This window comes from Methylophaga nitratireducenticrescens, from assembly GCF_000260985.4.
GTDB lineage: Bacteria > Pseudomonadota > Gammaproteobacteria > Nitrosococcales > Methylophagaceae > Methylophaga > Methylophaga nitratireducenticrescens.
Genome location: NC_017857.3, coordinates 2825381 through 2883051, shown reverse-complemented (window position 1 = coordinate 2883051; position 57671 = coordinate 2825381). Strand labels below are relative to the sequence as shown.

Genomic DNA, 57671 nt, shown 5'->3' with positions numbered 1-57671 from the left:
GGTGCTGGCGGCGATTCATCGTTCTGGTATTGAGCTGAATGATGTGCAAACCAAACAAAGCACGCTGGAACAAATCTTTGTCAGTCTGGTGGAGGATTCAAAATGAATTGGTATGCGATTAAAGCCATTTATTTATCCGAACTTCACCGCAGCTGGCGGACACCATTGCAAAGTATTGCTTCGCCGGTGTTATCTACCTCGCTTTATTTCATCGTATTTGGTTCAGCAATTGGTTCAGCAATGACCGAAATCGGCGGCGTGAGTTATGGCGCTTTTATTATTCCGGGCTTGATCATGTTGATGGTGTTAACCGAATCAACCTCAAATGCGTCATTTGGCATTTATATGCCCAAGTGGTCCGGCGCTATTTACGAAGTGTTGTCCGCACCCGTGTCGGCATTTGAAATTGTAGTCGGCTATGTCGGTGCGGCGGCGACCAAATCGATTATTCTGGCAATGTTAATTTTGCTCACCGCCAAATTATTTGTGGATTATTCGATTCTGCATCCGTTGTGGATGATGCTATTTCTTGTATTGACCTGCGTTACCTTCAGTATGTTGGGCTTTATCCTGGGCGTTGTGGCCGATGGTTTTGAAAAATTACAGGTTATTCCGTTGATGGTGGTCACACCGCTGGCCTTTTTGGGCGGTACATTTTATTCAATCAGTATGTTGCCGGAGTTCTGGCAGAAAGTGACCTTATTTAATCCTGTGGTCTATCTGGTCAGCGGATTTCGCTGGAGTTTTTATGGCACGGCAGATGTAAGCATGACGTTGAGCCTGGTGATGATTTCCGCTTTTCTGATTATGTTTATGGTGTTTATCTGGTGGATTTTTAAAACCGGTTATAAGGTAAAAGTCTAATCAAAGTAATGGTGGGGGGATCTGTTTTTGGCTTAGATACTGTCGTCACGGGATTTGTTATAATTGCCCTCAAATCAATCTGGGCGAGGTATTTTCGATGGTGGAGAGCACGCGACGACATGACATTTCGGATGCAACCTGGGCACTGCTGGAGCCGCACCTCCCGGGACAGCGCGGCCAATGGGGCGGCATTGCGCACAACAACCGGCAGTTCATTGACGCGGTGTTCTGGATACTGCGCACGGGAGCGCCCTGGCGAGACCTGCCCGCCAGTTACGGAGATTGGAAGAACACCCATCGGCGCTTCTGTCGCTGGCGAGATCGGGGGGTATGGGAGGCGCTGCTGGAATGCCTAATTGATGAGCCCGACTATGAGTGGCTGATGATTGATGCCAGTCACTGCAAGGTTCATCCTCATGCGGCGGGCGCACGAGGCGGCAATCAGGGGATGAGCCGCACAAAAGGGGGCTCAACACCAAGGTACACCTGGCCGTGGATGCGCATGGTATGCCGGTCCGAATTATTGCTACAGAGGCTACCCGAGCGGATTGCTCTCAAGCTGACGCATTGATTGATGGCCTTGAGGCACAGCACTTGGTTGCCGACAAGGGTTACGACAGCGATGCCATTGTTGAGAAAGCAAAAAACCGGGGGATGCAAGCGGTCATCCCGCCGCGAAAGAACAGGAAGACGCAACGTGAATACGACAGACATCTCTACCGGCAGCGCCACCTGGTTGAAAATGCCTTTCTGCATTTCAAGCGTTGGCGCGACATTGCGACGCGCTACGCCAGGAATCTGGCGTCCTTTTTGGCTGCCGTGCAGATCAGATGCTTGGTGCTCTGCCTCAATGTTTCGTGACGACACTATCTAGTGAAATGTAAGGGATAACAAGTTACTGCCATAACGAATCGAGTTGTTTGAAATTCCATTTTGTTGGATCTTCAGGGCCGTCAATTTTCTCTTTGCAGCTTGGTAGGGCTAGATCGATGGTTTGCATCGGAATCGGGGCCTTTGAACGTAGCGAAAAAAAAGCTTTTACTTTTGGTTTAATCAATGAGTCTATGCCGGGTTCAATCACTACGGCCAACCTCTGGGAGGCGAGACGCACTAAGGAGCCAACGGGATAAATGCCCACCATCTTTACAAAAATATTGAAAATTTGTTTATCAAAATGACCTTCCCATTTTGCCATTTCCCGAATTGTGCCAGCCGGATCCCAGGCTTGTTTATAAGCGCGTTCAGAGGTAACGGCATCATAGACATCACAAATGGCGGCCATACGGGAAAACAGTGATATTTCTTTACCATTCATCCGATTTGGGTATCCCAAACCGTTGATTTTTTCGTGATGATGCAGGGCAATATCAATGACCTCTGGCGCTGCACCAGACTTTTCCAATAACTTTGCCCCTGCAGCTGGATGCTTTTTCATGATGTCGTATTCTGCGTCGGATAGCTTTCCGGGTTTGTTCAGCACTTCCAATGGCATAAGGGATTTGCCAAGATCGTGCATTAATCCACCTACTCCAGCCAGCTTAACCTGTTCTTCATCCATCTCTAACTGGCGCGCCAGCGATATCATCAATGCACACACAGCCAATGAATGCATATAAGTATAGTCATCATGGGTTTTCAGGCGAGCTACACTGAGTATGGCTGCGGAGTTTCGCTGCACCATTAAATCAATTTCATTCACCAGCGGTAAGGTTGCTTGCGGATCAATTGCTTTACCGAGCCGGGCATCTTTATACATGGCCAAAACCTGTGGTTTAGCATCATTAAGGAGTCTACGTGCGCGATTGATATTGTCTTCCATTGAAAATTCAATGCCGGACTTATCTTCAGTGGATTGGGATGTTACAACAGGAGTGCCTGAGGGTTCTTCAGTTTTTGGTGGTGTTAAGGCTTCTTTACTTTGTAAAGCTTCGCCTTTTTCCTCATTGATCCAGACATCTTCGATGCCTGATTCAACAATACTTTTAATATCATCGGCATCAGTTAATAAAAAGCTACTACGTAAAAACGGATGCTTTAACCATGAACCACCCAGTTTTTGTATATACATGCCCAGTCGGAGATCAGTTGAGGCAATGCGTTTATTCAAAGCTTAATACCTTTCTTGTGTTTATTTTTGAGTGCATTGTATATAGCTTATATGTGAAAAAAATGTGTTTTATCACCAATTTTTTTGTTTTAGCGATAATTTCAGGAAAATCCTTGGCGCCATGATTCGGTATCGTTGATCAAGGATGACCATCAGCGGGGGTAGTGGTATCTCTCTGAACGTTTTGTGATCACATTCTGAATGACTATTTGAGATGGTCGTTGTAAGACTGAATTCAGCAGTTTACAACGTTAGAATAGACGTAGAGAAATGATGGTGCTACTTTGGGAATGGTCAATACATGGCAGGATTTATCTATGTCCTCAGGACTCTAGCAAATATTTATTGCTAAGCAGTCTGAATGATGAAAAGTTGTATTAATACAAACATAACAATAGATATTAATCACCGATGGATAGAGAAATGCAAAAAGATAGTCAACACAGCGAAACGGAATTGGAAAATCTCTTAAAGCAATCAATCGTGGAAGGATTTGTAGAGGTTCCTATCCTGCCGGAAATTGCGAATAAAGCTTTTATGCTGGCCAATGATAAAGAGTCAGATGCTAGTCAAATGGCCCAGTTAATTCAAAGTGATCCCTCACTGGCCGGTCATGTGATGCGTATCGCCAACTCGGCAGCTTATACACCGATGGCCAATCTAACCTCACTACAACAGGCCATTGCCCGACTGGGTATGACCACTATCAGTGAAATCGCCATTAGTGCCGTACTCAATGCCAAATTATTCAATACTCCTGGCTATGAAAACTATGCTGAAGCAATTTGGCGTCAGGCATTGGCGACATCACTTTGGGCTAAGGAGATTGCCAGTCATTGTAATGTGAATGTTGAAGTCGCTTTTCTGGCCGGATTGATTCATTCAATTGGCCGCCCAGCGGTATTGCAAACCCTGATTGATGTTGCCGCACAACGAACGTTGCTTTTAGATGATGAAATTGTCCATCAGTTGGAAGAAAAATATTGGCTGTCAGTTTCGCAGATGATCGTTATTCGATGGCGTATGCCGGCTTTGGTTATTGAAACCATCCAGCATCTTGAAACACCTTCGACTGATAAGGAAGCAGGTCAGTTGGCAGCAGTGGTCAATATGGCTAGATATGCTGCAGAGGCCATGCTGAATGATGAGTTGGCAGATAATTTTCCTCTGGCATCCATCGCTATTGTGGAATTCGAATCAGCAGATACCCAGAAACTTTTAACCAAGAAGGAACAGATCAGCGAACGCCTTAAACAACTGGCAGCTTAGTTACTGTTACTTAGATATTCGTTTTTCAACTTCACATAATTCTGGCAGGCATAGTTAAAATAATTCAGTTCGGCCTCAGTTAGTGGCCGAACTTGCTTAACCGGTGAGCCGAGATACAGATAACCTGATTCGAGTTTTTTACCGGGAGGCACCAAAGAACCCGCTCCAATCACCACCTGATCTTCAATGACTGCTCCATCCAGAATGGTGGAAGACATACCCACCAGAACCTGATCACCAATTGTGCAGCCATGCAGCATCACCATATGACCGATGGTGACATCATTGCCGATAATAAGCGGATGACCTTCGGGATTAAACTCACTGGCGTGGGTAATATGCAGACAGGAATTATCCTGAATACTGGTTCGAGCACCTATCCTGATACGATGCATATCGCCACGAATCGATACCAGTGGCCAGACTGAGCTGTCATCGCCAATTTCAATATCACCAATCAGTGAGGCTGTATCATCAATCCAGACCCGTTGACCAAGTTTGGGACTGTTGTCTCGAAACGCTTTGATGACCATCAGACTAACTCAGCAGTGTTATACCGCATAACCCCAGTAAGGCAACATTCGCTAACAGGCCAATCATGAAAAACCAGGTTCTGGGACTGGGGTTTTGTTCTGTGGCAATTGCGTAATAAAGGACCATGTGAATAATTCGGGCGATGGCAAATATCCAGACGAAAATACCCGTCCAAAAGCTATTGGCCCCGATAAGAACCGCCATAAAAGTCGTGCCAAGCATCAGTGGCAGATTTTCCAGTGAGTTCATAAATGTACGATGTGCTCTGAACACAAAGGATTCATGGCTGAGGTTTTCCGGAATTTTGCCTGGAATAGCACCAGTCTGTGAAGCTTTGGTTTTACTGGCAACAAACCATTGAATCAGCAACGTGAGCAAAATGATAAACAAGCCGAGAAAAGTCAGATAATAAATAATCCCCATTGTCATTCTTAGCCTCGTAATCTGGTGTTAATTTTATTTGCTCTTGTTAAAGTGCAGACGGTTTAACAATCGCCCACTCGTTCGCCCTGATATTCGGTATTCATTTTCATCGGTCCAAGAGGTGTGTTCATATCACTGCTCATTTTGCCTTCCAGACGATTTCCATGAAACGTGGCATAGCCTTCAAACAGAGTTGTCATGCCTTCAATACTGCAGGATGCAGCATAATCTACCCGGTCAGTTTTGATATCTGCCTTTGTCACGTTGCAACTTTCGTGAAGGTTCATTGCTCCCATGCCTTCATCCAGTTTCGCTTGTGTCAGACATTCCTGATTGCTGTTAGTTTGGGCTGGCATATTCATTGGCCCCTCAATGTTAGTGGTGCTGGTATAGCTCCACAGACCTGGTTGCAAATTAGGTGTCTCTGCAAAAATCGGTGCTGAGAGAAACGTTAAACTAACAAATATACTGTAAAGAAAAATGGAGTTTTTCAAAGTCTGGATTCCTTGTGAGTTTACATGGCTGGGCATGATAATTTTATGCTGCTACATACGTGAATCTTGCCTGTGACCAGGTTATAGCGCAATAGCCGAGGTGATTTTACGACCAATATTTATGTTTGGATCATAACGGCATAGCTGTTACAGTTAACTTAAGTGCATCAATTTGTTGATTAACACTGTTCTGTTATCCCAATATACGCGGATAACTCACTGCCGCACTACTCTCCAACACCTTTCCGATGAAATATTCTGGTATTAATCCGTTCATTCAGTTTGATTAATTTAACCAGACAGAAATCTGCAAAAACAAACTTGTTTGGCAGCTTATTCTCCGTGTTACTCGCCCAGGCTTTTATCTCATACCACGTTTGGAAAGGAGGTAAGCATTATGGCTTCTATAGATCATTTATCCGATTATCAGCATTCACGACATCAAATGGTTCGCAACCAGTTAATGAACAGAAATCTGAAATCAGACACAGTGCTTGAAGCGATGAGAACAGTTCCACGAGAGAAATTTCTTTCAGAGGATATGTGGGAATTTGCTTACGAGGGCTCGGCCTTACCACTGATTGAAGGTCAGACTATATCCCAACCGTATATTGTCGGTCTAATGGTCGAAGCACTCAATCTGAAAGGTGGAGAAAAGGTGCTGGAAATAGGTGCCGGGAGCGGTTATGCAGCGGCAATTATCGCCCAAATAGCTGATCAGGTATTTGGTATTGAGCGAATCACGGCACTCGCCGAGCGTTCTAAAATGGTTCTGGATAATCTGGGCTATCATAATATTGAAATTATGAGTGGGGATGGCACACTCGGCTATGCCCAGCAAGCGCCTTATGATGCCATTCTGGTATCGGCAGGGGGACCTGAAATTCCTTCTACCTTAAAACAACAGCTAAAAATTGGTGGTCGTCTGGTGATTCCGATCGGCAATCGTCATTATCAACGGTTACTTCAGGTAACCCGGATAGATGAAGACCAGTTTGATGAGGAGATCATCACCCGAGTGCACTTTGTGCCCTTGTTGGGCGAGGAGGGCTGGCACGAACAATCAGATAGCCACAGCATTTCAATAGAAAACTCCTTCTCATCCAGTAAATCACAGCAATCTGCGGAGCATAATAAATCGGCAGACACCGCAACTTTGATAGCCGAAGCAGCACAGCCAATTGATTCAATTGAAACGGTTGACCTCACCCCGTTACTTGACCGAATTGGTGATGCACGTGTCGTGCTGTTAGGTGAGGCAACCCATGGCACTTCTGAATTTTACCGTTTTCGAGCCAGACTCACACAGGAGTTGATTGAAAATAAAGGTTTTAACATGGTTGCGGTTGAAGCTGACTGGCCCGATGCCGCACGCATTGATCAATATGTTCGAGAACTGACTACGCCACCTTCTGAATGGCGTGCTTTTACCCGTTTTCCGACCTGGATGTGGCGCAATACGGAGATGCAGGAGTTTGTCGAATGGTTGCGGCGACATAATGGCATGCAGGCCAGACCCAACTTAAAAGTGGGATTTTACGGGCTCGATCTCTACAGCATGTTTTCGTCGATTGATGAAGTAATTAACTATCTGGAAGACGTCGACCCAGAGGCAGCAGAGATAGCCCGCGAACGCTATGGCTGTTTAACACCATGGCAATCTGATCCTGCCACATATGGTCGTGCAGCTACATCAGGCGAATATGAAAGATGTGAAGATTCAGTGGTGGATATGCTGATGGAGCTGATGGAAAAACAGACAGAGTATGTCGCAAACGATGGAGAGAGTTATCTTGATGCAATGCAGAATGCACGTCTGGTAGCCAATGCTGAAGCCTACTATCGGAGTATGTATAAAGGCTATATCACTTCGTGGAATATGCGCGACAGCCATATGTTTGACACTCTCTGCTCACTATTGGATTTTAAGTCACAAAATACCGATCGACCGGCAAAAATAGTGGTATGGGAACATAACTCCCATATTGGAGATGCACGCGCTACCTCAATGCCCGCACGAGGCGAGCATAATGTAGGGCAGTTATGCCGTAGTAAATTTGGCGACGAAGCTTACCTGATCGGTTTTGGAACGCACGGGGGCACTGTGGCTGCTGCTGATAACTGGGGTGAACCAATGCAGGTTAAAACCATTCGTCCTTCAATGCAAGGCAGTTGGGAGCGTGTTTGTCATGACACGAAGATTCCTGCCTTTATGCTGGGCATGCGTCAACCGGGATCCAAAATATTACGTCAACGCTTAGAAGAAGAGCATCCTGAACGCGCTATTGGCGTGATTTACCGACCTCAAAGCGAGTTAGCCAGCCATTATTTTCAAGCACGCCTCGGTAAACAGTTTGATGAATATATCTGGTTTGATCAGACTAAGGCCGTCACACCATTGGATTTTGAAGCGATGCAGGGTATGCCGGATACTTATCCTTTCGGGCTTTGAAATGTATGAAAATCGACAATGACCCAACAATTATATTTAGGGGGTAATAAATTGTGCTGCTGGCCCGATTTCAGCATCTGCAGCCTGAACGGATAGTGTTGTTGATTAATCCATAATGGTGATATCTGCTCCTTCCAGTCGTGCTCGTTTGAATAACGCTTGTGCTTCTGCTGTATCCAGTCTTACTCCATACGCGGCATAGGGGAAATCACTCAGTGGTGCTGGATGTTCGTTAAAGAATGGCCATTGTTTATTTTTTCGGTAAAAGGTTTCAATAAAACTGGTGACAGCAATGACACCTTGTTCTCCATTGTGACCTTTAACCAGCCATGGCCCCCCCGAATCGCCAAGAGTAGGCATGGGCAATTGGAATTGATACCGATCATTTTCTACACGGCTTACGGCCAACAAGGCAGAAGTTGAGCGGATCATGGCTCGTTTTGCCAAAAACTGAGCTCGAAACTGCAGATGTAACAATGGATCTAACTGCTCATAGATTTCCGGTACAAACAAATAGAAGTCATCTTCAGCTGACAATAATTTTTTGTCTGCACAGCTTGGTTGTTCTAGATTCGGATCGGAATCCCCACGTCCATAACCACATAATAAAACGGACGTTTCATTTATTGAATTGAGCACCGGTAAGGCGTGAATTCCCTCCGGTGCATCACCATCAAACACCAGTACAGCTAAATCACTGGCAAGGTTCTGTTTCACTTCATTAAAGCGGTTATAGAGTGCTGCACGTAATGCTGGTACCGGTTTACCTAAAAAGAGTTTAACAACGGGGATGCGGGTTTGAGGGGTGATTTTTGCATCACGCAGACAATGAGCAACGGTGATAATGGTTAGTGGCTGGGTTCCCACCACAACCGAACTGCACTCATCCTGCTGTGTGACAAGGCTGTTGGTGCCGCCATACCATTTCAGCTGATCAACTATTAACTGGCCGGTAGATACCTGTTGAACCGGTGTCGGTTCGCCAAAAATAACGGCTTGTGCCGGATGTATTATCATCCAGCTCACAAATAAAATAATCACTTGCCCCATGAGCCATCCTCCTCTTTAAGATAGAGAATCACTGATTAAAGCGATGTTATTAAGGCCATCTTTTAATGAGTTAAGTTCAGGGTCAAAACTTGAAAAACAATTCTTCCAGCCAGGGTGAAAATGATTCTCTTATGACGTTCTATTTTTGATATCAACGTTTTACACTGACTGCTTGCCAGAAATGCCGAGACCAATAGGTATTTTTAAGGCTGGAAATCATGACGCCCCGGGTGGTCGATGCATGTAAAAATTTATGGCCTTCCAGATAAATACCGACATGACGTCCATTACGGAAAAACACCAGATCACCGGAACGTAATTCAGCCCTGGTTATCTTTCGCCCGGTACGAAATTGCTGGTCGGTACTTCTGGGTAAATCAATACCAAACAGATCTCGAAAAGTGACTTGTACAAAGGCAGAACAATCGATACCGGAGCGACTTATGCCTCCCATACGATAAGGTGTGCCGTGCCATTCGTTATGCTGTTGATAAAGCAGCAACATAGCCTGAATTTCATCATAATATTGAGTATCAGCTGCAGGTTGAGAAATGTGCGCTCTGTCTGGTGATTTGGTCGAAAGTTTGGGGGCCGTTCCACAACCGGAAAGCATGGCAAACATTGGCAAAAATACTATGCAAAATCGCCAATGTGATGAACTGAAAAATTTGTAATGTATTCTGGTCATTAAAGGTATGGCTTCACATTCTCAACTATTCAAACAGATTAAAAACCATATAGTTCGAAATTTACAGGATATTTTCATGGTTTTTGAAGTATTACTAGAAAAAGCAGAGATGAACTATGATTTTAGGAGCAGGAAAATTACCGCTGTCATAATTTTGCCATGAACTTTTAGTAGGTTTTGGCTACCAACACTCTATCTGCTGTCCATACAAATCTGCTTGATATTTAGTGGCTTGAACAAAGGTAATTGAATGACGGATAAATTTGCTGAATTAACACTGCTAGTCCTCATTGCTGGTGCAGCTCTGGCATTGCTTTCCAACGCTGGGAAGTGGCGCATACGAAATGTGCATCAGTGGGATAATGAAATAGTTGCGCTGACAGTTATTACCTTGATTAGTATGGTTGGCCTTCCACTGATTGATGCCACGTTGCCATGGCTGGAATTTGCAGATTTGCGATACTATAATGAACTCGCTTGGTCAGGTCTTTTTATTGGAAGCTTGGGCATATGGTTGTTGTACAGAGCTACGGGTGATTATATTGCTCCCAATAAACAGAGACATTTTGCTCGTCGGGGCATTTATCGATTTATACGTTATCCATTTTATTCTGCGCTTTTAGTCTTGGTTTTAGCGCAGTTAATGTTAACGCAGAATTGGTTGGCCGGCATGGCCGGTTTAATAACCTTCGTACTTGTTTATTACTTGAGAGTACCGCGGGAAGAAGAGGATGGGCTTGAAAAATATGGGCATCATTATCTTGAATATATGTTACAGACAGGGGATATCTGGCCGCGGGTTCCTTTAAAATAGTAAAATTAGAAGCTTTTGTTCAACAGGGGCTGGAGTAGGATGGTAAAATCGTGCGCTTTCCGCCTTGTCGACCACAAAAAATAGCCTGCATCCGTGGTGGGTATGAAAGATAAACCCGCCCTAAGAATTTGAACACTGTTATGGAAAACATTAATGCTTAATATTCGTCCGCTTTCTCGTGAACATTTAGCCTCACTAATGGAAAACGCGACTGTGATTGAAAAGGATAAAAAAGGCATTAAAGTGGCAGTTCTGCCTGAAGGACAATACTTAAAATTTTTTTACCGCAAGCGTTTTCTAACTAGAGAGTTACTTGCGCCAGCAGCCGTTAAATTTGCTCGCAATGCTTATCATCTGGCACGACTTGATATTCCGACCCTGCAAGTGAGTTCTTTACATCGCATTATAGGCGGATCCCACACGGTAGCTATTTATTCACCCTTACCCGGCCGTACCTTACGGGACATTGTTAAATCCAGTGAAGCTGATGCCAATTTGATGTATCGCCTAGGCGTGTTTTTGGCGAGAGTGCAGCGACGAGGCGTATATTTTCGTTCAATTCATCCAGGTAACATTATTGTAAATGGGATGGATTTTGGCCTTATCGATATTCTGGATATGCGTATTCATTCGTGGTCTTTAAGCCGCTGGGCGAGGCGTCGAAACTGGCGACATTTTTTTCGCTATCCACAAGATTGGGAAAATCATTCTGATTTGATCGAAGCGCTTATCAAAGGCTATCGTCATTCTGCCGATCTGCCGTTGCGCGAATTAAATTGGATTGATCGTGTTATTGGAAAAGTAATCTCCACCTGATTTTTAACCGTTGTCTTTGCATCTCAACTTATCGGTCAGATGGGACATTTTTGCGTAAAATGCCCACACATGACGACTCAAAATAAAGCTTCCAACGAATATGATGTGATCATCATCGGTGCCGGTGCGGCTGGATTGATGTGCGCTATTGCTGCTGGTCAGCGTGGCCGACGTGTGCTGGTAACTGATCATGCCAATAAAGTAGGCAAGAAGATCCTGATGTCTGGTGGCGGACGCTGTAACTTCACCAATATGTATTCCGCCCCGGAAAATTTCATTTGCAACAATCCTCACTTCGTTAAATCGGCATTGAGCCGTTATACCCCCTGGCATTTTATTGAATTGGTCGAGAAACATCAGATTGCCTATCACGAGAAAAAACTGGGTCAGTTGTTTTGTGATGAGTCATCGAAACAAATCGTACAGATGTTGCTGGCGGAGTGTGCATCAGCTGGTGTGAAAATTATCACAGATACATCGGTCCAGGTGGTTGAAACCGGTGGTCAAAAATTGCTGGAAACCCCTCAGGGTAAATTACAGTGTGAATCGGTGGTGATCGCAACTGGAAGTTTGTCGATTCCCAAAATGGGAGCAACCGGCTTTGGTTTTGAATTAGCCAGAAAGCTTGATATTTCGGTGTTGCCCACACGGGCAGGGTTGGTCCCTGTGGTGTTGGATGATCATAAACTCAAACCGCTTGCCGAGCTTAGTGGTATTTCATTGGATACCATCACAGAAGCTAACCAAAATTCATTTCACGAGAATATTCTGTTTACTCACCGAGGTTTGAGCGGCCCTGCGATATTACAGGCATCAAGCTATTGGCAACCTGGCGAACCGCTGAAAATTGATATGTTTCCTGGAATTGAACTGGCTGGATATTTAGCTGAAATGCGGGTTGAAAAATCCAAAACAGCACTGAAAACCATTCTTGCCGAAAAACTGACCCGTCGGGTAGCCCAGCTTTGGTGTGAACAGTGGGTTGAAGATAAACCGCTCGGTCAGCTTTCCGATACAGATATTGAACATATTGTGTCACAGTGCCAGCCCTGGACGGTGAAGCCATCCGGCACGGAAGGTTATCGAACGGCCGAAGTGACTTTGGGGGGGATTGATACTGATGCATTATCTTCCAAAACGATGGAGTGCAAGAATCATCCGGGATTGTATTTTATTGGAGAGGTGGTCGATGTTACCGGTCATTTGGGCGGGCACAATTTCCAATGGGCCTGGGCTTCGGGCCACGCTGCTGGACAATTTGTCTGATTAAATATTGTCAGAAGTTTGAGAGTCTGTCTAAAAACCGTTAACGTTCTATAACCAAAAGTTGTTTTCAACAGCGATTGAAAGCGTTTATCACATCGTATTTATTCAATTGCAGGAGATCTCCATTGCTGGAATTACTAACGGATGCTCAGGTTGTTACCGTGTTAGTGACCACTCTGGTGGTTGGACTGGTTGTGGTTTTTCATTATGAGGTCATTCAACAATTAAACCGGTGGTGCCCGACTCATCCATCCAAGACGGCAAAGCATCGTCACCGGCCGATAATTTTGGCCACGATGTTTGCTTTATTGTTTGCGCATATCATTGAAATCTGGTTATTTGGCGTGGCCTTTTGGGGCTTATTGAGTCAAACAGGGTATGGGGCCATCAGTGGCTATGATCATATTAGCCTGTTAGATAGCGTTTACTTCTCTGCGGCGACCTATACCACGGTTGGTTGGGGCGATTTAGCCGCTACCGGCCATATTTGATTCCTTGCAGGTACAGAAGCATTAGCGGGATTTATGATGATTACCTGGTCTGCTTCTTTCAGCTATCTGATTATGGCGCGTGCCTGGGGAAATGAACCTGATTAAATCTATGAAAAATGGGCTCATTCCATGATTTCAAACTATTCCATTAGGGTCTGTTGCAAAGCTCAGAGAAGGATTAAATATCAGCGTCACTTTGTCATCCATTTCCCGTTTCATTGGATAAGCAGCAAGCCATTTCGGCCATAATTCAGTTTCAGTCAAATAACGTCAGGCACGCAAAATAAGATTCGCCAACGTTCGTTCAACCTTAAAGTTATCAGGGGTAATTAATTCACTATAATGATCGATATGACGATCTCTTCTCAAGTTTCTGGATGGTCACTCTATCCTGGTGTTTAAAGCCCTGTTCTGGCTGGAAATATTGCAAAATAAATAAAGCTTGCGACAACAAGAAAATTGTGAAATATTTCACAAAAATGTTTACAGGATGCGAGTGATGCTTATCGCTTTTTTGCCCAATACTACAGCCTGATTGGTATGCTTCCTAACGCTGCATTTTGTTTCCATAGTTGGCGTTCTGTGCACGAACGTAATCGAATAGTTTCCCATTTCCCCAATACTGTTTGTTTGGACATATTTTTTCCGACCTTTGAAAAGGCATTCGGTAGATGGATCTAAGAAAGCTCAGTCTGATTCTGATGTTGATGGGTATTGCCTTCCTATTGCTATCATTGGTGTGGTTTTTTGTGGCTTATGCATCCACCCTGGATACGATAACTCAGTATGGTGATAAGGATCTCGTTATGCAGATGATGGCGTGCGTTTATTCTTCGCCACCGATTTGTCAGGGGGCGGCGTTTTTAAGCGATGGGCCTTCTTATAGTCCTGTCGTCTTCTGGCTTGGCATCATCATGATACTGGTTGGAGTGATTGTATTTTTTGCTTTAAACAGCCAGATAAATCAGACACATCCTCTTGAGAGTATGGCTGGCGAGCACCTGCGTGATGGCAAGATATTGGGATTGATTGCCAAAGAAAAATACACCCACTACAGCTATATGCTTTTTCTGATTGGCGCTGGTGGAGGCTTGTTACTGCCGCCTTTGGCAGTAACCGCTTTAATGGGCTTTGTATTGGCCGTGCTGGGGTATTTTGTCTATTCACAATTGTTAACCAGCCTGGATAAAAATCATTTGGCTATGCTCAGCATGATTTATCTTGCCTCAACACTAGTCATTATCCTGACGATGGGTAGTGCACTGTTTCTACTGGCAGCCCTGGTGCAGCTCGCATTGTATTACATCGGCTTTAACAGCTATCGACTGGGCCGTAGCATCAGTGCCAATAATTTAAAAGAGGAAGCCATTCTGGCATTTAAACCGATCCGTGAGCGATTTTCTTCGGGCAAGAAAGACTAATTTGTCGTTTTCAACCGGTAATAATTCGAGGTAGCGTTATGAAAATCGAAAAAAATTTATTAGGCTCTATCAATTTTGTGCGTTGGTCTCAGACGATTCCTTTGCTATTAGCAATAACACTCTCTGCCTGTGGTGCTGACTTTCAGGAAGGCGCCTATGTCGATTCACAATATGGCACCGGCTATGAGTTTAATGCGGATGGTCAGGGACAGTTGATTGGTGGGGTACCCGGCTCATACAGTTTTACGTATGAGGTCGATAGCGATGAGGTAGTGACTTCCGGTGATATCAACCTCACTTTTAAACGCATTGATGATAAAACGCTGGAGCGACCTGATGGAACCCGGCTGATCCTGAAGGAAGAATAGGTCTCATGGAGGTCAGCATGGAAGCTGTTATTCAAATCACAGGTTTGCTGATTTGAGCTGGGTATTTTCTTCAAATTGTTGGATCCGCCAGACAAAGAAAATGCCGGTGACCATAACCGCTGCTGCCATCCACAATGCTGAAAGATAATTCCCGGTCAGCGTGGATAAATAACCCGCCAAAGCAGGGGCGATAAGTTGAGCAATACCATAACTTATCGTTAGTTTTGCCATGGCTTTGGCGGGGTTATGAGGAAATTTATGGCCGACATAGACCAGCATCAGGCTGACAATTCCGGCAAAGGTGGCACCAAATAACAACGCGCCAATTACGTTAAACAGCAAGGATTCACTGAATAAGGGAATCAGGATAGAAAGCAATATAATCGAATAAGCGGCGATGATGGCCCTTGTCTCACCAATGCGCTCAGCCACTTTGTCCCAGATAATGCAGGATGGGATGGCCGCAACACCCAGCATCACCCAGATAAGATTGCTGTGTCCCGACAAGCTGGGCATTCCTTCAAGAATCGCTACGATAAATGTCGCGCTAATCACATAACCCACCCCTGCACAGGCGTAAGCAGCAATCATTAACCGCATCCATTTATTGTTGGGCGCTGCAAAATCAGCAGTGGGAGCCTGTTGTGTTGCAGGTGCTGGCATCAGATACCAGGCGGGCAGGAAAAACAAAATACCGAAAACTCCCATAATCAGCCATTGCTCAGCCCAATTGAAATAGGGTGTTATCAAAACAATGACGAGTCCGGGAATCGCAATACCGAACCCCAAACCGGAAAAATGGATACCTAATGCCGATTTGTAACCATTTTGTTTCAGCCAGCCCATCACAAATCCTGCTGCCAGAATTATTCCGGCAGTACTGCTCAGCCCACCAATAAACCGCAAAATGCTCCATAAAACCATATCAGTGGTAACGACCATTAATACGGTGCTTAACACCGCCAGAATCAGGTTGATTCGGTAAAACAGAAATTTGGTTTTGAGGCTGGTTAAAAATGAGATCAACACCACACCTGACAAATAACCAATGTAATTAAATGTAGCCAGCCAACCTCCGCTTAATGTATCCAGTGAGGTTTCATTTAACATGATGGGCAAAAAAGGCGTGTAGGCAAAACGGGCAATACCGACGGTTAAAATCAAAGCACAGATCCCAGCCAGAATGACCTGATGTCGAGGAGAGAGTGGAAGCCATTGTTTGCTCATAAACAGCATGTTACCTGAAGAAAGTGAACGCTTTACCTTTTACCATAAGTCTTCAAAGGATGTGTTGTTGTGAGAAGTTCAAATAACGATGGATAAATAAATGCAGAGCATTTTTAATTTAAAGATTGTCATCTGCTCTATTAATCCCCACTTAATCCGTCTGAGTTACATTCTCAACGTACACCCCTTCCGGAGTTATTAATGAAGAAAATAATCGTCCCTGTAGTGTTATTGGTTCTCGGATTTGGCAGCTATTTTGCGCTAGCCGAACAACAGGAACCTGAAGTCATCAGCTACATCAAACAACAGGGAGTGACCATCATTGACAGCTTTGAAACCCCTGCGGGTTTAACAGGTTATGCCGCAAGTATAGAAGGGCAGCCGCTGAGTATTTATCTGACAGAAGATAAAAAATATGCGGTGATTGGAAACCTGATTAATGCCGAGGGTGAGGATCTGGGCGAGCAGGCCATGTATGAGCTGATTAGTGCTCCGCAGAATGAAAAGGTCTGGCAAAAACTGGAACAGGCTAGATGGATTCAGGATGGTCAGGAGACTGCCCAGAAAATCATTTATACCTTTACTGATCCCTATTGCCCCTATTGCCAGCGTTTACGTGAAATGGCCGATCCCTATATTGTTAAAGGCGAGGTGCAGTTGCGTCACATCATAGTGGGTATCCTGCAGGAAGACAGTATCAAAAAAGCGGCTGCTATTTTAGGGGCTGATTCGCCAGAACAGGCTTTGCAACAGCATATTCAACATGCTGATGAAACATCAGCCGATTTGAATGAAGCGGCGTTAACTAACGGAGAGTTGCTGGTAGAGAAAAATAATCAGCTGATGGAACAGCTGGGGTTTATGGCAACGCCGACCAGCGTTTATAAGGATGAAAAAGGTCATGTGCGGCTGATTGAAGGCATGCCGATGCGTGATGATATCGACAAGCTGTTTGAACAGTGATGTCGATTAATCTCGGACCCTTTGCTTTACCTCTCGAGCCGTTATTGTTGTTTGGCTGTGCTCTTTTGGGAATATTGGTGGCCTCTGTTCTGGCCAGAAAAAAAGCAGGCTCGGTCACCGATCCGTTATTAATGATGCTGTTATTCGGTCTGGTCATCGGACGCATCGTGTTTGTCATTAAATTTGCCGATCAATACGACTCTTTCTGGCAGATGCTCGATTTTCGCGATCGGGGGGTGGACTGGGTGTCCGGCACGATAGCAATGGCACTGTTTCTGTTATGGCAAATCAAACGCCTGCCACAGCAACGTATCGCCTTGTTCGGTGGAGCCTTCTCGATTTTGCTGTTTTTCTCGGTAACGTCCTTATTAATGAATGTCGGACGTGAACAGCTTTCAATACCCGACATTGCTTTGGAACAATTGGACGGCGAGCAGATTTCGCTGGTTCAAGTTGCTGAAAATAACATTACCGTGGTGAATTTATGGGCAAGTTGGTGCCCACCTTGTCAACGTGAAATGCCTGCCTTTGAAAAGTCAGCACAACAGTATCCTGATATCCGCTTTGTCATGCTTAATCAACAAGAGTCCGCTGCAAAAGTTAATGACTTTCTGGCTGATAATAAGCTGACATTTGAACACGTGCTGCTTGATAAAACCGGCAAAGTCGCCGATACATTTGATGCCTATGGGTTGCCAGTGACGCTGTATTTTGATCAACAGGGCACTCTGGTTGACAGCCATATGGGGGAAGTATCCGCGGCATCGTTAAGCGCTACATTAGAACGCCTCTCAAAGTAATCATGTCGTCATGATGAATCTGTTAACTGACGATTGGAAGGAGATTTTATGGATCTGCAACTGAACAATAAAACAGCTTTTATAAGTGGCAGTACAGCGGGCATTGGTTTTTCCATTGCCAAAGCACTGGCCGATGAAGGAGCGAATGTTATCGTCAACGGTCGTTCTGAAGCCTCAGTTAAACAGGCTATTGACTCCCTGAAATCTACAGCTAAAGGTAACGTAGATGGATTTGCAGGGGATCTTTCGGTAGCGGCTGAAGCCGAGAAACTGACAAAGCAGTTCCCCGAAGTCGATATTCTGATTAATAATCTGGGTATCTTCGAGCCTGTGCCGTTTGAAGAAATAGCGGATGAAGACTGGCGACGTTTTTTTGATGTAAATGTGCTCAGTGGCGTGCGTTTAACGAGAGCGTATCTGCCCGCTATGAAACAACAAAACTGGGGTCGGGTGATTTTCATCTCCAGTGAAAGCGGGGTGCAGATCCCCCATGAAATGATTCATTACGGTATGACCAAAGCTGCGCAGATTGCTATTGCTCGTGGTCTGGCTGAACAGGTTGCCGGTACTAATATCACCGTTAATTCTGTATTGCCGGGGCCGACCAGTTCACGCGGTGTCGAAACCTTTGTCAACGAGCTGGCCGTTAAAGAAGGCCAAAGCATCGAAGCATTTGAAAAAGACTTTTTTGAACACGTCAGACCGACTTCTCTGATTAAACGTTTTGCCACCACCGATGAAGTTGCCTCGATGGTCTGTTATCTCTCCAGTCCATTAGCATCAGCAACCACGGGTGCAGCTGTTCGTGTAGATGGTGGGGTTATTAAAAGCGCTTTCTAAATAGTTATCCGATTTCTAACTTCTCAAAATCTAGCTTCAGAAATTTTTCGAATTTTATTCTTTAAGTAAGAGACACCATATGACAGCATTGTTTACTGAGTTTTCACTGAAAGATGTGACGTTACGCAATCGTATTGCGGTTCCACCAATGTGCCAATACAGCGCAGATGATGGCCATACCAATGATTGGCATCTGGCGCATTACACGCAATTAGCACGCGGTGGTGCGGGGCTGGTGATTGTGGAAGCGACGGCAGTCAGCCCTGAAGGAAGAATTACCCCAGGATGCACTGGCATTTGGAATGACGCCCAGGCTGAAGGCATGGCAAAAATTGCTTCGGCCATTAAAAAAGCCGGTGCCTGTGCCGGTATTCAGATTGCACATGCTGGTCGTAAAGCCAGCGCTAATCGTCCTTGGGAAGGCGATGATCATCTTGCTGACAGTGACCCACAAAGTTGGCAAACCATCGCGCCATCTGCTGTGGCATTTGGTGCCAATTTGCCGAAAGTACCTCAGGCTATGACGCTTGAAGATATTGAACGGGTTAAGGCTGACTTTGTGGCTGCTGCCAAGCGCGCCAAAAAAGCTGGATTTGAATGGCTGGAACTGCATTTTGCTCATGGCTATCTGGCACAAAGCTTTTTTTCAGTACATTCCAATCAACGTGACGATCAATATGGTGGCGATTTGGCCGGTCGTAGCCGATTCTTATTGGAAACGTTACAGGCCGTGCGCGAAGTCTGGCCGGAAAATCTGCCATTAACCGCCCGCTTTGGAGTGATTGAATATGATGGTCGTGATGAAGAAACATTAAGTGAGTCAATTCATTTGACCCAACAATTTAAACAATCCGGTCTGGATATGCTCAGCGTCAGTATGGGGTTTTCTACTCCCGATGCGAATATTCCCTGGGGACCGGCTTTGTTAGCACCCATTGCGGAACGCGTGCGTCTTGAAGCTGACATTCCAGTCGCGTCTGCCTGGGGAATTGATGAACCAAACACGGTGAACCAGGTTATTACTGATCAACAAATGGATTTAGTGATGGTGGGACGTGCTCATTTAGCCAATCCGCATTGGCCGTACCATGCTGCTAAAATTTTAAAATTTGACGATCCTGCCTGGGTATTACCTGCTCCTTATGCACATTGGTTATCGCGGTATCATGCTCCAGATAGCTAAAACCTTAAAAGTTACTAAAGCTTAATAATCACTTAAATAGGCATTACCCAAATTGAGCCTCACCACAAAGGCAGTTGCCATTGTGGTGAGATAGAGTTTGTTATGAATTTGCTGGATGGTAAGGAAGGTCAACGGACTGAATGAATGCTTAAGAAATTTGTTTTGCTAAACTAGCCAGCTAAGCGTAATTTGCAGCTACTTAATTGACTCTTCCCACTCATCAGGATTTAACTTGCTAAGCTACCGCCACTCATTTCATGCTGGCAATTTTGCCGATGTACTTAAACATATCGTGCTGATTGAAATTTTGCAGCACCTTGGTAAAAAAGATAAAGCCTTTGATTACATAGACACCCATGCTGGTGCGGGGCTTTATCATCTGGCTTCAGTGCATGCGGAAAAACTTCAGGAATATCAAGATGGTATTGCTAAATTAACCCGTTCTGACTGGCCGGAATTGGCTACATATTTTGCTGTAATTGATGCGGTGAATACCACAAAAGCGCTGGAATATTATCCCGGTTCCCCATTTATTGCTTTGCACTGTATACGACATCAGGATCGTGCCTGGTTATATGAGTTACATCCGGATGATGCGGGTCTGCTATTGCAAAACACCCAGAAGGTAAAGCGGGCTCGGGTTATGCGTGAAGATGGTTTAAAAGGCCTGTTGTCGTTATTACCGCCTGTATCAAGACGTGGGCTGGTGCTGATTGATCCATCTTATGAAATCAAATCTGATTACGATTTAGTGTTTCAGACCGTCGAAAAAGCTTATGCAAAATTCCCAACCGGTACTTATGCAATCTGGTATCCGGTAGTAGAGCGCAGCAGAATTCTGCGGCTGGAAAAACAGTTTATTAACAGTGGTATTAAAAACATTCAACGCTTTGAGCTCGCCATTACAGCTGATTCGGATGAACGTGGGATGACCTCTTCCGGCATGATAGTGATTAATCCGCCCTGGCAATTAATCGACACCATGAACCAATTGCTGCCCAAACTGCTTAACGTGCTGGCAGTTGATGCAAGTGCCTTTCATAAATCTGAAGTGCTGGTGGCAGAATAAAGCTGTTTTTTTCAGAAACAGAGTGAGCTGATGAATGTTAACAGGCTGAATCAAGCGGTTATGCATTTTTTACAGTTGCTGCAGGGGCAATCATGAAAAACAGGCACAACCTGGATCAAATTATCTGGCAAGTGGTTGCGGCTATTCCTCCTGGCAAAGTCATGACCTATGGTCAGGTAGCTAAGCTATGCGGTTATCCTGGCTATGCGCGGTATGTGGGAAGCACGTTGAAAAAATTGCCGGATGATTCCACGTTGCCATGGCATCGGGTGATTAATGCCAAAGGCAAAATTTCTTTCCCGCCAGAAAGTGAGTCATACCAGAAGCAGAAGTATTTACTCCAAAAAGAAGGTGTTTTGATGGTGGGTAGCCGTATAAAGCTAATGGATTATGCTTGGAGGGAATAAATCCTAATTAGTTGGTCAATAAAAAGGTTATGCGACGAGAAGATAGCCTTCATTTTTTTGAATAATTTCAATTGTTATATATTCTGGAAAAGCGCTAGAGCTGCGGCATATTCTTCACTATTTTCATCCAGCTCCACCACACTGATGCCAGTGTCAATGCCAAGCTTACGGAAAGCGAGAACTTTATCTCGGGTATTGGGGGCCAGCGCTTTATTAGTGTTGAAATAGCTTTGCAGGTTAGCAACCTGTACCACGTCTGTCAGATCGGGACCATTTTGGCTATTACGATTCAGATTGGCATGTTCTGCGGCAACAGTAACGAGATTTTCCGGAAAATCCCAACTGCGCAAAATAGCTTCGCCAATTTTGGGGTAGAGGTTGTCAATCAGCGTATCCAGCCGGCGAGTATCATCCAGTAGCTCAGGAGTGTCGGCAGCCTTCATCAGGATAGGCAGCGCACCTATTTCATGTATCAAGCCTGCAAGCATTGCTTCATCGTTTGCAATATGAGGCTGCTTGGAAGCAATGACCTGACTTGCGGCAGCAACTTCGATACTGTGTTGCCACAGGTCTCGCATACGTTTTTCCAGCTTTTTATTGGTCGGACGGAACATCTGTTCCATCACCAAACTGGTCACCAGGTTGCGAACCATAGAAATACCCAGTCGAGAAACAGCCGTCTGAACCGATTCGACCTCAACTCGGCCTCGGTAAAGCGGACTGTTTGCGACTTTAATCAGACGAGCAGTTAAGGCTGCATCGGTCGTAATGACCTCAGCAAGCTGTGCTGCAGAAACATCCGGATTATTGGCAACTTCACGAACCTTGAGGGCAACCTCAGGCAGTGTGGGTAGTACCAGTTTTCCTTTTTGGAGATCATTAATGATCGTCGTGTACAATTGGTCTTGTTGACTCATATTAATCCACTGTATTAAATCAATTTGAAGTGTGAATGATTTTCAGTTATTTTGCTTGGTTTGCCAACCGTTTTAGCTAATAGCAGGTGCTCAGTTGAACGACGAATTTCCCAGAATAAAGCGTCTTCCGCCATACGTTTTCAACATTGTAAATGATTTGAAGGCAAAAGCGCGTGCGCGCGGCGAAGATATTATCGACTTTGGCATGGGGAATCCGGATAAACCGGCACCAGCGCACATTGTTGAAAAACTCGTCGAAGCAGCCCAGCGTCCTGATACCCACCGATATTCTGTTTCCAGAGGTATTCCACGTCTGCGAAAAGCGATTTGTGACTGGTATCAGCGTAAATATGATGTGACACTGGACCCTGATTCCGAAACCATCGTCACCATTGGTTCAAAAGAAGGTCTGGCGCATTTGGCGCTGGCAACGGTGGGCCCAGGTGATGCGGTATTAGTGCCAAACCCGGCTTATCCGATTCATCCATACGGTTTTGTCATTGCTGGCGCGGATATTCGTCATGTTCCGCTAACACCGGATGTTGATTTTTTTGCCGAGCTGGAAAAGTCGGTTAAAGATTCCTGGCCAAAACCCAAAATGCTGGTACTGAATTTCCCAGGCAATCCAACCACTCAGTGCGTAGATCTGGAATTCTTCCAACGGGTTGTTGATTTTGCCAAAGAGCATCAGATTTGGGTTATTCATGATTTGGCGTATGGTGAGATCACCTTTGATGGCTATAAAGCGCCTTCAATTTTGCAAATCCCTGGCGCAAAAGACGTTGCGGTTGAGTTTTATACCTTATCCAAAACCTACAATATGCCAGGCTGGCGCGTAGGCTTCATGTCAGGCAATCCAACATTAGTTGCGGCATTGGCACGTATGAAATCTTATCTGGATTACGGCATGTTTACGCCGATTCAGGTGGCAGCCATTACGGCTCTGGATGGTCCACAGGAGTGTGTGGCAGAAATCGTCGAAACCTATAAACAGCGTCGTGACGTATTATGTGACGGGTTGAATTCGATTGGCTGGCCAGTGGAAAAGCCGAAAGCGACCATGTTCGTCTGGGCCAAGATACCAGAACAATTTCGTGAAATGGGGTCATTGGAGTTCAGTAAAAAATTACTTAAAGAAGCTAAAGTCGCCGTATCGCCAGGCATCGGTTTTGGGGAATATGGCGATGATTATGTACGTTTCGGACTGATTGAAAATCAGCACCGTACCCGGCAGGCTATCCGCGGTATCCGCGACATGATGAAAAAACGTTAGGGGGCAAAAGTGCAATCAGTCAAAATTGGTATTCTTGGCTTAGGCACTGTTGGTAGTGGTACTGTCAGTGTTTTAAAGCGAAACTCAAAAGAAATAAGCCGTCGTGCTGGCCGTGGAATTGAAATTCTGCGCGCAGCGGATAAAAATCTGGATTCACCTAAAACCTGTGACTTGAACGCTATTGATTTAACGGATGATGCGTTTTCAGTGGTGAATGACCCTGAAATTCAAATCATTGTCGAATTAATTGGTGGTACCGGTATCGCCCGTGATTTAGTGATGCAGGCAATTGAAAACGGTAAACACGTCGTCACTGCCAACAAAGCATTAATCGCCATGCATGGCAACGAGCTATTTGCCAAGGCGCAGGAAAAAGGCGTCACTATCGCTTTTGAAGCTGCTGTTGCTGGTGGCATCCCGATTATTAAAGCTATCCGTGAAGGTCTTGCTGCTAACCGTATTGAGTGGCTGGCAGGTATTATTAACGGCACAGGTAACTTTATCTTGACTGAAATGCGAGATAAAGGCCGTAACTTTGCCGATGTTCTGGCTGAAGCACAGGCTTTGGGTTATGCAGAAGCTGATCCGACATTTGATGTGGAAGGCATTGATGCAGCACACAAATTGACCATCATGGCGTCGATAGCATTTGGTATTCCATTACAGTTTTATAAAGCCTACACCGAAGGCATCAGCAAAATTTCTCAGGAAGATGTGCAGTACGCTGAAGAACTGGGGTATCACATCAAACATCTAGGCATTGCCAAGAAAACATCACAAGGTGTTGAACTACGCGTTCACCCGACATTAATTCCAAAACGCCGTCTTATCGCCAATGTAAATGGTGTGATGAATGCCGTTGTAGTGAAAGGTGATGCGGTTGGCCCAACGTTATATTACGGTGCTGGCGCGGGGGCTGAACCGACTGCGTCTGCGGTAGTTGCCGATATTGTTGATATTGTTCGTGCGCTGACCACTGACCCGGAAAATCGGGTGCCACATCTGGCGTTTCAACCTGATTCGTTAAAAGATACACCGATTTTGTCTATGTCGGAGGTGGTTACCTCTTATTATTTGCGGATCAATACAGAAGATAAACCAGGTGTGTTAGCTGACATTACACGTATTTTTAGTGAGCAGGACATTAATATTGAAGCGATCCTGCAAAAACAACCGGAAGAAGAAGAGGGCACAGTACCTATCATTATGCTGACCCAGCCGGTGGTTGAAAAAAATATGGATGAAGCGATTGCCCAAATCGAAGCATTGGATACTGTCAAACACGCGATCATGCGTATCCGCATGGAATCGCTGGGCTGAAAAACGCCCGTTAAAGAATTAGAGAGGAACTACTTATGCCATTTCGTCCACGTTATACCGGCCTGATTGACCGCTATCGTGACCGTTTGCCGGTCAATGATGACACCAGACTGATCAGTCTTGGTGAAGGTAATACACCATTATTGAAATTGAACAATATCCCCAAATTAATTGGCAAAGATGTTGATATCTACGTCAAATATGAAGGATTGAATCCTACGGGTTCTTTCAAAGATCGTGGTATGACCATGGCAGTGACCAAAGCTGTGGAAGAGGGAAGTAAAGCCATTATTTGTGCTTCTACTGGTAATACCTCAGCAGCAGCGGCTGCCTATGCTGCACGTGCTGGTATCACTGCTTTTGTTATTATTCCTGATGGCAAAATTGCCCAGGGTAAATTAGCTCAGGCCATGATGCACAACGCAGTGGTTATCCAAATCAAAGGCAATTTTGATGAAGGCATGCAACTGGTTAAAGATGTTGCAGAGCATGCACCAGTCACCATTGTAAATTCGATTAATCCTTATCGTTTGCAAGGTCAGAAAACTGCTGCGTTTGAGATCATTGAAGAGTTAGGTCGTGCGCCGGATTATCACTGCTTGCCAGTCGGTAACGCTGGTAATATCACCGCACACTGGATTGGCTACTGTGAGTATTCCTCAGCCAGTGGTGATCATGTCACTGAAGCCTGCGCGTACTGTCATGGCAATTGTAAATATGCTGGTGGTGCAATTGTGGGTAACCGCCCCAAAATGGTGGGTTATCAGGCTAATGGCAGTGCACCGTTTATGCGTGGTGCGATGGTTGATGATCCTGAAACAGTGGCTACCGCGATTCGTATTGGTCATCCACAAAGCTGGGATATGGCCTGGAAAGTGAAAGAAGAATCACAGGGTTGGTTTGATGAGTGCTCTGATGAAGAAATATTGGCTGCCCAGAAATTACTGGCAGAAAAGGAAGGTATTTTCTGTGAGCCAGCTTCAGCAACTTCCGTTGCTGGGGCATTACGTGATATTCAGTCCGGCAAGATTCCTGAAGGCAGTACCGTTGTGTGTACGTTGACAGGTCACGGCCTGAAAGATCCGGACATTGCGATCAAACAAAGTAGTTCACCTGTGATTACTGTTGATGCTACATTGGACTCAGTACGTGATGCGATTATCAACAACTTGGCCAGATAATTATGACTGAAATGATGGCTCCACAGGATCATGAAAAAACAGCCGCTAGAATGCCGCATGATATTTTTTTAACGAATCTGATTGTGAATCATATATTGTTATTTACTGCGATTGCAGCAACAGGTAAGAGCTATTTTGAGTTTATCGTGTTGGTGCCGTTGTTTTCTTTTATATTTCTAGGTTATACGTTTGTCCGTTCCAGTCGGATCAAACGCGAGGGTAATGAGTTTGTGTATGTTCACTGGCAAATTGCCCGACGGTGGAGTTTTTTCTTCACCATTATTTTATCATTTGTGGTTACTGTGGCGGTTTTGGGCTGGTTAAGTTATACCTATTTGGGACTGATGAAAGAAGCCGCTTTTGCCTTAGTTGGCGGGCTGAGCTTTTTGCCGACACTGATCAGTGTTTTGATTTTGATTGTGATTGAAATGGAAGCACTGCATCACGCCAGAGTGGGAACGTTACCGGAGTGGGCAAAACGGCGTTTTCTAATCGAAAAGTAATTTATTTCCCCTTGCTATTCTGGTTCATGCTGAACCACTGAATGAATGACCAGCTGATTTTCAAAATACACATCAAATTGTGGATATTGCCAGCGAGTAATAGCAGGTGTGCCTTTTGGCGCATATTGCTGGACAGGCTGTCCAAACTTCTTTTCAACCTGTTGCATCGTCATGCCTTGAATGGGACGAATTACTCCTGACTCACTGTTGGGGGTGTCATAAGTCGGTTTGGCAATTGATAAGACCTCAGCCTGTAATGGCATGGCCATGAATAAAATCAATCCAGCTGCCAGCAGATGGCGTTTCAACATAGTAGTAACTCCCTTAACGACCTGCGCCAGCATATTATTGCGGCAAAAAAAGTTCAATCAGACTGTTTAAATAGCGTTGACCTAGCTCGGTTGGGCGAATCCATTTGACTGAATAATCAATCAAACCACGTTTTTCGGCTTCAGCTAATGGTTTTTTAATAGTCGCCAGTGGCAAGCCACAATGCTGCATAAATAAAGATGTTGCAAAACCATCTGTTAAGCGAAGGGCGTTAAGCATAAACTCAAAACCGATTTCATTAATGCCAACCGGTTCCTGTTTCATAATACGTTGTGGAGTGTTGACCTTATCCAGATAAGCTTGTGGCTGTTTTTGTTTAACTAATCGCTCAATTGACTGGCTTGCTGCACTGGAGAGTTTGCCATGAGCTCCGGCCCCAATACCCAAATAATCACCAAACTGCCAGTAGTTGAGATTGTGGCGACTCTGACAACCTTTTTTTGCATAGGCAGAAACTTCATACTGCAGGTAACCGGCTTTGGCCAGTCGTTGCTGATTAGCAATCTGCCAATTATCAATTGGTTCATCATCTGGTAATTGGGGCGGAGATTGATGAAAAAACGTATTCGGTTCAATGGTTAGCTGGTAATACGAAATATGCGTTGGTTCGAGTGCGATGGCTGTTTCCACATCTTTTCTGGCGAGTTCTGCCGTTTGCTTGGGCAAACCGAACATCAGATCCAGATTGAAATTCTCAAACCCAGCCTGATGAGCAATTTCCGCTGCTCGAATGGCTTGCTTCCCATCATGAATTCGGCCTAAGGCGGTTAATGAAGCACCATTAAAGCTTTGTATGCCAATCGATAAGCGATTAATACCTACGGCACGATAGTCTGTAAAACGTGCGGTCTCAAAGGTGCCTGGATTTGCTTCCAAAGTGATTTCGGCATCCGCCCGGATAGGCAGTAATGCGCGTAAAGCGGAAAATAAATGGTCATATGCTTCTGCACTGAACAGGCTGGGGGTGCCTCCACCGATAAAAATAGTTTGAATAGTGCGTCCCCAAACCAAGGGTAGATCCTGTTCCAGATCCCGAATTAATGCATCGATATAGGCTTTTTCAGGAATCTCGTCTCCAACCTGATGTGAATTAAAATCACAATAAGGACATTTACGCACGCACCATGGCACGTGGATATACACGCTCAGCGGTGGCAAAGCTGCGAAGTTAAACATAGGGGCATAAGACTGAAGAGGATGAATTAGCAAAGCTCGATGACCTTCGCTTTCGCTTTTAACCAATTGAACATTAATTAACCGTTAGGGTAGATGACAATTAACCGTTAGGGTAGATGACGGGTATATTTAAATTCTTCCATGAACCGTCGCATGGCTTTGCCACGATGACTGATAGCATGCTTCTGTTCTGGAGAAAGCTCTGCGGCAGTACAATCTGTTTCGGCAACCCAAAATACCGGGTCATAACCAAACCCTCCATCGCCGAGCGGTAGTTGCAGGATTTGCCCCTGCCAGTCTCCTTGGCAAATCAGTGGCGTCGGATCTTTAGCATGACGTATGAATACCACCACACATTGAAATCGTGCTGTACGTTCCGTTTCCGGTATGTCTTTCATGGCATCAAGCAAAGCCTGAATATTGTCTGTATCGGAGGCCTCGGGACCTGCATAGCGTGAAGAGTAAATACCTGGCGCACCATGCAAGGCATCGACTTCTATTCCTGAGTCATCCGCGATAGCCGGCAAACCCGTGAATAAAGACGCGTTACGTGCTTTGATGATCGCATTTTCAACAAAACTAAGGCCTGTTTCCTCGGCCTCAGGGACATTTAAATCGGTTTGAGGAATAATCTCCAGACCAAGGGGACCCAGAATCTGTGATAACTCCCTTAGTTTTCCGATATTACCGCTGGCCAGAACGATTTTAGACATCAGTCTGCCAATGCCTCGCGTTGTTTGATCATCAATTGTTCAATCCCAATAGCCGCTAAATCCAACATCGATTGCAATTCATCCGATCTAAAAGCATGCCCTTCTGCAGTGCCTTGTAACTCAATATATGCGCCTGCATCATTCATCACAACATTCATATCGGTTTCAGCTGTGGAATCTTCGGCATAATCCAGATCCAACACGGCTGTACCATTATGAATGCCAACCGAAACAGAAGCGACCTGACCATGTAACGGGCTTTTTTTGATTTTACGCTTTTTAATCAGGTAAGTGATAGCATCCTGTAGCGCTACAAAGGCACCAGTAATAGAGGCAGTACGTGTACCGCCATCAGCCTGAATAACATCGCAATCGATGGTAATTGTGCGTTCCCCCAGTGCTTTTAAATCAATTGCTGCACGTAAAGAACGGCCAATCAATCGCTGGATTTCCATGGTGCGACCGCCTTGTTTGCCGCGACTGGATTCACGTTGCATGCGTGAACCGGTAGAACGTGGCAGCATGCCATATTCAGCCGTAATCCATCCTTCGCCCATCCCCCGTAAAAATGGCGGAATACGTTCTTCTACTGAAGCCGTACAGAGCACTTTTGTGTCACCAAACTCGACCAATACAGAACCTTCCGCATGTTTTGTGTAATTGCGGGTGATGGTGATCTCACGAAGTTGATCAGGTTGTCGGCCACTTGGACGCATTTGCTCTATCCTTTACTTAAAATACAATGATTATACTGATGCCTCTCAATTCTCGCGTGCTTTTTACCTGCGGTTTTCGTTAATATGGATGCTTAATAGCTATAGGAAAACCATTGTGATACGAAGCATGACCGCCTTTGCCCGCCATGAGCAAGTTACTGAAATCGGTACCCTGATTTGGGAAGTCCGATCGGTTAATCACCGTTATTTAGAACTCGCACTGCGACTGGAAGAATCATTTCGACCTTTGGAAATGGACATCCGCAAAACTTTTGCCGAACGTATGGCACGTGGCAAAATTGAAGCCAGCCTGCGCTATCAGCCTTCTCAGCAGCAAACAGCACTAAACATCAACGAAAATCTGGCGCAATCGATTATCAACGCATGTGATCAACTGACGCAAATGGCCAATCAGGCCCTACCGATTGATCCATTGCGACTGTTGCAGTGGCCGGGTGTAGCCGATAGTGAACAAATGGATTTAACGGCACTTAAACAACTTGCCATGAATACTCTTGATACGACGTTGACAGACTTTATTCGCGGCAGAGAAAGGGAAGGGCAAGCGCTGGCGGAAATGATTGACCAGCGTTGCAATGATATTCTGCAGATTGCTGAAGCAGTCAAACAGCGTATGCCGGAGATCCTTGAACAACAACGGCATCGCCTGGTGCAAAAGGCCTCCGAGCTTGAAGTCACACTGGAACCGGAACGCCTGGAACAGGAGATTGTATTGATCGCACAGAAAAGTGATGTGGCAGAGGAGCTGGATCGCTTGCAAAGTCATGTGGACGAAGTCAAACGCGTACTGCAACGTGATGAGCCTGTTGGCCGTAGACTCGACTTTCTGATGCAAGAGCTTAATCGAGAAGCCAATACTCTGGGCTCCAAATCCATTGATACGGACACCACACGTTATTCAGTTGATCTGAAAGTATTGATCGAACAGATGCGAGAGCAGATCCAAAACATCGAATAGTTTTTTTACCCGTCCAAGAATGTCTTAAAAGCCCTGTTACTTGCTTGTAAATACAGGGCTTTTTTATTTTTCCCGTCCAAATTGGTTTGCAGATGTCCGTTACCAGTTGCTGTTTAAGTGGTGGGCAAAATGGTGGGCAAGACCTGTTTTTTTGACTCAATAAGCAAAAAGTCAAGATATCTGGTGAGCAGATTTTTGCATCTATCTCACCACCGCCTTATGCCATCTCCACTTATCGTGCTGCTTGCAGATTGTTCAATCACTCAACTATCGAACCAATCGATAAACAAACATTGGTGGGCAATGGTGAGCAAATTTTAACGACTTCTTAGGCAATGTCGTCACGAGATTTGTTATAATTGCCCTCAAATCAATCTGGGCGAGGTATTTTCGATGGTGGAGAGCGCGCGACGACATGACATTTCGGATGCAACCTGGGCACTGCTGGAGCCGCACCTCCCGGGGCAGCGCGGCCAATGGGGCGGCATTGCGCACAACAACCGGCAGTTCATTGACGCGGTGTTCTGGATACTGCGCACTGGAGCGCCCTGGCGAGACCTGCCCGCCAGTTACGGAGATTGGAAGAACACCCACCGGCGCTTCTGTCGCTGGCGAGATCGGGGGGTATGGGAGGCGCTGCTGGAATGCCTAATTGATGAGCCCGACTATGAGTGGCTGATGATTGATGCCAGTCACTGCAAGGTTCATCCTCATGCGGCGGGCGCACGAGGCGGCAATCAGGGGATGAGCCGCACAAAAGGGGGCTCAACACCAAGGTACACCTGGCCGTGGATGCGCATGGTATGCCGGTCCGAATTATTGCTACAGAGGCTACCCGAGCGGATTGCTCTCAAGCTGATGCATTGATTGATGGCCTTGAGGCACAGCACTTGATAGCCGACAAGGGTTACGACAGCGATGCCATTGTTGAGAAAGCAAAAAACCGGGGGATGCAAGCGGTCATCCCGCCGCGAAAGAACAGGAAGACGCAACGTGAATTCGACAGACATCTCTACCGGCAGCGCCACCTGGTTGAAAATGCCTTTCTGCATCTCAAGCGTTGGCGCGGCATTGCGACGCGCTACGCCAAGAATCTGGCGTCCTTTTTGGCTGCCGTGCAGATCAGATGCTTGGTGCTCTGGCTCAATGTTTCCTGACGACGCTATCTAGGCAAAGGAAGGTGCTAAACACCTTGGGCGAAAACTTAATATTGGCGATGAAGCGACGTGGTATTACTCATGAAATGATACATAGCAGAACAGGGCTCTCTAAGCCGACGCTGCGCAAAATATCAAAAGGCGATCCTTCTGTTTCACTTGGTCACTACGTTAATGTATTAGCAGTCCTCGGCTTGTTAGATGACCTAACCAAAGTCGCCCTTGATGACGAGCTGGGAAGAAAACTGCAAGACATCCAATTGCTGAATAAAAAATAAAAACGTCGCATTCGAGTAGAACTAGGCCGTCTCAAAATAGGAAAACCTTGCTCAACAAGCTGGTATCCGCAAAGAAGAAAGAGATCTGCTGAGGGACTGCTTATAACACTTCTATGCGCGTAAAAATGCAAAGAACCGCACTTTTCTGCGCGTAAAAGTGTAAGTTGGGTTATAGTATAGGCCGTTAACAATCTTAATTGGCGGTAAAGGACAATGCAGCGTAACTTACTCAACGCCTTAATTGCATGGAAAAAACAACCTGTGCGCAAGCCATTATTGATCGATGGCGCAAGACAAACAGGTAAAACCTATCTGTTGCAAGAGTTGTTTGGTAACACTTTTACCAACATCCTGCGTATCGACTTTCTTGAAAATCCCACCTACAAAGAAGCGTTCGATGGCTCACTGTCACCTGACGAACTATTAATGAACATTGAGCTTTTGACCAATCAGGTGTTCAACCCAGAAACCGATCTGCTGATATTAGATGAAATTGGCGAATGTGAACGTGCCGTTACATCACTAAAGTATTTTGCTGAAAAAGCAACGTCCTATTTTGTTGCAGCCAGCGGCTCAAACATTGGTTTGCTCAACACCTTTCCTGTGGGTAAGGTAGAACAATACAATTTACGACCACTGACCTTTCAAGAATTTATTTATGCATCAAACGAGCAAGCGCTGATCAAAGCGTTTGATAGTCAAGCAAGCACACCGGCAGTGCACACTAAATTGATGGATAAACTAACAGACTACTTTTTTACCGGTGGTATGCCGGAAGCCGTTTCTGCTTGGTATCAGTTTAAAGATTCAAGTATTTTAGATCGGGTTGAAAAAGTCACAAAAATTCATGCCGATTTAGTTGAAGGTTATCGCCGCGATTTTGGCAAGTACGCGGGCAAGGTCGATGCCACACTGATTGAATCGGTGTTTAATAGCATTCCAGCGCAGCTATCACTTGTCAGCGATGAGTCCGTTAAACGCTTTAAATTTAAGCATGTGCATGAGCGTAAATCTCGTTATAGCGATTTTGAAACCGCGATCCATTGGCTTAACTGCTGCCGCTTAGCCTTGCCAAACTACCCTGTTGAAGGATTGCCTAAATCACCTCTGGCGGCTTATAAAAAAGAAAATATGGTTAAGCTGTTTATGTTTGATGTGGGCCTGCTCAATCATATGCTAGGCAGCAGTTATAAAGAGATTAAGCAACAAAACTATGAGTACAAAGGCTATGTGGCTGAAAACTTTGTGCAACAAGAGCTCACTGCTCTTGGCGTTGAGCCAAGCTATTCATGGAATGACGCCCGTGCCGAAATCGAATTTATTTTGGCAACCGATAAAGGCGATATCATCCCTGTTGAAGTAAAAAGTGGCAAACGTACAAGAGCCAAATCGTTGGCATCCTACATTGAAAAATGCGCACCAAGTAAAACCTTTAAGTTAACTGGCACACAAGTCTCATCAGCGTTAGAACAAACCAATATCGTGATGCCTTTGTATTTCACGCAGTATTTACCACAGAGATGGTAAAAGAGCGTTGCCTAGAATCCCGAGGTCTACACAAAGTTACTTTATGGGTAACAATCTGTAGACCTTTAGGTTGTCATTCAACCTTTCAGGTAATCCATGCTGAGCGAGTTTTTTCTATCACTCTATGACCGATCTATAGTCTCATCGCTTAGAGCAAATCACTTAACCGGTTTAACAGCGCTTTACGGCTACTATTAGCCACAATAAAGCGTTTAAAACGCTGTTCAAAAGCAGGGCGAACCCCTTTAAACTGATAGGCTTCGTTCAGCTGATGCAAATAGCGTGATGCCGTATCGTAACCACTGGCGCAAGTTCGATCCGCTTGCTCTTGTGCTTGCTGCCAGCAGCGCTCACGCTGATTGTAGATATCCGCCAACATCTTCTCTTTTGCCGCTTTTTCGATAGCCAGTTTCTTTGCTAGTGCTGCGGCTTGCTCTTGCTGTAATTGGCTTTGCGCTTGTTCGATGAAAGGGGAGATCACGTCGGGGGTTAACCAATACTGATAGGTTTCGTCTTTGTTGGCAGAATCTTTTCGAGTCATCGCTAAGGCTTGGTGACGGGTTAGCTGGCCTTGTTCAAACAGCGTGCGTAATAGCATGTCTTTCTCTGCTTCCGAGAGATTATGGAGCCACGCATCAAACTGAAACTGGGCTTGTTTGGCTTGGTGACTTGGTTGTTCGTTCAGCACCATGGCGAGTGCCTTAACCAATGCTAAAGGAATATCATACAGCGCTGCAAAGGCCTGCAACTCTTCACTAAGGTGCTCAAACTCGAATTGAATCAACGGCACTCGATCAACTTCGTCATTAAAATCAAACGCTTTGAGCCACATAAAGTACACAAGACGCCAACTCCCTTGGATTAACTCGCTGCGTAAACTGGCTAAATGCTGGAAAAAGTCGTCAGCATGTTCATCGTCAAAATATTCGTAATACTCCTCAAGGGAAAAAATCAGCAACTGCCACTCATCGTTTTCGTGTACATGAAGCCCATCACTTGAAAAACCAACTAACGCATCAGGAAGAGTTCCCACTGGTAGCTTGATGTAAGCATCGATTGAGCCCCAATCGGCATAGTAAAAACCGATATCGAAGTATTTTAACATCAGCTCAAAAGGCTCTGCCTTTAGGTCACTGTAGGTGTAATATACCTGAAAGGACGTAGCGCTGATCTCAGCACGGCTTGAAATGGTTCTGAGTGCTTGGCGCGCTTTAGCATCTAAATACCCATCCAAACGCTCGAATTTATAGTATTGATATTCGCTCACGATGACCTTTTTATGCGTTAATGGTGAATTGAAAAGTTTGTTTTAACAAAGGCTGTACCTGAATCACTCTGGCGATGGGGTCAGCGTTTAAATAACGTCTTGCGTCAATGGTCACAAATCCCCAAAACTGTAAAAAACGTTCAATAAACCGTGATTCAATTAACATGCTTAAGTTACTTTCCGGCGTGAAGTAATCATCCGTTGGGAAGGACTGAAGTAAATCGGGGAAAGCCGTCATCACCTCTTCAACGAGCTGTTCCACACGGTTGTGGCTCTGAATGCGCCACAGCATAAACAGCCAAAAGGGTCGCAAGTCGATATCGTATTCAAAACCGTCCAAATAGCCCCAGTTATATTTGCTGATTGCGGCCTCCAACATAGGCTTGAAAAATGCCTGTATACCTAACGCCTGATACTGTTTTTGTGCTGATTTTTTCACATGGTAGCGGCCGCTACGTCGATAAATAATGCCACTAATTTCGGCTAGCACTCTGGTGTAGTGCAAGGCATTAAATTTGTCTTCGTTACTGCCCGCAAACTCACTGATACTTATGTTACTTTCGAATTGAGCAACGGCAAACTCAGGCAATAACTCACTGGCCTGTTTGACCAACTTAGCCGGTAAGTTGCCTTTACTCGTGGCTTTGAAGGAGCCTTCTTGCGCCATGGCCTCATCAAGGATGAGTGCTAGATAACGCATCACAGGGCTGACCAATAGCTCATATGGTGTGCTGATTGTCACCCACTGTAATTCAGCAAAAGGCGCATAAAGCCAATTGGCCATTTGCGTTGGTGTCACACCACAAAAATCGGGATGAGGTTGATTATTGCGATCCTGAACTTTGTGCTGTAAGGCTGCGTTGAGTTCATCAAGGCTCAAATTTGGGTTCATTGCCAGCGTGGCTTCAACATCATCAAAGACTTGGGCATGTTGCTTGGAGACGCTGCTCATACAACAACGTTTAAATTTTTTACCGCTGCCACAATGGCAAGGATCGTTTCGGCCGAGCTTCATTGTCGTCCCTTCTTATTGTTGTAGAAAAAGCGCTGCATTTTCCTGCTTGCGCTGTTCCAGTATCTTAGCAATTACTGATCCCTTGTTGCAGTGCGAGATAAGTAAATTGGCTGAGTGCTTCTGCGACTTCTTCAATGATTTGCCTTGCATCATGTCAACTCCCATAACCTGCACTTGCAGCAAGTTTTTGTATCACCTTAATTGGCGGAGCTTTACCATAACCGCCAAAGGCAGTGGCATGTTCGTTAAATGGATGTGGGCTATAGGTGACATCGTAAAAAGGCGAGGGCTGACATTGACCATCGTCCGCTTGCAAAAACGCCCAGTTTTTACTGTGATCGTCTTGGTTAGACGACAGCAGGTTAAAAATGGCACGGCGAAATTGCAATTGCCCAGCAGCTGGAGATTTACACGGCTGTCGGCTGGTTTTGATCAAGTCAATATAGTCTAAACTTGGCGTTCGAAAGTCTGCATCCAAAAGCCCGCAGGCACTGTGCATATGCAACCGACCTGAACTGCGCTGACTGACTAAATCGGTATGTTCAGCGACATAATCAAAACGCTTGAGCGCCAACCAAGCACACGCGCCGATTGTATGAGGCGCTTCAATAAGTTGCCAGATCGGCGGTTGGCACTTGGCTTGCCCAGCCATTTGCAAATAGACGGCCTCACACAAACCTTCTGCATGCCCGAGCGCTAGATTTTTAGAAGTAAACTTAATCAGCCAAGCCTCATCTCCAGGCTGAGCAAAGGTTCGACAATGCTGAGTTTCCCCAGTAGGCATATAAATCTGCGCCTTGGGCCTTGCCCCACCCGAACTACCACCGGCGACTAATGCCGCCAACACCTGTTGAGTATGCCTATCTAACTCATCGTGGTTGTCGTCTATATAATCTGACATTGAAGCATCGAACAGCGTTTGCGCTGCTAAGCCCAAGATTGCTAAATCAATGTCAGCGTGCGTCGCGGCCGAAAACTCAGACACCGGAGAAAAAGACAGCGCTCCCATGCTTTTATCACCGACAAAGGCCAGTCGATCCGTCGTCGTTAATTGATTAGGCAGAATGCCTTTTTGCCGGAAAATACGATCTTGTAACAGCATCCCCCAGCCATCGGGCAAACAATCTCCAAATACACCATGTACACCCTGGTGCGGTTGTTTAGGTGCGGCTTGTACTTTTGCGTATTGGCTTGCAAAGTAAAAGGCGATACATTGCCAAACTGCTGCAAATAGCTGTTGGCATACTGAAAAAAACGCCTTGCCGATTCTGAGCCAAGCCCCCTACAGTTACCTGCTCACCTGAGCTTAACGTGCGGGTTACGGTGAGTTTTTGAATAGGTTTAAAACTCATCTTTTAGCATCTCATTAATGCTAGTAGGCATAGTGACGCACACTTTGTTAGGTTGTGTGAGCTGATAAAGCCTATCCAATGAGTCGAGAGTCTGCCAAAGCAACAGCAATTGGCGAAATGAAATTTGCCCAGTCAGCTCAAACTTCTTAATGGTGGCCGCAGGTATGCAGCTTCGCACTGCCAATGCCGCTCGTGACAGTTTTTGCGCGTTGGCGTAACTCACGCAAATAGGCAGCATAAGCTTGGCTCACATCGGTATCATCAAGTAAGGTAAAATTCATCCGCAATAACCTATTGGATACAGTAATGTCCATAATTATAGATTAAAAGCCCAAATGGCCACTATTGTATCCATGAGATGAAAGGGTATTGAAAATTTACTCGATAAAGCCTTTCAAAACTGCTATTTTTACCTCTAGCAGCAGAGTGAAAACGGCACTGTCTTCCGTACTCATAACCAAGAAGCTCCACTAAGATTTAGTAAAAGCCATAAGCAAGTGGTGGGCAGTTTGGTGGGCAAACAGGCATTTTTGAACGGTTTCTTTTCGATAACTCGTTGAGTTTGTTAGGATCTAGTCCGCTGCTCAATGAGCAAATTCAAAACGTCGAATAGATTTTTAACCTGTCAAAGAATTGAAAACCTGATGATGGCAGAACCAGATGCCGTTGAAAGGGAAAAGCTGGATATTCTGGTTATATTGATTGGAGCCTACGAGGCAAAACATTTTCCATTGGATCTACCAGATCCGGTTGAAGCAATAAAATTCGAAATGGAGCGAAAGGGCTTAACCGTGAAAGACCTTGAACTTTTTTTGGTAAAAGCAATCGTGTTTATGAAATCCTTAATCATAAGCGTTTACTCACGCTCAAAATGATTTGGAGACTGTATGAAGGATTAGGCATTCCAGCTGAGTCTCTGATCAAGCCGCCGCAAGTTCATGCTTCATAACTCTTCGCCCTAAGAACCACTTGTTATGAATGGCGCTCGCTACCAAGATGTATCTGCTATTGATAACAGGCTAGCTGAGCTTGAAAACGAAAAGCAACAGCTTCTCGCATTAAGAAACTCTTTGCTTAACGCTCAAAGCGATCGTCCGATACAGACATTTACCCCAGAACAAAAAATTGCCATCTTCAGACAACGATTCCGCGGACGAGAGGATATCTTTGCCAACCGTTGGCAGAACCAACAGGGACGCAGTGGCTATTCCGTTGCCTGTGACAACGAGTGGATCGCTGGAGTATGCAACAAGCCCCGAATAAAGTTTCAGGAGTGTACGCATCGGCAATTCAGTGAATTAAGCGAACAGATTATTTATCGCCATCTTGCCGGTCATCAAGTCGTAGGGCTTTATCCGTTATTGAAAGACAATACTTGTTATTTGTTGGCTGCCGATTTTGACAAAGGTTGTTGGCAAGAAGAAGTCAAAGCGATGTCCAGAGCATGCCAAGAATTCGGCATTCCTCATGCCATAGAAATCTCGCGCTCAGGTAACGGAGCGCACTTATGGATATTCTTTGAAACGAATATCCCTGCCAACCAAGCACGGGTACTCGGGGTTGTGCTACTTGATAAAGCGATGGAGATATTTCCAAATCTTTCGTTTGACTCTTATGACAGGTTATTTCCGAACCAAGACTTTCTTTCTGAGGGCGGATTTGGCAACCTCATAGCTTTACCACTTCAAAAAGAGGCTCGGCTTTCAGGCCGTAGTTGTTTTGTTGATAGCGAGTTAAATGCCATTGACGATCAATGGCTGTATCTCTCACAGCTTAAAACGCTTACTCAACCAAGTGTTGAAGAGCTCATCGCGGCAATTTCACCAAATACTCATTTATTGTCAGAACAGGGGCTCGCAGACAACCGTCCTCCATGGGAAATCACTGCAAAAAGCCCCCCAATTAAGTTAGAGCGCCTGCCGAAAAGCATTACCATCACCCTGGCGAACCACATCTATTTTTTGATGAGTGAGTTACCTGGGCCGCTGCTGGCAGGACTAAAGCGATTGGCCAGCTTTTCGAATCCTGTGTTTTTTAAAACGCAAGCGTTACGCTTTTCCACTCATGGCATTCCAAGATTTATTTCTTGTGCACGCATTGAAAACGGTTATTTAGCACTATCGCGAGGCTGTCTCGATGAAGCGATTGCTTTGTTACAAGAGCACAATATCTCTGTGCAATTTGACGATAAGCGCGAAGCAGGCAAACCATTAATCAAACTTGCTCCTACCTTCACGTTGCGAAAAAACCAGCGTGAAGCGGTAGCAGCTATGAGTAAGCATGACTTCGGCATATTGCATGCACCAACGGCATTTGGAAAAACAGTTACTGCCATCGGCATGATCGCAAAACGAAAAGTAAACACGCTGATCCTTGTTCATAGCCGCCAACTGCTTGAGCAATGGCACGAGCGATTACGCACATTCTTGCCAGATGTGAACATTGGCAGTGTAGGTGGTGGTAAAAGAAAACCGAGTGGCGTTATCGATATTGCTACTTACCAAAGCTTGGTCAATAAAAAGGACAACTCAATTTCACACTTAATACAAGACTACGGTCATATCATCGTCGATGAATGCCATCACCTATCCGCTCCAAGGTTTGAAATGGTGCTCAACGAAGTAAGAGCAAAATATGTATTGGGTCTAACAGCGACACCCGAAAGGCAAGATGGGCATCAAAAAATCATTTTTATGGCAGCCGGGCCAATTCGCTACAAAGTGAAAAGCAGCACTGACGAACAGTTTACTCAGACAGTCATCATCAATCAGTTCTACGATGCACCGCCTCACGAGTTAGTTAAAACAGATGAACGTCCAAAAGTGACTGATGCCTATCGTTGGCTTGTCGATAATGAATGCCGCACGTCAAAGATTATCTCAGACGCCATCCAGTGTGTTCACAATGGCGGACACCCGTTAATTCTAACGGAAAGGAGAGATCACGCCGAAAACATCCACACACAACTTGGCGACATGGGTATTAACTCAATCGTTTTGAAAGGTGCAATGAAAGCAGCTGAACGTAAATATGCCGACAAGCACCTGCAATCCGCTCAAATAGTGGTCGCAACAGGTAAGTATGTGGGAGAGGGATTTGATCTTCCAAGGCTGGACACATTGTTTTTAGCTATGCCAATCGCCTGGAAAGGTACTTTGGCTCAATACGCAGGTCGGATCCACCGAGAAGCGGAAGGGAAGACACAAGTGACAATTCACGACTATGTGGACTGCGCACTTCCTATGCTGCAACGCATGTTTAAGAAACGAGAAAAAAGCTACAAGGCGATGGGCTACACCCTCCAATATGTTGGTAACGATAATGACAACCTGACCACATTGCAGCTCGAAGCCAACCTCTCCTGAAAGTACGGCCATATAAGCTAACGACTTTCCTCCATACACTTCCCCTACCGTTTACCCCCATATGCCAAAACCACTATTCATTTGGTGTTTGGATCGAAACGCCAAAAATCCAAAGCCTGTAAAGCATAGCTACTGGTATAAAGCAAGAATTTGCACTTTTTACGCTAAAAACAACTTCACTACCACAGTAAAAACCGTTTGGCACTCCCAATCCGGAATGCAAACGACGTTTAGCGTCTCGATTTTGTTGCACTGACTGAAAGCAGCCAAACAGCTCCGCATTGGACTATGTAATTCAGATGCTTAGCCAGCGCTACCGCATAACAAGACTTTTGCCTGGTTAGCTTGTTGGCCATTTTTTGCATCTAACTCACCACTGCGTCTGCACTCAACAACATAAAATACATGGCATGAATAACCAACAAGGTGATAAATGAAGTGTCATGGTCAAATGAATATTTGGTACAACAGTTGATGGCTTTGCTGGTCGGGCAAGGTACTTTCACCCACTACCCCAGTTTAAGCCAGTGCGACAATGCGCAAGAGCGGTTAACCCGTTGGCCTACCCCAATTATTACGTTGCCGTAAACTTGTGGTGTTTAGACAGATGTGGGTTTTAAAACTGAGCTTGCTATCGTCATTTTTTCATGCGACGTCTAAGGCCAAGAAATCCGAGCAATGCAGGTGCAAAAAACCATAAAGCTGCTGGTAAAGGCACTTCTGAAACCGAAGTAGTGAAATAGGCAATATGTGAAACGTCTTTACCATCGTGTGTCAGGAATTCCAGACTGGATATTGGTGTATCAAAAAGACCAATAATGGTGGTTTTTGCATACTTCATTAAAAAACCGGAAAAGACTAAGCTTAAAGATGAGGTATCCAACGTATTGGTGGTAGGATTTTCAATTTTGAAAAAATCCGTTACTACAAAGCTTGAGCCCGCTGCTGATAAAGCAGTTTGCACATGATCAGCACTCATAGCCGTTGGATTGGGTTTTTCAAGATGAAAACCTTCGGAAGCTCCAGGCACAAAATCATTGATATTGAGAAGCTGAGATATTTCGCCTTTGAAGCCGTTAGTATCATAAGAAGTTGTGCCAGCTAAGGATAACGTGGCGGCATTAACCGTTAATGAAAAAGTTGTCAGAGCTGCGACTAAAATCGTTTTAATGTAATTATTCATAAATAGCCCCCCGGAGATTTTTAGAATTATTTTTATAGCATCTCACAATATAGGCGGCTGTATAAAACATTCCTATTGTACTTTGGTACTAATTCCCGGTTTTGTGTATGAAAAATTCCCTGTGGTCTGATTGAGCTTTCATCGCCACAACCCAGAGGACTATATAACACCTCCCCCTGCAGTGGTGGCGATGAAAGCTCAACAGACCCTAGACCTGATCTGTAAATACAGCTAAATGATCAGCTTCCAGCCTTATACCAAGATATTCGCCGATTTCATGCTGATGGTGACTTTGTACCAGACACAGTATTTGTTGGCCACTTTGCAACTTCAATGTGTAGAGATAAACCGCTCCACGAAAGGCTCTGGCAATAATTTTGGCCTTTAACGGGCTATTATCGTCATGGATAATATCATCCGGTCGCAGTAATAAATTTACCTGCTGGCCAGTAGTGGCATCTGAAGTCATTTTGCCACTGACGATACCGAGTTCTGTACTGATTTTATTATCAGCAATAATGTCGCCGGGTATCAACACACCTTGTCCGATGAAATCAGCAACAAACCGATTGCTTGGCCGGTGATATAAATCATAACCATTACCCCATTGCAGCAATTTTCCCTGACCCAACACACCAATCTGATCAGCCATGGCAAAGGCTTCATGTTGATCATGGGTCACCATGATTGCTGTCACCCCATCACGACGCAGTAAATGACGTACTTCTCGGGCAAGTTGCTCACGCAAGTCGGAATCCATGCTGGAAAAGGGCTCGTCCAGCAACAGAATATCGGGACGTGGTGCCATCGCCCGTGCCAGGGCAACACGCTGCTGCTGTCCACCGGAAAGTTGATGAGGATACTGGTTTTGGGCCCCTGTTAATTCAACTAATTCAAGTAATTCATCTACTCGTTGCTGCTGCTGTTTCCGCGGCAGTTTTTGTAAACCAAAACCAATATTTTTGGCGACTGTCAGATGAGGGAACAAGGCAAAGTCCTGAAACACCATACCGACATGGCGTTTTTCCGGTGGCAGGGAAAACTCAGCATCGCTGACGGTTTTACCGTGCAACACGATGCTGCCCTGCATTAACGGTTCAAACCCGGCTATAGCACGCAAAACCGAGGTTTTCCCGCACCCGGACGGGCCAAGTAAACAGGCAATTTCACCGTCTTTTAAGTGAAAGGAAATACCTTCTACGACCGGCCTGCCAGCATAACCAATGCTGATATTGTCAACGAGTAATTGTGGGAGTTGCATAGTGCTATCAGTTTTCATCAATCGCCAATTTTAACTTGCGGGATCGGGTAATGGTTTTACTTAACAGAATAACCGGAATAATGCCGGCAATTACAATAGCCAATGCGGCCGGTGCGGCTTCGGCCAAACGTTCATCTGAAGCTAGTTCATAGGCTTTTACCGCTAAGGTATTAAAGTTAAATGGCCGCAATATCAATGTTGCAGGAAGCTCTTTTAATACATCGACAAATACCAGTAACAATGCCGTCATCAATGATGCACTTAACATCGGGATATGGATCTGTCTCAGTATCTGTAAGGGGCGAAAACCAAAGGAACGACCCGCTTCATCCATCGAATGGGTTATGCGTGTTAAGCCACTGTCAACGGTTTGTAACGAAACCGCAAGAAAACGGGTCAGATAGGCAAATGTGACCGCGACCAATGTGCCACTCAATAACAGTCCAGTGGAATAATTAAACTGACTCCGGGCCAAATCATCAATGGTGTTATCAACCCAGGCAAAAGGAATCATCACACCAACGGCAATAACAGCGCCAGGCACGGCATACCCCATTCCTGCCACCCGGACAGCACCACTGACCAGTTTGCCCGGATGAAGTCGTTGGGCATAAGCCATAACCAGCGCCAGTAACAATGCCAGTACGGCAGCAAACGCGGCAAGGGACAGGCTGTTGACAAGTAATCTTAGAAACTCTGCATCAATCACAGTATCCGCCACATGGATGGTCCAGCTGAGCAGTTGAAATGCTGGTAATAAAAATCCCAGTCCAAGGATAAGCAGGCAAAACAGAAATGCCAGAAATGCCCGGCCACCGGTCAGTTGGAATCGACGCAGATCCTGGTGACGACGACTGGTGTGGTGATAGCGGGCTTTACGACGGGAATAACGTTCGATAAGAATCAAGGCAAATACAAATACCATCAGTCCAGCGGCGAGTTGGGCTGCCACCGCCGCACTACCCATACCAAACCAGGTGCGGAAAATGCCGGTAGTAAAGGTGCTGACGCCAAAGAATTGTACGGTGCCATAATCGGCTAAAGTTTCCATCAACGCCAATGATAAACCAGCAATGATTGCTGGACGAGCCAGCGGAAGCGCTACTTTCCAGAACGTTTTCCATGGACCATTGCCTAATGTCCGGCTGACATCAAGCACGCAGATTGATTGATTCAGAAACGCCGCACGGCTAAGCAGATAAACATAGGGATAAAGCACCAGAGTCAGCATGGCAACTGCACCGTTTAGCGAACGGATCTGGGGGAACCAGTAATCTCCGTATTGCCAGCCAAACCATTCACGCAGGCTGGTTTGCAACGGACCAGCAAAGTCCAGCATGCCGGTATAGGTATAGGCAATAATATAGGCTGGCATTGCCATTGGCAGCAACAAGGCCCACTCGAACACACTGCGACCGGGAAATTGACACATTGTAGTGAGCCAGGCAGCTGTAACGCCGATAAGCAGAGTGCCAACAGCGACTCCCAGCATTAAAAGCAGTGAATTACGAATATAGTCGGGAAGCACAGTACTGCTTAGGTGCTGCCAGATATCACCACTGGGAACAAAAACATGCGCCAAAACCACTGCCACCGGCATTGACAGAACCACTGCCAATACAAAAATGGATGCAGGGTAGGGACGAAATTGCTTTATGAAGGACATGTAATTGTAAAGTCGGCAGTTGATTGGGCAAAACTGCCAACTTTACGCATGCAATTGCTTATTGCCAACCCGCACGGTCCATCAGCCGTAACGCATCGGCGTTAAATTCACCTAATTTATCCATATCCAGTGAATCGGCATGGAAGTCTCCCCATTGTTCAAGCACTTCGCCTGTTTCAATATCATCCCGAACTGGATATTCACCATTGGTTTCTGCATACCATTGCTGAGCAGTATCACTGGTCAGAAACTCCAGTAGTTCAATCGCACTGTCGCGATGTTTGGCATCTTTGATGATGGCTGCTCCGGATACATTGATATGCACACCACGGTCATCCTGATTAGGCCAGAAAACTGCTAATTTTTCTGCTGCTGTTTTTTCATCAGCATCGTTACTGGTCAACATGCCAGCCAGATAATACGTGTTGGCAATAACGATATCGCATTGGCCAGCTGCTGCCGCACTGATCTGATCCCGATCGCCACCCTGTGGCGAACGGGCGAAATTAGCGACCAGTCCTTTTGCCCATTCTTCTGTTGCAGCTTCACCTTTGGCCGCAATCATTGATGCAACCATTGACTGGTTATAGATATTACTTGAAGAACGTACACAGATTCGGTTGTTCCAGCGTGGTTCAACCAGCGCTTCATAGGTTGAAAGTTCTGCAGGATCGACGCGATCTTTCACATACATAATCGGGCGGGCACGCAGCGATAAACCAAACCAGTATCCTTCCGGATGACGGTACGATGAGGGGATGCGTTGCTGCAAAACTTCAGATTCAACGGGTTGTAACAGGTCTTCTTCAATAGCACGGTGTAAACGACCCGCATCGGTGGTTAGCAGCATGTCGGCGGGAGTATTGCGGCCTTCATTCTGCAGACGTTGCAACAGTTCATCTGCTTTACCGGTGACCAGGTTGACTTTGATACCGGTTTCTTCAGTAAAGTCATCCAGTAAAGGTTTAATCAGCGACTCAATTCGGGCGGAATACAAATTAACCTCCTGTATATCCTCTTTCGCTTCATCACCGCAACCTGAAACGAGAAAGACAGTCAAGCCCAACCAAACACTTAGTAAGATACCCGTTTTACGCATAAAACTCTCCAATATTGACGACTTTACAATGGTAATGAGATTTATTTTTGTTTGAAATAGAAGACAATAAGTTTTAACAGGATTTAGATACAACGGTTTTTGATATGACGACAGTTAGCTCGCGTAAAACCTGATTCTAGCCATACAAAAAACTGGCACAAAAAAGCGTAAACCAGTATTGTTTTCATAAGAAAATCCTGGTTTCAAAACTAAAACTGCGCAACCTGCAAGGTATCAAAATGTCTGGAAGTTTATTTATTGTAGCGGCACCCTCCGGTGCGGGGAAAACCAGTCTGGTTCGGGCACTGGTCAAGCAGGATCCGCATGTTCGATTATCGGTTTCCCATACAACGAGGACCGCCAGAGCGGGGGAGGCTGATGGCAAAGATTACTTTTTTGTCAGTCAGGACATCTTCAGCAAGATGCGTGATGCAGGAGAGTTTCTGGAATCCGCAACTGTATTTGATAACAGTTATGGTACTTCAGCAGCAGCGGTGCATCACCAGTTACATGCCGGCAATGACGTGATTCTGGAAATTGACTGGCAGGGTGCTCAACAGGTCAGAAAAAACTTTCCCGACAGCAGCAGTATTTTTATATTGCCACCCTCTAAACAAGCACTTGAGCAGCGTTTGAGAGGCCGCGGGCAGGATGATGAAGCAACAATTTCGCGCAGAATGCGTGATGCAGAGAGTGAAATGTCACATTATGTTGAATTTGATTATCTGATTGTGAATGATGACTTTGATCATGCACTCGCCAGCCTGACTGCGATTGTGGTCGCCAGTCGGCACAAACTCGCCGTACAACAGTCAAATTACAGCACCTTGTTAGCGGACTTACTGGCTTAAGCTGCGTATCTCTCGTAAAATTACAGGTTTTAACCACAGGACAAATTAACATGGCACGTACTACCGTTGAAGATTGCCTCGAAAATGTAGATAATCGTTTTCAATTAGTGCTGGTTGCGGCAAAACGCGCTCGCCAGATAGCCATGGGTGATGATCCAATGGTGCCGGTCGATAACGACAAACCTACTGTTCTGGCACTGCGTGAAATTGCCGCAGGTCTGGTTGACCGCACTATTCTGACCAAAACCTCAGCTCGTCAACATGCCGAAGAAAGCATGGTCAGCGATGAAGAGCTGCAAAGCGAAATCTAATTTACCGTGAGTGCAAAACCATCTGTTGCGTCTGAACTTGATTTCATCCAGGAGTCCGAGCCCAAACTCACGATAGATGATCTGTGTTTTGCCACGTCAAACTATTTAGAAAACAATCAGGTCGAGTCGATTCGGCGAGCTTATCATTTTGCTGAGCAATGCCATGAAGGGCAGACCCGACGCAGTGGTGAGCGTTATATCACCCACCCGTTAGCAGTAGCACATGTACTGGCCATGATGCACATGGATTATGAGTGCATTATGGCCGGTTTGCTGCATGACGTTATCGAAGACACGGAAATGTCCAAACGTGACGTGATTGCCGAATTTGGTGAACCCGTTGCCGAGCTGGTAGAAGGTGTCACCAAGCTGGCGCAGGCGGCATTCGAAACCAGACAACACGCTCAGGCTGAAAATCTGCGAAAAATGCTGCTGGCGATGTCCCGAGATATACGGGTTATTATCGTCAAGCTTGCTGACCGTCTGCACAATATGCGTACTCTGGGTCATCTGCGACCGGAAAAACGCCGCCGCATTGCCCATGAAACCCTCGAAATCTATGCTCCTATTGCTCAGCGTCTGGGAATGAATCTGATGCGCTGTGAACTGGAAGATCTGGGTTTTCACGTTCTTTACCCTATTCGTTATCGTGTGTTAGGGGACGCCGTGCGTAAAGCGCGGGGCAATCGCAAGGAAATCGTCAGCCAAATCACCGCTTCTATCCTTAATAGAATGGAACAGGAAGGCCTTAGCGCCGATATTCAAGGCCGCGAGAAAAATCTCTACAGCATTTACAAAAAAATGGTCAGCAAACAGCTATCGTTTTCTGAAGTCATGGATGTTTATGCCTTCCGGATTATTGTCGACGACGTGGATGCCTGTTATCGAATGCTGGGCGTTGTACATAACTTATACAAACCAGTGCAGGGTAAATTCAAAGACTATATTGCGATCCCTAAAGCCAATGGTTATCAATCCTTGCATACCGTTTTATTCGGTCCCTACGGTGTTCCGATAGAAGTCCAGATCCGTTCTCGCGATATGGATCAGTTGGCCGAAGCGGGTGTGGCCGCTCATTGGCTCTATAAAACCGGTGAAGTTGCTGGCAATACGCTGGCGCATCGTAAAGCCAGACAATGGTTGCATGGCATTCTGGAAATGCAGAAAAGCTCCGGCGACTCAATGGAGTTTCTGGAAAATCTGCGTATCGATTTATTCCCGGATGAGATTTATGTTTCAACGCCTAAAGGAGAGATCCTCACCTTACCGAGAGGATCCTCAGCAGTGGATTTTGCTTACGCAGTTCACTCAGATGTTGGTAACAGTTGCGTAGCAGCCAGAGTTGGCCGTAATCTGGTGCCATTGAGTTCACCACTGGAAACAGGGCAGTCAGTTGAGATCATTACATCGCCGACCTCGCATCCCAATCCGGCATGGCTTAATTTTGTAGTAACGCCAAAAGCGCGGACTAATATTCGTAATTACCTCAAGCACCTGCAAGGCGAAGAGGCTATTCAACTTGGGTTGCGCCTGCTGAACAAACATCTGACAGCATTTTCAACGGCATTGGAAAATATTCCCACCAAACGAATTACTGCGCTGTTGAAAGAGTATGAGCTGGAAACCTTTGATGAATTATTGAGCGATTTGGGGCTGGGCAACATATCTGCCTTACTGGTCGCACAAAAATTGTTACAGGAAGAAACCCCCGATAAAGAGCCACAGGCATTGCTGATTGCCGGAACTGAAGGCATGGTGGTCAATTTTGCCCGCTGCTGTCATCCGATTCCCGGTGATCCGATCCACGGATTTGTCAGTGCCGGACGCGGTATCATTATTCATCAGCGAAGCTGTAAAAATACCACGCATTTACGTGAGCAGAATGAAAAGTGGCTGGATGTAGCCTGGGCGAAAGAGATCAATCGTGATTTCCCTGTAGATTTGATGATGCATCTGCGTAATCAACGTGGTGCGTTGGCAACAATTGCTTCGGTGATTTCTGAAGCTGAATCGAATATTGATAATGTTATCGTTGATGAGCGGGATGGTGGCTATACCAACCTACGACTGACAATTGAAGTCACTAATCGTCAGCATCTGGCACGCATTATCCGTCGTTTACGCCAACTGGAAATGGTTGAACGCATTAACCGTATTAATAACTGATTTGTTTAATCTGTCGTCTTCAGGGCGACATAGCCGGAGTTTTTATGTCCCGAGAAATTATCCATACCAGCAACGCTCCTGAAGCTATTGGTACCTATTCACAAGCTGTAAAAGTGGGTGACGTTGTTTATCTTTCTGGTCAAATCCCACTGGTCCCGGAAACCATGACAGTGATTGAAGGCGATTTCGCTACTCAGGTTCGCCGGGTATTTGATAACTTGTCAGCGGTTGCTGCTGCATCAGGTGGCAGTTTGCAGGATGTGGTTAAACTGAATATTTATCTCACTGATTTAGCCCATTTCGGCACCGTCAATGAAATTATGGCGGATTACTTTCAGCAGCCCTATCCTGCTCGTGCAGCGATTGGCGTGGCCTCTTTACCCAAAGATGTGCCGGTAGAAATGGATGCTATTTTGCATCTGGGCGTATAACTCGACTATTTTAGTGGCCGCAACAGGTGACTGAACTGGCCATAACTGATCCGGTCACCTCACTGAAAGGTGTCGGCGAAAAACTGGCTGAAAAGCTGGAGAAGCTGGGGATCCGCTATATTCAGGATCTCCTGTTTCATCTGCCACTGCGTTACCAGGACCGCACCCGATTAATGCCCATTGGCAGTTTGCGACCACAACAGGAAAAACTCATTGAAGGGGTAATTCAGCTCAGTCAGGTCAAGTTTGGTCGGCGTCGTTCATTGCTATGTCATGTCAGTGATGGCACTGGCGCACTGGTATTACGTTTCTTTCATTTTTCCAAAACCCAGCAACAGCAACTCGCTCGTGGACAACGCATTCGTTGCTTTGGCGAAGTGCGCAGTGGTCCATCTGCGCTGGAAATGGTGCATCCTGAATATCAGATAATTCAGGGTGAGGCGCCATTTGCTGTGGATGAAGCCTTAACGCCGGTGTATCCGACAACAGAAGGTTTGCATCAATTATCGTGGCGGAAATTGTTGAATCAGGCAATCAAATTGCTGGAACAGCAAACGATGCCTTCCTATTTGCCGGAAGCCTTGTTAGACCCAAGAGTGGCACATTTTGATCTGACGCAAGCCTTGAAATATGTTCACTTACCCCCGCCCGATAGTGATGTCGGTCAGTTAATCGCTCGTGAACATCCGGCACAGAAACGTCTGGCGTTTGAAGAACTGTTGGCCCAGCAACTCAGTATGCGTCAAATCCGCTATCGCACTCAGCAACATAAAGCGCCAATGTTTGAAGCTGATAGGTTCAGTGAAAATTTTTTACAACGGCTGCCATTCCCGTTAACAGATGCTCAGCAACGGGTTATCAGAGAGATCCGTAACGATCTGCAACGAAGCATTCCCATGCAGCGATTGGTACAGGGTGATGTCGGATCAGGTAAAACCGTGGTGGCTGCTTTATCAGCATTAATGGCAGTATCAAGTGGCTATCAGGCAGTGATGATGGCGCCCACCGAATTACTTGCAGAGCAACATTATCAGACCTTTCGTAACTGGCTTGAACCCTTAGGCATCGAGGTCGGCTGGTGCGCTGGCAAGCAAACAACAGCACAGCGTCGACAGGTTATTGCTGCGCTCGCTGGAGGCGAAATCAATATTGCCGTAGGCACCCATGCGTTATTTCAGGATGAAGTGACATTTAATCGTTTGGGTCTGGTAATAATTGATGAGCAGCACAGGTTTGGCGTGCATCAGCGTATGGCGTTACGCGACAAAGGTAAAGCGGTGGATATCCTGCCACATCAATTGGTGATGACCGCTACCCCTATTCCACGAACATTAGCAATGACAGCATATGCTGATTTGAATGTATCAATAATTGATGAACTGCCACCTGGCAGGCAACCCGTGACCACCGTGGTGGTGGCTGATAATCGTCGACAGGAAGTGATTGAACGCATTCATGTGGCCTGTCGGCAAAAACGCCAGGTTTACTGGGTATGCACCTTGATTGAAGAGTCTGAGCATTTACAATGTCAGGCAGCGGAAGATACTGCTGAGCAATTACAACAGGCGTTGCCTGACTTACGGATTGCACTGGTGCATGGCCGAATGAAGTCAGCTGAAAAAGAACAGGTGATGCAGGCGTTCAAACAGGGCGAAATTGATCTGCTGGTGGCGACAACGGTGATTGAAGTTGGTGTGGACGTGCCCAATGCCAGCTTAATGGTGATTGAAAATGCCGAACGTCTGGGGCTGGCACAATTACATCAATTGCGTGGCCGGGTAGGGCGTGGCACTGTGCAGAGTCATTGTGTACTGATGTATCATCCACCACTATCGGAAAATGGTCTGGCCCGGCTGGCCTGTTTACGCGAAAGCAATGACGGATTTGTTATTGCCCAGCGCGATTTGGAAATTCGTGGTCCGGGAGAGGTGTTGGGAACACGGCAAACCGGTTTGCCCCAGTTTCGGGTGGCTGATTTACTGGCCGATCAGGATTTATTGCCAGCGGTCAGCAAAGCGGCTGAGACATTAATAAAGCACTATCCGGAAAACGTCACACCCTTAATTCAACGCTGGTTTGGTACCAAACTGAACTTCGGACAAGTATGAGTCACCAGAATCAATGTTAAAAAGCCAAACACACTGGCATCCCGCGCCAACTGCAAAACTACCAGCCGAACTGGCTGGATGGTTAACGGACAAAGGATCGTTAACGCTGCGGCTGCAACAGACCAGTCAGCAGCAATTCAAAGTGGATCTGCAGCAAACCGGTTGGCAGAAACCTCTGCCAGAAGAAGCTTTGAAGCTTGAGCAACCGTTATACGAACATGCCTATTGCCGTGAAGTAATATTGCGCGATGGTGATCAGGCACGGGTATTTGCCCGCACCATTGTGCCACGTGTAAGTTATCAGGCATTGCAGGCTCACCTGCATATTCATCATCTGGGTAATCGCTCTCTGGGTGAAATCCTGTTTACTGATCCGGCAATTAAACGCGGCCCCCTGGAAGTCGCCAGTCTGCGTTCAGGACAAAGCCTGTTTGAACTGGCAAAACACAGCAGTAATGAACTCAACGAAAGTTCAATAATGTGGGCAAGACGTTCATGTTTTTATTTTGCTGATAATAGTTTGTTGGTCTGTGAAATTTTTTTACCGAATCAGGACTGGTCTTGATGACAAATCTAGCCACACAACTACGACCTTACTGGCAATTAACCCGAATGAATCGGCCAATCGGTATTTTACTGTTGCTCTGGCCCACCTTGACGGCGTTATGGATTGCAGCTGGGGGCCTGCCGGATATTAAGATCCTGCTGATTTTTATTGCAGGTGTTGTGTTGATGCGTGCGGCGGGCTGCGCAATTAATGATTTTGCCGACAGGCATATTGATGGGCAGGTGTGGCGTACTGAAAACCGTCCGCTGGCAACCGGCGTATTAACGGCAAAACAGGCAGTACTGACGTTTGTGGTATTAGCTTTAATCGCGTTTATGCTGGTGTTGTTGCTCAATCCATTCACGATAGCGCTATCGCTGGTGGCGGTAATGCTGGCCGCGATTTATCCGTTTATGAAACGCTTTACCTATCTGCCGCAGCTGGTATTAGGCATGGCATTTGGCTGGGCAATTCCGATGGCGTTTGCAGCCCAGACCAATGCATTACCGGCCATTGTCTGGTGGTTGTTTGTGGCCAATATTATCTGGACAATAATGTATGACACTTTCTATGCCATGGCTGATCGTGAGGATGATCTGCAAGCTGGTGTGAAATCCACAGCCATTCTGTTTGGACAGAAGGATTTATTGATACAAGGCCTGTTACAACTCGGGTATCTGTTGATCCTGTTGTTAATTGGATGGCAGTTGCAGTTTGGAATGCTGTTTTATATTGGTTTAGCAATCGCTGCAGTTTTATTTGTTTACCAGTTATGGCTTAGTAAAGATCGTGAACGCCATGCTTGTTTAAAAGCTTTTCTGAATAATAATTGGGTGGGTGCGGTTATTTTTATCAGCATCGTTTTGCATTACAGCCTGAGCTGAGATGACAAGATATTTATCTGCTTTTATTTTACTGTTTTGGCTAATTGGTACAGTAAGCGCCACAGAAATTTATCAGTGGACAGATGACCATGGACTGCAGATATTTTCTGATCAACCTGCTGATCCAGCAGCGGAAACGATTGAGTTAACCCCCAGTTCCAATCGCTATTTATTTAATGTTAAACGGGTCTATGACGGCGATACATTGATACTGGAAAATAATCAGCGGGTCAGATTACTCGGTATAAATACCCCGGAAATCAGTTCTCGTTATCGCGAAGCCGAACCAGGAGGCATTGAAGCGAGAGATTGGTTAAAAAATCAGTTATCAGAAAACCAGGTCTATTTACAGTACGATATCGAGAAACGCGATCGTTATGATCGGTTGCTAGCGTATGCCTGGACACCGGACGGTGACTTTATTAATGAAAAATTGCTACAGAAGGGGCTGGCAGCACTGAGTCTAAAACCACCCAATCTGCAGTATGCAGAGCAATTGATTGCCGCCCAACAACAGGCAATAAACCAACAGCAGGGTATTTGGGGAGATAAACATTATCAGCCTCGTAAGATCACTACTATCACTGAAACAGCCTATCGTGGCTGGCAACGATGGCTGTTAACCGCTGAATCACGCGCACAGACCAGGGATTATTGGGTATTAAAGGTTAATGACAAAGCCAGTTTGAGGATAGCGAAAGAACAGCAGGACCTGTTTCCGCCATTGGAGTCGTATTTGAATAAATCTCTGGAAGTCCATGGCTGGATGTCCAAACGAGGGAAGCAATACAGTCTGTTTGTGCAGCATCCCAGCGCCATCAAGGTATTGGATTAAGCTTTATTCAATTTCGCTTAACAATTGTTCCATGATGTCGTTCATCGCTACCATACCAACCAAATCATTGTTATGAACCACCAGAAGCCGTTTCACCCGATGCGTTGTCATCAACTTGGCGACATGTTGAATCGCTAATTCTTCCCCAACGGCTATAACGGGTTTGGCGCAGATGTCATAGACATTCAGCAAATCAATATCGCCTTCTTCAGCAATAACCGTTTTCAAAATATCTGAGTAGGTAATCAACCCATAGGCATCATGTTGATTCTGCTTATCCACGACCAAGGATTTGATTTTATGGCGTTTCATCAGGTTCAACGCTTCACGCATTTTGGCAAAGGGTGAAATGGTGACTACATCGGTAATCATGACATCTTTAACTAATCGCATTGGCGGCATCCTTGAGGGTTAGAAAGAATCTCGTAAATGTTGCTGGAATTGTTCAACCTGAGAGGTATCGATACCCGCTAGATGATCCAGTGGCAGAGTAAATACCAGACCTTTGGACTCCTGATTATCCGGCATCAGAATTTTTTGAATGGCTTTGAGCACCTGTAATGACAAGCCTTTTTCCAATACCATCAGCAACACACTTTGACTGCCATCGTAACTCAGACCAAAAAAGGTTTTTTTGACGTTATTACTGATTCCCCGGGCTGACATGACGGTTATGCCACCGGCACCGAGATCTTTGGCGGTATCAATCGCAGCCTGTTCATTTTCTTCGGGAACAATGGCAACAAGAACAGAAAATTTCATCGGTTTACCTTTTGCAAAGTCGTCATGAAATGCATCGCAATAGCATAGAGCATGACCGTTATGATTGGAAAGATTGAGGCAAAGGCAATTAAGCCAAAGCCATCCATCAGAATGTTGCGGCCTTCAATATGGGTTGCAAGGCCAATACCCAGTGCCGTCACCAAGGGCACGGTGACTTCTGAGGTTGTCACACCACCTAAGTCATATGCCAGTGGCACAATATATTTGGGGGCGATTAAGGTGAGTACGATAACGATTAAATACCCGCCGATAATGTAGTGATGAATTGAGTCGCCGGAGATAATACGATGTACACCGATAGTGATGCCTACTGCCACACCCACTGCCACCAGCAGCCGGATGACGTTACCATTTATCCTTCCCGAAGCAGCTTCTTCTGCTTGTTGACCGATAGCAATCAAGGCGGGTTCCGCCATGGTTGTCGCAAAACCAATGGCAAAAGCAAACAGATAGACATAGACAATATGCTGATTTTTTATCAGTTGTTCAGCCATGCTGCTGCCGATGGGGAATAACCCCATTTTTAAACCGACAACAAACGCATACAACCCGAATAAGACCATGGCAAAACCCAAAATCACTTTGCGTGGGTTCGTTAACGGTCGTTTTAACACTAGGTACTGGAAAAACAGGATAGTGATAATGATAGGGAGTACATCTCCCATCATCCCCAACAAATCCATCAGCATGGTCATCGGGCCCGAGATTGCTTCTTGTTGCGCAGTGTCAATACTAAGGTCAGCTTCCGGAGCAGTTTCACTACCCCTAAACACGACAATCCCATACAGCTGCACTGTTATCATCGGTACCATCACGGCCATGGCTACAATGCCAAAGCCATCAATAAGTGGGTTACGGCCACGAATGGATGAGGCTAAACCAATGCCTAAGGCTGCTATCAATGGGACAGTCACGATATTGGTTGTCACGCCGCCTGAATCATAAGCCAGGCCGACGATTTCAGCCGGTGTGAAAAATGTGATGACCACGACAATTAGGTAACCAATAATCATGAACCAGTGTAGCGGGTAACCAAACAGGATTCGAAATACCCCGAGGGCAACCACAAAGCCAACAGAAACGGCCACCAAAAAGCGCAGGATCAATGCATCTATTCGTCCTTCACTGATCTCTTGAGCTTGTTCGGCTACGGCAATTAACGCCGGTTCGGCAATCACCGCCGAAAAGCCTAATGCAAAACCAAACGCGAGCAGAATCGACAATGAACCACGTCGGGTAAATTGATTGGAAAGACTTTTGCCAACCGGAAAAATACTGAGTTCGAGGCCGCGCAGAAATAAGGCAACACCGATAGCGACTGTAAATAGTCCAAGACTAATCGACAAAGTGTCCTGAGGGATATTTTGCAAAACAAAGGCTTGAAAAATAACTACAACGACGACGATAGGCAGCAGGTTTTTCAATGCATGCAAAAAAGCAGCTGAAAAAGCTTTCAGTTGATTCACCGAGCCCTCATTTAACGATGCTCACAAGATCCATATAAGGCTTCAAAGTTCAGACTTCAGCACTGATCTTTACTTGATTACGGCCAGATAGTTTTGCACCGTACACAGCCTGGTCAGCCGATTGTAACAATCGTTTGACCGTCATTTTACTGCCCGGCCCAACAGTTGACACCCCCACCGACAAGGTAACCTGCAATGTCTTGCCTGTTGATGAAGTGAAATGGGTTTCAGCAACCGTTTTTCGCATGCGTTCAGCAATATCTGCCGCCACCGAAGAGGTCGCATCGGCCAATAAAACCACAAATTCTTCCCCCCCATAACGTGCTAGTACATCCCCTTGGCGTAAACTGTCATTGAGCAGTTGGGCTACCTGTTTGAGGACCTGATCGCCTGTTTGATGGCCATGATTGTCATTGATACGTTTAAAATAGTCCAGATCGACAAATAAACAGGACAAAGGGGTGGTATTTCGATTAGCCCGGCTGAATTCTTCCATGATGCGTTGATCAAAAAAACGCCGATTGTTGATTCCAGTAAGCGGGTCCCGTAAACCTACCAGCTTGACTTCTTCATGTAGCCGGGCATTTTCAATACATGCTGATACTACTGCAGCCAGATGCTGCAGGAACTGTGTACCGATATTGGATTGAAATCTGTTGGGATTACGGCTACCTAGGTTGAGACTGCCAATTAATTGATTCTGCCGAATTAACGGTAATAGCGCGACAGAACCTAGCTCATTGTAAGCAGGGAACAGTTGTTGATGTTGATGAGGTGAAAAACTGGTCAGTCTGGGAATGCGGCGTAAACTGAAAAACTGTTCCAGGCGCTTTACCGATTCAGTAAATAATAAATGTTTGTGCCATTGTTCAGTTTCCGTGAGTGATTCCAGTAACCGCTGAAATTCGTATTCCGGATCATGCAGCATCAACGTCACGGCCGTCAGTTGAAAACGATGTTTATGTTCTTCCAGGATCAGTTTCAGTAACGGCTCTAAACCGCTGCTGTTGAGCAAGCTTAATTCATATTGCTGAAAGTTGAGCTGTTTTCGCTCATTACTTTTGGCAATACGAATCAGATCATCCAATCGATCTTGAAGCGTCGTCACGTCTTTTTGAGGCATGCAACAGCCTTGAGCACTGAAATAAGTGTGATGGGGTCTAATAATGGCGTATTGCACGAGCAATTGTCCATACTTCTACAGTCTCGACGCCATTTTGCTGTAAGCAGCGACAGGCTTCGGCTACTGTATGCCCCGTGGTATATACATCATCAATCAATGCAACCTGTTTGTAGGGCAATTTTTTACAGAGTGTAAATGCCCGTTTTACATTGCGTTTGCGTTCTTTTCCGCTCATACCGATTTGAGGAACGGTATTTCGCTGGCGGATAAGACTGGTTTTATCTACCTTAAGATTGAGTTGACGGGCAAGTATATCTGCCAACTGAGCGGACTGATTGTATC

Annotated in this window: 61 protein-coding genes (2 of these 61 running past the window's edge); 36 read left to right on the top strand and 25 right to left on the bottom strand. The window is 45.6% G+C overall.

The window, feature by feature from the left end; translation table 11 throughout:
• The 3 genes from Q7A_RS13735 to Q7A_RS13725 form a co-directional block, all read left to right on the top strand.
• A protein-coding gene (locus Q7A_RS13735) for an ABC transporter ATP-binding protein (protein ID WP_014708228.1) crosses the window boundary here: on the top strand, window positions 1–106 show its final stretch. The gene continues 824 nt to the left of window position 1, outside the view; only the last 106 of its 930 coding nucleotides appear in the window; the start codon falls outside the window, past its left edge; the stop codon is at window positions 104–106.
• The gene (locus tag Q7A_RS13730; RefSeq protein ID WP_014708227.1) at window positions 103–864 is read left to right on the top strand and encodes an ABC transporter permease; all 762 of its coding nucleotides are present in this window, start codon (window positions 103–105) and stop codon (window positions 862–864) included. Before Q7A_RS13735 ends, Q7A_RS13730 begins: the two co-directional genes overlap by 4 nt.
• A gap of 97 nt (window positions 865–961) precedes the next feature.
• A protein-coding gene (locus Q7A_RS13725; protein ID WP_089418550.1) for an IS5 family transposase occupies window positions 962–1725 on the top strand; the annotation gives its coding sequence in 2 pieces (ribosomal slippage) (window positions 962–1334 and window positions 1334–1725; 765 coding nt in all).
• A gap of 34 nt (window positions 1726–1759) precedes the next feature.
• On the opposite strand, the gene Q7A_RS13720 is transcribed toward Q7A_RS13725, so the two are convergent.
• On the bottom strand, window positions 1760–2971 hold the full coding sequence (locus Q7A_RS13720; RefSeq protein ID WP_014708224.1) for an HD-GYP domain-containing protein: 1212 nt from the start codon (window positions 2969–2971) through the stop codon (window positions 1760–1762).
• A gap of 423 nt (window positions 2972–3394) precedes the next feature.
• Between Q7A_RS13720 and Q7A_RS13715 the strand changes: the two genes are divergently transcribed.
• Window positions 3395–4240: an HDOD domain-containing protein gene (locus Q7A_RS13715; RefSeq protein WP_014708223.1), complete on the top strand. Its 846-nt coding sequence runs from the start codon at window positions 3395–3397 to the stop codon at window positions 4238–4240.
• Here the strand turns inward: Q7A_RS13715 and Q7A_RS13710 are convergent.
• The 3 genes from Q7A_RS13710 to Q7A_RS13700 are packed head-to-tail and all read right to left on the bottom strand — an operon-like array spanning window position 4237 to window position 5691.
• Window positions 4237–4773, bottom strand: coding sequence for a gamma carbonic anhydrase family protein (locus Q7A_RS13710; RefSeq protein WP_014708222.1), 537 nt, complete (start codon window positions 4771–4773; stop codon window positions 4237–4239). The genes Q7A_RS13715 and Q7A_RS13710 overlap by 4 nt on opposite strands.
• A gap of 4 nt (window positions 4774–4777) precedes the next feature.
• The gene (locus Q7A_RS13705; protein WP_014708221.1) at window positions 4778–5203 is read right to left on the bottom strand and encodes an MAPEG family protein; all 426 of its coding nucleotides are present in this window, start codon (window positions 5201–5203) and stop codon (window positions 4778–4780) included.
• Window positions 5204–5259: 56 nt separating this feature from the next.
• Window positions 5260–5691 (bottom strand): DUF3617 domain-containing protein, encoded by a 432-nt coding sequence (locus Q7A_RS13700; protein WP_238595921.1) that lies wholly within the window; start codon window positions 5689–5691, stop codon window positions 5260–5262.
• A 397-nt stretch (window positions 5692–6088) separates the two neighbouring features.
• On the opposite strand from Q7A_RS13700, the gene Q7A_RS13695 reads away from it, so the two are divergent.
• Window positions 6089–8143 carry a protein-L-isoaspartate(D-aspartate) O-methyltransferase gene (locus Q7A_RS13695; RefSeq protein WP_014708219.1) on the top strand — a complete coding sequence of 685 codons (2055 nt, stop codon included), beginning with the start codon at window positions 6089–6091 and terminating at the stop codon, window positions 8141–8143.
• Between the two features lie 105 nt (window positions 8144–8248).
• Here the strand turns inward: Q7A_RS13695 and Q7A_RS13690 are convergent, their stop codons facing one another.
• Entirely contained in the window at window positions 8249–9193 is a 945-nt protein-coding gene (locus Q7A_RS13690) for a serine protease family protein (RefSeq protein WP_014708218.1), read from the bottom strand.
• 151 nt (window positions 9194–9344) lie between these two features.
• Window positions 9345–9815, bottom strand: a complete 471-nt coding sequence (locus Q7A_RS13685) for an NlpC/P60 family protein (protein ID WP_044326403.1) — start codon at window positions 9813–9815, stop codon at window positions 9345–9347.
• Window positions 9816–10131: 316 nt separating this feature from the next.
• On the opposite strand from Q7A_RS13685, the gene Q7A_RS13680 reads away from it, so the two are divergent.
• The 6 genes from Q7A_RS13680 (at window position 10132) to Q7A_RS13655 (ending at window position 15057) form a co-directional block, all read left to right on the top strand.
• Window positions 10132–10695 carry an isoprenylcysteine carboxylmethyltransferase family protein gene (locus tag Q7A_RS13680; protein ID WP_014708215.1) on the top strand — a complete coding sequence of 188 codons (564 nt, stop codon included), beginning with the start codon at window positions 10132–10134 and terminating at the stop codon, window positions 10693–10695.
• Between the two features lie 153 nt (window positions 10696–10848).
• Entirely contained in the window at window positions 10849–11511 is a 663-nt protein-coding gene (locus Q7A_RS13675) for a BUD32 family EKC/KEOPS complex subunit (RefSeq protein ID WP_014708214.1), read from the top strand.
• A gap of 69 nt (window positions 11512–11580) precedes the next feature.
• Entirely contained in the window at window positions 11581–12777 is a 1197-nt protein-coding gene (locus Q7A_RS13670; RefSeq protein WP_014708213.1) for a BaiN/RdsA family NAD(P)/FAD-dependent oxidoreductase, read from the top strand.
• Window positions 12778–12902: 125 nt separating this feature from the next.
• A complete protein-coding gene (locus Q7A_RS13665; RefSeq protein WP_014708212.1) occupies window positions 12903–13268 on the top strand; it encodes an ion channel in 366 nt (121 codons plus the stop codon).
• Between the two features lie 671 nt (window positions 13269–13939).
• On the top strand, window positions 13940–14689 hold the full coding sequence (locus tag Q7A_RS13660; RefSeq protein ID WP_014708210.1) for a hypothetical protein: 750 nt from the start codon (window positions 13940–13942) through the stop codon (window positions 14687–14689).
• Window positions 14690–14727: 38 nt separating this feature from the next.
• Entirely contained in the window at window positions 14728–15057 is a 330-nt protein-coding gene (locus tag Q7A_RS13655) for a hypothetical protein (RefSeq protein WP_014708209.1), read from the top strand.
• 36 nt (window positions 15058–15093) lie between these two features.
• On the opposite strand, the gene Q7A_RS13650 is transcribed toward Q7A_RS13655, so the two are convergent.
• Window positions 15094–16284, bottom strand: a complete 1191-nt coding sequence (locus tag Q7A_RS13650) for a YbfB/YjiJ family MFS transporter (RefSeq protein ID WP_014708208.1) — start codon at window positions 16282–16284, stop codon at window positions 15094–15096.
• 201 nt (window positions 16285–16485) lie between these two features.
• Between Q7A_RS13650 and dsbG the strand changes: the two genes are divergently transcribed.
• The 6 genes from dsbG to Q7A_RS13620 all read left to right on the top strand — a co-directional run bounded on the left by dsbG (window position 16486) and on the right by Q7A_RS13620 (window position 21546).
• Window positions 16486–17247, top strand: a complete 762-nt coding sequence (gene dsbG, locus Q7A_RS13645) for a thiol:disulfide interchange protein DsbG (protein ID WP_014708207.1) — start codon at window positions 16486–16488, stop codon at window positions 17245–17247.
• Window positions 17247–18047, top strand: a complete 801-nt coding sequence (locus tag Q7A_RS13640; RefSeq protein WP_014708206.1) for a TlpA family protein disulfide reductase — start codon at window positions 17247–17249, stop codon at window positions 18045–18047. The genes dsbG and Q7A_RS13640 overlap by 1 nt, the downstream gene beginning before the upstream one ends.
• 48 nt (window positions 18048–18095) lie before the next feature.
• Window positions 18096–18887 carry an SDR family NAD(P)-dependent oxidoreductase gene (locus Q7A_RS13635; RefSeq protein WP_014708205.1) on the top strand — a complete coding sequence of 264 codons (792 nt, stop codon included), beginning with the start codon at window positions 18096–18098 and terminating at the stop codon, window positions 18885–18887.
• A gap of 79 nt (window positions 18888–18966) precedes the next feature.
• Window positions 18967–20070 (top strand): NADH:flavin oxidoreductase/NADH oxidase, encoded by a 1104-nt coding sequence (locus tag Q7A_RS13630; RefSeq protein WP_014708204.1) that lies wholly within the window; start codon window positions 18967–18969, stop codon window positions 20068–20070.
• 232 nt (window positions 20071–20302) lie between these two features.
• A complete protein-coding gene (locus tag Q7A_RS13625) occupies window positions 20303–21139 on the top strand; it encodes a 23S rRNA (adenine(2030)-N(6))-methyltransferase RlmJ (RefSeq protein WP_014708203.1) in 837 nt (278 codons plus the stop codon).
• A 92-nt stretch (window positions 21140–21231) separates the two neighbouring features.
• On the top strand, window positions 21232–21546 hold the full coding sequence (locus Q7A_RS13620) for an MGMT family protein (RefSeq protein WP_014708202.1): 315 nt from the start codon (window positions 21232–21234) through the stop codon (window positions 21544–21546).
• Between the two features lie 74 nt (window positions 21547–21620).
• Here the strand turns inward: Q7A_RS13620 and Q7A_RS13615 are convergent, their stop codons facing one another.
• Complete coding sequence (locus Q7A_RS13615) at window positions 21621–22463, bottom strand: HDOD domain-containing protein (protein ID WP_014708201.1); 843 nt, start codon at window positions 22461–22463, stop codon at window positions 21621–21623.
• Window positions 22464–22557: 94 nt separating this feature from the next.
• Between Q7A_RS13615 and alaC the strand changes: the two genes are divergently transcribed.
• The 4 genes from alaC to Q7A_RS13595 are packed head-to-tail and all read left to right on the top strand — an operon-like array spanning window position 22558 to window position 26740.
• Window positions 22558–23736, top strand: a complete 1179-nt coding sequence (alaC, locus tag Q7A_RS13610) for an alanine transaminase (protein ID WP_041354729.1) — start codon at window positions 22558–22560, stop codon at window positions 23734–23736.
• Window positions 23737–23745: 9 nt separating this feature from the next.
• Entirely contained in the window at window positions 23746–25056 is a 1311-nt protein-coding gene (locus tag Q7A_RS13605; RefSeq protein WP_014708198.1) for a homoserine dehydrogenase, read from the top strand.
• A gap of 35 nt (window positions 25057–25091) precedes the next feature.
• Window positions 25092–26237, top strand: coding sequence for a threonine synthase (gene thrC / locus Q7A_RS13600; RefSeq protein ID WP_014708197.1), 1146 nt, complete (start codon window positions 25092–25094; stop codon window positions 26235–26237).
• Window positions 26238–26239: 2 nt separating this feature from the next.
• The gene (locus Q7A_RS13595; protein ID WP_014708196.1) at window positions 26240–26740 is read left to right on the top strand and encodes a hypothetical protein; all 501 of its coding nucleotides are present in this window, start codon (window positions 26240–26242) and stop codon (window positions 26738–26740) included.
• Window positions 26741–26754: 14 nt separating this feature from the next.
• Here Q7A_RS13595 and Q7A_RS13590 read toward each other — a convergent pair whose 3' ends face one another.
• From Q7A_RS13590 to rph, 4 genes are all read right to left on the bottom strand, one after another.
• Window positions 26755–27051, bottom strand: coding sequence for a hypothetical protein (locus tag Q7A_RS13590; RefSeq protein WP_014708195.1), 297 nt, complete (start codon window positions 27049–27051; stop codon window positions 26755–26757).
• Window positions 27052–27085: 34 nt separating this feature from the next.
• Window positions 27086–28246: a radical SAM family heme chaperone HemW gene (gene hemW / locus Q7A_RS13585; protein WP_014708194.1), complete on the bottom strand. Its 1161-nt coding sequence runs from the start codon at window positions 28244–28246 to the stop codon at window positions 27086–27088.
• 107 nt (window positions 28247–28353) lie between these two features.
• On the bottom strand, window positions 28354–28959 hold the full coding sequence (rdgB, locus tag Q7A_RS13580; RefSeq protein ID WP_014708193.1) for an RdgB/HAM1 family non-canonical purine NTP pyrophosphatase: 606 nt from the start codon (window positions 28957–28959) through the stop codon (window positions 28354–28356).
• Complete coding sequence (gene rph / locus Q7A_RS13575) at window positions 28959–29675, bottom strand: ribonuclease PH (RefSeq protein ID WP_014708192.1); 717 nt, start codon at window positions 29673–29675, stop codon at window positions 28959–28961. The genes rdgB and rph overlap by 1 nt, the downstream gene beginning before the upstream one ends.
• Before the next feature lie 127 nt (window positions 29676–29802).
• On the opposite strand from rph, the gene Q7A_RS13570 reads away from it, so the two are divergent.
• From Q7A_RS13570 to Q7A_RS13550, 4 genes are all read left to right on the top strand, one after another.
• Complete coding sequence (locus Q7A_RS13570; RefSeq protein ID WP_014708191.1) at window positions 29803–30654, top strand: YicC/YloC family endoribonuclease; 852 nt, start codon at window positions 29803–29805, stop codon at window positions 30652–30654.
• A gap of 393 nt (window positions 30655–31047) precedes the next feature.
• Window positions 31048–31811, top strand: a protein-coding gene (locus Q7A_RS13560; RefSeq protein ID WP_089418549.1) for an IS5 family transposase whose coding sequence is annotated in 2 segments (ribosomal slippage) — window positions 31048–31420 and window positions 31420–31811 — 765 coding nt in all. Because the reading frame shifts where the segments join, the coding sequence is not laid out codon by codon here.
• Window positions 31812–31846: 35 nt separating this feature from the next.
• On the top strand, window positions 31847–32089 hold the full coding sequence (locus Q7A_RS13555; protein WP_238595920.1) for a helix-turn-helix domain-containing protein: 243 nt from the start codon (window positions 31847–31849) through the stop codon (window positions 32087–32089).
• 213 nt (window positions 32090–32302) lie between these two features.
• A complete protein-coding gene (locus tag Q7A_RS13550; protein ID WP_014708187.1) occupies window positions 32303–33616 on the top strand; it encodes an ATP-binding protein in 1314 nt (437 codons plus the stop codon).
• Window positions 33617–33764: 148 nt separating this feature from the next.
• On the opposite strand, the gene Q7A_RS13545 is transcribed toward Q7A_RS13550, so the two are convergent.
• The 4 genes from Q7A_RS13545 to Q7A_RS13535 are packed head-to-tail and all read right to left on the bottom strand — an operon-like array spanning window position 33765 to window position 37018.
• The gene (locus tag Q7A_RS13545; RefSeq protein WP_041354727.1) at window positions 33765–34883 is read right to left on the bottom strand and encodes a hypothetical protein; all 1119 of its coding nucleotides are present in this window, start codon (window positions 34881–34883) and stop codon (window positions 33765–33767) included.
• 10 nt (window positions 34884–34893) lie between these two features.
• Window positions 34894–35898 (bottom strand): YecA family protein, encoded by a 1005-nt coding sequence (locus tag Q7A_RS13540; RefSeq protein ID WP_014708185.1) that lies wholly within the window; start codon window positions 35896–35898, stop codon window positions 34894–34896.
• Between the two features lie 12 nt (window positions 35899–35910).
• Window positions 35911–36051 carry a hypothetical protein gene (locus tag Q7A_RS15755; protein ID WP_014708184.1) on the bottom strand — a complete coding sequence of 47 codons (141 nt, stop codon included), beginning with the start codon at window positions 36049–36051 and terminating at the stop codon, window positions 35911–35913.
• A gap of 1 nt (window position 36052) precedes the next feature.
• On the bottom strand, window positions 36053–37018 hold the full coding sequence (locus Q7A_RS13535; RefSeq protein WP_456237784.1) for a type II toxin-antitoxin system HipA family toxin: 966 nt from the start codon (window positions 37016–37018) through the stop codon (window positions 36053–36055).
• 876 nt (window positions 37019–37894) lie between these two features.
• On the opposite strand from Q7A_RS13535, the gene Q7A_RS15750 reads away from it, so the two are divergent.
• The 3 genes from Q7A_RS15750 (at window position 37895) to Q7A_RS15310 (ending at window position 41203) form a co-directional block, all read left to right on the top strand.
• Entirely contained in the window at window positions 37895–38125 is a 231-nt protein-coding gene (locus Q7A_RS15750) for a hypothetical protein (protein ID WP_014708182.1), read from the top strand.
• Window positions 38126–38224: 99 nt separating this feature from the next.
• Window positions 38225–40615 (top strand): TOTE conflict system archaeo-eukaryotic primase domain-containing protein, encoded by a 2391-nt coding sequence (locus tag Q7A_RS13520; RefSeq protein WP_014708181.1) that lies wholly within the window; start codon window positions 38225–38227, stop codon window positions 40613–40615.
• Window positions 40616–41053: 438 nt separating this feature from the next.
• A complete protein-coding gene (locus Q7A_RS15310) occupies window positions 41054–41203 on the top strand; it encodes a hypothetical protein (RefSeq protein WP_169697658.1) in 150 nt (49 codons plus the stop codon).
• A gap of 49 nt (window positions 41204–41252) precedes the next feature.
• Here the strand turns inward: Q7A_RS15310 and Q7A_RS13515 are convergent, their stop codons facing one another.
• The 4 genes from Q7A_RS13515 to Q7A_RS13500 all read right to left on the bottom strand — a co-directional run bounded on the left by Q7A_RS13515 (window position 41253) and on the right by Q7A_RS13500 (window position 45824).
• Entirely contained in the window at window positions 41253–41798 is a 546-nt protein-coding gene (locus Q7A_RS13515) for a VPLPA-CTERM sorting domain-containing protein (RefSeq protein WP_014708179.1), read from the bottom strand.
• 208 nt (window positions 41799–42006) lie between these two features.
• Window positions 42007–43077, bottom strand: a complete 1071-nt coding sequence (locus Q7A_RS13510) for an ABC transporter ATP-binding protein (RefSeq protein WP_238595919.1) — start codon at window positions 43075–43077, stop codon at window positions 42007–42009.
• Window positions 43067–44725 (bottom strand): ABC transporter permease, encoded by a 1659-nt coding sequence (locus Q7A_RS13505; RefSeq protein ID WP_041354725.1) that lies wholly within the window; start codon window positions 44723–44725, stop codon window positions 43067–43069. Before Q7A_RS13505 ends, Q7A_RS13510 begins: the two co-directional genes overlap by 11 nt.
• A 58-nt stretch (window positions 44726–44783) precedes the next feature.
• A complete protein-coding gene (locus Q7A_RS13500) occupies window positions 44784–45824 on the bottom strand; it encodes a Fe(3+) ABC transporter substrate-binding protein (RefSeq protein WP_014708176.1) in 1041 nt (346 codons plus the stop codon).
• 239 nt (window positions 45825–46063) lie between these two features.
• On the opposite strand from Q7A_RS13500, the gene gmk reads away from it, so the two are divergent.
• The 8 genes from gmk to Q7A_RS13460 are packed head-to-tail and all read left to right on the top strand — an operon-like array spanning window position 46064 to window position 53957.
• The gene (gmk, locus tag Q7A_RS13495; protein WP_014708175.1) at window positions 46064–46675 is read left to right on the top strand and encodes a guanylate kinase; all 612 of its coding nucleotides are present in this window, start codon (window positions 46064–46066) and stop codon (window positions 46673–46675) included.
• 50 nt (window positions 46676–46725) lie between these two features.
• Window positions 46726–46986: a DNA-directed RNA polymerase subunit omega gene (gene rpoZ / locus Q7A_RS15675; RefSeq protein ID WP_014708174.1), complete on the top strand. Its 261-nt coding sequence runs from the start codon at window positions 46726–46728 to the stop codon at window positions 46984–46986.
• Between the two features lie 6 nt (window positions 46987–46992).
• Window positions 46993–49152 carry a RelA/SpoT family protein gene (locus Q7A_RS13485; protein WP_014708173.1) on the top strand — a complete coding sequence of 720 codons (2160 nt, stop codon included), beginning with the start codon at window positions 46993–46995 and terminating at the stop codon, window positions 49150–49152.
• Window positions 49153–49196: 44 nt separating this feature from the next.
• Complete coding sequence (locus tag Q7A_RS13480; RefSeq protein ID WP_014708172.1) at window positions 49197–49583, top strand: RidA family protein; 387 nt, start codon at window positions 49197–49199, stop codon at window positions 49581–49583.
• Between the two features lie 26 nt (window positions 49584–49609).
• A complete protein-coding gene (recG, locus tag Q7A_RS13475; RefSeq protein WP_014708171.1) occupies window positions 49610–51691 on the top strand; it encodes an ATP-dependent DNA helicase RecG in 2082 nt (693 codons plus the stop codon).
• Window positions 51692–51704: 13 nt separating this feature from the next.
• Window positions 51705–52256: a chorismate--pyruvate lyase family protein gene (locus Q7A_RS13470; protein WP_014708170.1), complete on the top strand. Its 552-nt coding sequence runs from the start codon at window positions 51705–51707 to the stop codon at window positions 52254–52256.
• Window positions 52256–53122 (top strand): 4-hydroxybenzoate octaprenyltransferase, encoded by an 867-nt coding sequence (ubiA, locus tag Q7A_RS13465; protein WP_014708169.1) that lies wholly within the window; start codon window positions 52256–52258, stop codon window positions 53120–53122. The genes Q7A_RS13470 and ubiA overlap by 1 nt, the downstream gene beginning before the upstream one ends.
• Window position 53123: 1 nt before the next feature.
• The gene (locus tag Q7A_RS13460; protein ID WP_014708168.1) at window positions 53124–53957 is read left to right on the top strand and encodes a thermonuclease family protein; all 834 of its coding nucleotides are present in this window, start codon (window positions 53124–53126) and stop codon (window positions 53955–53957) included.
• Window positions 53958–53960: 3 nt separating this feature from the next.
• On the opposite strand, the gene Q7A_RS13455 is transcribed toward Q7A_RS13460, so the two are convergent.
• The 5 genes in view from Q7A_RS13455 to Q7A_RS13435 are tightly spaced (at most 49 nt apart) and all read right to left on the bottom strand, a layout consistent with a single transcriptional unit that may run on beyond the window.
• A complete protein-coding gene (locus Q7A_RS13455) occupies window positions 53961–54350 on the bottom strand; it encodes a CBS domain-containing protein (RefSeq protein WP_014708167.1) in 390 nt (129 codons plus the stop codon).
• 18 nt (window positions 54351–54368) lie between these two features.
• On the bottom strand, window positions 54369–54719 hold the full coding sequence (locus Q7A_RS13450) for a P-II family nitrogen regulator (protein WP_014708166.1): 351 nt from the start codon (window positions 54717–54719) through the stop codon (window positions 54369–54371).
• Window positions 54716–56206: a DUF1538 domain-containing protein gene (locus tag Q7A_RS13445; RefSeq protein WP_014708165.1), complete on the bottom strand. Its 1491-nt coding sequence runs from the start codon at window positions 56204–56206 to the stop codon at window positions 54716–54718. Before Q7A_RS13445 ends, Q7A_RS13450 begins: the two co-directional genes overlap by 4 nt.
• Before the next feature lie 49 nt (window positions 56207–56255).
• Complete coding sequence (locus tag Q7A_RS13440; RefSeq protein WP_014708164.1) at window positions 56256–57329, bottom strand: GGDEF domain-containing protein; 1074 nt, start codon at window positions 57327–57329, stop codon at window positions 56256–56258.
• A gap of 37 nt (window positions 57330–57366) precedes the next feature.
• A protein-coding gene (locus Q7A_RS13435; protein WP_014708163.1) for a ComF family protein crosses the window boundary here: on the bottom strand, window positions 57367–57671 show its end. It continues 421 nt past the right edge of the window; only the last 305 of its 726 coding nucleotides appear in the window; the start codon falls outside the window, past its right edge — the gene reads right to left on this strand; the stop codon is at window positions 57367–57369.

Excerpts from the sequence above, each read along its gene's own strand:
- thrC (WP_014708197.1), top strand. The coding sequence starts at position 25,092 with ATGCCATTTCGTCCACGTTATACCGGCCTGATTGACCGCTATCGTGAC.
- ubiA (WP_014708169.1), top strand. The coding sequence starts at position 52,256 with ATGACAAATCTAGCCACACAACTACGACCTTACTGGCAATTAACCCGA.
- rpoZ (WP_014708174.1), top strand. The coding sequence starts at position 46,726 with ATGGCACGTACTACCGTTGAAGATTGCCTCGAAAATGTAGATAATCGT.
- Q7A_RS13515 (WP_014708179.1), bottom strand. The coding sequence starts at position 41,798 with ATGAATAATTACATTAAAACGATTTTAGTCGCAGCTCTGACAACTTTT.
- Q7A_RS13590 (WP_014708195.1), bottom strand. The coding sequence starts at position 27,051 with ATGTTGAAACGCCATCTGCTGGCAGCTGGATTGATTTTATTCATGGCC.
- dsbG (WP_014708207.1), top strand. The coding sequence starts at position 16,486 with ATGAAGAAAATAATCGTCCCTGTAGTGTTATTGGTTCTCGGATTTGGC.
- Q7A_RS15755 (WP_014708184.1), bottom strand. The coding sequence starts at position 36,051 with ATGATGCAAGGCAAATCATTGAAGAAGTCGCAGAAGCACTCAGCCAAT.
- Q7A_RS13690 (WP_014708218.1), bottom strand. The coding sequence starts at position 9,193 with ATGGGGCAAGTGATTATTTTATTTGTGAGCTGGATGATAATACATCCG.
- Q7A_RS13660 (WP_014708210.1), top strand. The coding sequence starts at position 13,940 with ATGGATCTAAGAAAGCTCAGTCTGATTCTGATGTTGATGGGTATTGCC.
- Q7A_RS13635 (WP_014708205.1), top strand. The coding sequence starts at position 18,096 with ATGGATCTGCAACTGAACAATAAAACAGCTTTTATAAGTGGCAGTACA.
- gmk (WP_014708175.1), top strand. The coding sequence starts at position 46,064 with ATGTCTGGAAGTTTATTTATTGTAGCGGCACCCTCCGGTGCGGGGAAA.
- Q7A_RS13715 (WP_014708223.1), top strand. The coding sequence starts at position 3,395 with ATGCAAAAAGATAGTCAACACAGCGAAACGGAATTGGAAAATCTCTTA.
- Q7A_RS13440 (WP_014708164.1), bottom strand. The coding sequence starts at position 57,329 with ATGCCTCAAAAAGACGTGACGACGCTTCAAGATCGATTGGATGATCTG.
- Q7A_RS15750 (WP_014708182.1), top strand. The coding sequence starts at position 37,895 with ATGATGGCAGAACCAGATGCCGTTGAAAGGGAAAAGCTGGATATTCTG.
- Q7A_RS13705 (WP_014708221.1), bottom strand. The coding sequence starts at position 5,203 with ATGACAATGGGGATTATTTATTATCTGACTTTTCTCGGCTTGTTTATC.
- Q7A_RS13650 (WP_014708208.1), bottom strand. The coding sequence starts at position 16,284 with ATGAGCAAACAATGGCTTCCACTCTCTCCTCGACATCAGGTCATTCTG.
- Q7A_RS13630 (WP_014708204.1), top strand. The coding sequence starts at position 18,967 with ATGACAGCATTGTTTACTGAGTTTTCACTGAAAGATGTGACGTTACGC.
- rdgB (WP_014708193.1), bottom strand. The coding sequence starts at position 28,959 with ATGTCTAAAATCGTTCTGGCCAGCGGTAATATCGGAAAACTAAGGGAG.
- Q7A_RS13675 (WP_014708214.1), top strand. The coding sequence starts at position 10,849 with ATGCTTAATATTCGTCCGCTTTCTCGTGAACATTTAGCCTCACTAATG.
- Q7A_RS13510 (WP_238595919.1), bottom strand. The coding sequence starts at position 43,077 with ATGAAAACTGATAGCACTATGCAACTCCCACAATTACTCGTTGACAAT.
- Q7A_RS13730 (WP_014708227.1), top strand. The coding sequence starts at position 103 with ATGAATTGGTATGCGATTAAAGCCATTTATTTATCCGAACTTCACCGC.
- Q7A_RS13480 (WP_014708172.1), top strand. The coding sequence starts at position 49,197 with ATGTCCCGAGAAATTATCCATACCAGCAACGCTCCTGAAGCTATTGGT.
- Q7A_RS13620 (WP_014708202.1), top strand. The coding sequence starts at position 21,232 with ATGAAAAACAGGCACAACCTGGATCAAATTATCTGGCAAGTGGTTGCG.
- Q7A_RS13710 (WP_014708222.1), bottom strand. The coding sequence starts at position 4,773 with ATGGTCATCAAAGCGTTTCGAGACAACAGTCCCAAACTTGGTCAACGG.
- rph (WP_014708192.1), bottom strand. The coding sequence starts at position 29,675 with ATGCGTCCAAGTGGCCGACAACCTGATCAACTTCGTGAGATCACCATC.
- Q7A_RS13455 (WP_014708167.1), bottom strand. The coding sequence starts at position 54,350 with ATGCGATTAGTTAAAGATGTCATGATTACCGATGTAGTCACCATTTCA.
- Q7A_RS13540 (WP_014708185.1), bottom strand. The coding sequence starts at position 35,898 with ATGAAGCTCGGCCGAAACGATCCTTGCCATTGTGGCAGCGGTAAAAAA.
- Q7A_RS13550 (WP_014708187.1), top strand. The coding sequence starts at position 32,303 with ATGCAGCGTAACTTACTCAACGCCTTAATTGCATGGAAAAAACAACCT.
- Q7A_RS13460 (WP_014708168.1), top strand. The coding sequence starts at position 53,124 with ATGACAAGATATTTATCTGCTTTTATTTTACTGTTTTGGCTAATTGGT.
- Q7A_RS13500 (WP_014708176.1), bottom strand. The coding sequence starts at position 45,824 with ATGCGTAAAACGGGTATCTTACTAAGTGTTTGGTTGGGCTTGACTGTC.
- Q7A_RS13640 (WP_014708206.1), top strand. The coding sequence starts at position 17,247 with ATGTCGATTAATCTCGGACCCTTTGCTTTACCTCTCGAGCCGTTATTG.
- Q7A_RS13595 (WP_014708196.1), top strand. The coding sequence starts at position 26,240 with ATGACTGAAATGATGGCTCCACAGGATCATGAAAAAACAGCCGCTAGA.
- Q7A_RS13680 (WP_014708215.1), top strand. The coding sequence starts at position 10,132 with ATGACGGATAAATTTGCTGAATTAACACTGCTAGTCCTCATTGCTGGT.
- Q7A_RS13655 (WP_014708209.1), top strand. The coding sequence starts at position 14,728 with ATGAAAATCGAAAAAAATTTATTAGGCTCTATCAATTTTGTGCGTTGG.
- Q7A_RS13615 (WP_014708201.1), bottom strand. The coding sequence starts at position 22,463 with ATGAGTCAACAAGACCAATTGTACACGACGATCATTAATGATCTCCAA.
- Q7A_RS13505 (WP_041354725.1), bottom strand. The coding sequence starts at position 44,725 with ATGTCCTTCATAAAGCAATTTCGTCCCTACCCTGCATCCATTTTTGTA.
- Q7A_RS13670 (WP_014708213.1), top strand. The coding sequence starts at position 11,581 with ATGACGACTCAAAATAAAGCTTCCAACGAATATGATGTGATCATCATC.
- Q7A_RS13570 (WP_014708191.1), top strand. The coding sequence starts at position 29,803 with ATGACCGCCTTTGCCCGCCATGAGCAAGTTACTGAAATCGGTACCCTG.
- hemW (WP_014708194.1), bottom strand. The coding sequence starts at position 28,246 with ATGTTTAACTTCGCAGCTTTGCCACCGCTGAGCGTGTATATCCACGTG.
- Q7A_RS13450 (WP_014708166.1), bottom strand. The coding sequence starts at position 54,719 with ATGAAATTTTCTGTTCTTGTTGCCATTGTTCCCGAAGAAAATGAACAG.
- Q7A_RS13695 (WP_014708219.1), top strand. The coding sequence starts at position 6,089 with ATGGCTTCTATAGATCATTTATCCGATTATCAGCATTCACGACATCAA.
- Q7A_RS13685 (WP_044326403.1), bottom strand. The coding sequence starts at position 9,815 with ATGTTTGCCATGCTTTCCGGTTGTGGAACGGCCCCCAAACTTTCGACC.
- Q7A_RS13470 (WP_014708170.1), top strand. The coding sequence starts at position 51,705 with ATGTTAAAAAGCCAAACACACTGGCATCCCGCGCCAACTGCAAAACTA.
- Q7A_RS13520 (WP_014708181.1), top strand. The coding sequence starts at position 38,225 with ATGAATGGCGCTCGCTACCAAGATGTATCTGCTATTGATAACAGGCTA.